Source organism: Kribbella sp. NPDC104218 (assembly GCF_055584105.1).
Window position 1 is genome coordinate 614106 of sequence record NZ_JBVJMQ010000001.1, and the last position, 57464, is coordinate 671569.

At 69.7% G+C, this 57464-nt stretch carries 47 protein-coding genes (2 of these 47 cut by a window edge); 16 read left to right on the top strand and 31 right to left on the bottom strand.

Annotated features, from left to right (window positions below; genetic code table 11):
* Positions 1–1231 carry the 3' portion of a cryptochrome/photolyase family protein gene (locus tag ACZ6ZD_RS02855; RefSeq protein ID WP_465667705.1) on the top strand. 89 nt of this gene lie to the left of the window's left edge, so the window shows 1231 of its 1320 coding nt (coding positions 90–1320); its start codon lies off the left edge, out of view; the stop codon is at positions 1229–1231.
* Between the two features lie 13 nt (positions 1232–1244).
* On the opposite strand, the gene ACZ6ZD_RS02860 is transcribed toward ACZ6ZD_RS02855, so the two are convergent.
* From ACZ6ZD_RS02860 to ACZ6ZD_RS02880, 5 genes are read right to left on the bottom strand one after another with little or no spacing between them, the layout of a single operon-like run.
* Positions 1245–2078: a class II fructose-bisphosphate aldolase gene (locus ACZ6ZD_RS02860; protein WP_465667707.1), complete on the bottom strand. Its 834-nt coding sequence runs from the start codon at positions 2076–2078 to the stop codon at positions 1245–1247.
* A gap of 41 nt (positions 2079–2119) precedes the next feature.
* A complete protein-coding gene (locus ACZ6ZD_RS02865; RefSeq protein ID WP_465667709.1) occupies positions 2120–3031 on the bottom strand; it encodes a 1-phosphofructokinase family hexose kinase in 912 nt (303 codons plus the stop codon).
* Positions 3022–4149 (bottom strand): N-acetylglucosamine-6-phosphate deacetylase, encoded by a 1128-nt coding sequence (gene nagA / locus ACZ6ZD_RS02870; protein ID WP_465667710.1) that lies wholly within the window; start codon positions 4147–4149, stop codon positions 3022–3024. The genes ACZ6ZD_RS02865 and nagA overlap by 10 nt, the downstream gene beginning before the upstream one ends.
* Complete coding sequence (locus ACZ6ZD_RS02875; RefSeq protein WP_465667712.1) at positions 4146–5102, bottom strand: ROK family protein; 957 nt, start codon at positions 5100–5102, stop codon at positions 4146–4148. Before ACZ6ZD_RS02875 ends, nagA begins: the two co-directional genes overlap by 4 nt.
* 60 nt (positions 5103–5162) lie before the next feature.
* Positions 5163–5795 carry a TetR family transcriptional regulator gene (locus ACZ6ZD_RS02880; RefSeq protein WP_465667714.1) on the bottom strand — a complete coding sequence of 211 codons (633 nt, stop codon included), beginning with the start codon at positions 5793–5795 and terminating at the stop codon, positions 5163–5165.
* Positions 5796–6072: 277 nt separating this feature from the next.
* Between ACZ6ZD_RS02880 and ACZ6ZD_RS02885 the strand changes: the two genes are divergently transcribed.
* A complete protein-coding gene (locus ACZ6ZD_RS02885; protein ID WP_465667716.1) occupies positions 6073–6819 on the top strand; it encodes a hypothetical protein in 747 nt (248 codons plus the stop codon).
* Here ACZ6ZD_RS02885 and ACZ6ZD_RS02890 read toward each other — a convergent pair.
* From ACZ6ZD_RS02890 to ACZ6ZD_RS02905, 4 genes are all read right to left on the bottom strand, one after another.
* Positions 6816–7424 carry a CGNR zinc finger domain-containing protein gene (locus tag ACZ6ZD_RS02890; protein ID WP_465667718.1) on the bottom strand — a complete coding sequence of 203 codons (609 nt, stop codon included), beginning with the start codon at positions 7422–7424 and terminating at the stop codon, positions 6816–6818. The genes ACZ6ZD_RS02885 and ACZ6ZD_RS02890 overlap by 4 nt on opposite strands.
* Before the next feature lie 7 nt (positions 7425–7431).
* Positions 7432–8382: an SPFH domain-containing protein gene (locus tag ACZ6ZD_RS02895; RefSeq protein ID WP_465667720.1), complete on the bottom strand. Its 951-nt coding sequence runs from the start codon at positions 8380–8382 to the stop codon at positions 7432–7434.
* Positions 8382–8675, bottom strand: a complete 294-nt coding sequence (locus ACZ6ZD_RS02900) for a hypothetical protein (RefSeq protein ID WP_465667721.1) — start codon at positions 8673–8675, stop codon at positions 8382–8384. The genes ACZ6ZD_RS02895 and ACZ6ZD_RS02900 overlap by 1 nt, the downstream gene beginning before the upstream one ends.
* A gap of 261 nt (positions 8676–8936) precedes the next feature.
* Positions 8937–9641, bottom strand: a complete 705-nt coding sequence (locus ACZ6ZD_RS02905; RefSeq protein ID WP_465667723.1) for a TetR/AcrR family transcriptional regulator — start codon at positions 9639–9641, stop codon at positions 8937–8939.
* A gap of 103 nt (positions 9642–9744) precedes the next feature.
* On the opposite strand from ACZ6ZD_RS02905, the gene ACZ6ZD_RS02910 reads away from it, so the two are divergent.
* Complete coding sequence (locus ACZ6ZD_RS02910; RefSeq protein ID WP_465667725.1) at positions 9745–11946, top strand: MMPL family transporter; 2202 nt, start codon at positions 9745–9747, stop codon at positions 11944–11946.
* Here ACZ6ZD_RS02910 and pdxH read toward each other — a convergent pair.
* Both pdxH and ACZ6ZD_RS02920 read right to left on the bottom strand, forming a co-directional pair.
* Entirely contained in the window at positions 11892–12536 is a 645-nt protein-coding gene (gene pdxH / locus ACZ6ZD_RS02915) for a pyridoxamine 5'-phosphate oxidase (RefSeq protein WP_465667726.1), read from the bottom strand. The two genes, ACZ6ZD_RS02910 and pdxH, sit on opposite strands and share 55 nt — an antisense overlap.
* A gap of 10 nt (positions 12537–12546) precedes the next feature.
* Positions 12547–13446 carry a hypothetical protein gene (locus ACZ6ZD_RS02920; protein ID WP_465667728.1) on the bottom strand — a complete coding sequence of 300 codons (900 nt, stop codon included), beginning with the start codon at positions 13444–13446 and terminating at the stop codon, positions 12547–12549.
* A gap of 96 nt (positions 13447–13542) precedes the next feature.
* On the opposite strand from ACZ6ZD_RS02920, the gene ACZ6ZD_RS02925 reads away from it, so the two are divergent.
* Positions 13543–14655 carry a citrate synthase 2 gene (locus ACZ6ZD_RS02925; RefSeq protein WP_171677698.1) on the top strand — a complete coding sequence of 371 codons (1113 nt, stop codon included), beginning with the start codon at positions 13543–13545 and terminating at the stop codon, positions 14653–14655.
* Here ACZ6ZD_RS02925 and ACZ6ZD_RS02930 read toward each other — a convergent pair.
* Positions 14652–15407, bottom strand: coding sequence for a helix-turn-helix domain-containing protein (locus tag ACZ6ZD_RS02930; RefSeq protein ID WP_465667730.1), 756 nt, complete (start codon positions 15405–15407; stop codon positions 14652–14654). The two genes, ACZ6ZD_RS02925 and ACZ6ZD_RS02930, sit on opposite strands and share 4 nt — an antisense overlap.
* A gap of 93 nt (positions 15408–15500) precedes the next feature.
* On the opposite strand from ACZ6ZD_RS02930, the gene ACZ6ZD_RS02935 reads away from it, so the two are divergent.
* Positions 15501–16343, top strand: a complete 843-nt coding sequence (locus tag ACZ6ZD_RS02935; protein WP_465667732.1) for a phytanoyl-CoA dioxygenase family protein — start codon at positions 15501–15503, stop codon at positions 16341–16343.
* Between the two features lie 99 nt (positions 16344–16442).
* Positions 16443–17567, top strand: coding sequence for a phosphoserine transaminase (gene serC / locus ACZ6ZD_RS02940; protein WP_465667734.1), 1125 nt, complete (start codon positions 16443–16445; stop codon positions 17565–17567).
* Between the two features lie 1695 nt (positions 17568–19262).
* Here the strand turns inward: serC and ACZ6ZD_RS02945 are convergent.
* From ACZ6ZD_RS02945 to ACZ6ZD_RS02965, 5 genes are all read right to left on the bottom strand, one after another.
* Entirely contained in the window at positions 19263–20387 is a 1125-nt protein-coding gene (locus ACZ6ZD_RS02945) for a hypothetical protein (protein WP_465667736.1), read from the bottom strand.
* Entirely contained in the window at positions 20384–21649 is a 1266-nt protein-coding gene (locus ACZ6ZD_RS02950) for a class I SAM-dependent methyltransferase (protein ID WP_465667738.1), read from the bottom strand. The genes ACZ6ZD_RS02945 and ACZ6ZD_RS02950 overlap by 4 nt, the downstream gene beginning before the upstream one ends.
* Before the next feature lie 72 nt (positions 21650–21721).
* Entirely contained in the window at positions 21722–22087 is a 366-nt protein-coding gene (locus ACZ6ZD_RS02955) for a hypothetical protein (RefSeq protein ID WP_465667740.1), read from the bottom strand.
* Between the two features lie 123 nt (positions 22088–22210).
* A complete protein-coding gene (locus ACZ6ZD_RS02960) occupies positions 22211–23326 on the bottom strand; it encodes a hypothetical protein (RefSeq protein WP_465667742.1) in 1116 nt (371 codons plus the stop codon).
* 197 nt (positions 23327–23523) lie between these two features.
* Positions 23524–25152, bottom strand: a complete 1629-nt coding sequence (locus ACZ6ZD_RS02965; protein ID WP_465667744.1) for an acyltransferase — start codon at positions 25150–25152, stop codon at positions 23524–23526.
* Positions 25153–25234: 82 nt separating this feature from the next.
* Between ACZ6ZD_RS02965 and ACZ6ZD_RS02970 the strand changes: the two genes are divergently transcribed.
* The 5 genes from ACZ6ZD_RS02970 to ACZ6ZD_RS02990 all read left to right on the top strand — a co-directional run bounded on the left by ACZ6ZD_RS02970 (position 25235) and on the right by ACZ6ZD_RS02990 (position 30154).
* The gene (locus ACZ6ZD_RS02970; RefSeq protein ID WP_465667746.1) at positions 25235–26305 is read left to right on the top strand and encodes a LacI family DNA-binding transcriptional regulator; all 1071 of its coding nucleotides are present in this window, start codon (positions 25235–25237) and stop codon (positions 26303–26305) included.
* Positions 26306–26462: 157 nt separating this feature from the next.
* Entirely contained in the window at positions 26463–27776 is a 1314-nt protein-coding gene (locus tag ACZ6ZD_RS02975) for an ABC transporter substrate-binding protein (RefSeq protein WP_465667748.1), read from the top strand.
* An 84-nt stretch (positions 27777–27860) separates the two neighbouring features.
* Positions 27861–28841: a carbohydrate ABC transporter permease gene (locus ACZ6ZD_RS02980; protein WP_465667750.1), complete on the top strand. Its 981-nt coding sequence runs from the start codon at positions 27861–27863 to the stop codon at positions 28839–28841.
* On the top strand, positions 28834–29673 hold the full coding sequence (locus ACZ6ZD_RS02985) for a carbohydrate ABC transporter permease (protein ID WP_465667752.1): 840 nt from the start codon (positions 28834–28836) through the stop codon (positions 29671–29673). Before ACZ6ZD_RS02980 ends, ACZ6ZD_RS02985 begins: the two co-directional genes overlap by 8 nt.
* A gap of 25 nt (positions 29674–29698) precedes the next feature.
* Entirely contained in the window at positions 29699–30154 is a 456-nt protein-coding gene (locus ACZ6ZD_RS02990; RefSeq protein WP_465667754.1) for a MaoC family dehydratase, read from the top strand.
* On the opposite strand, the gene ACZ6ZD_RS02995 is transcribed toward ACZ6ZD_RS02990, so the two are convergent.
* From ACZ6ZD_RS02995 to thpR, 5 genes are read right to left on the bottom strand one after another with little or no spacing between them, the layout of a single operon-like run.
* Complete coding sequence (locus ACZ6ZD_RS02995) at positions 30151–31041, bottom strand: hypothetical protein (protein ID WP_465667756.1); 891 nt, start codon at positions 31039–31041, stop codon at positions 30151–30153. The genes ACZ6ZD_RS02990 and ACZ6ZD_RS02995 overlap by 4 nt on opposite strands.
* 25 nt (positions 31042–31066) lie before the next feature.
* Entirely contained in the window at positions 31067–32326 is a 1260-nt protein-coding gene (gene efeB / locus ACZ6ZD_RS03000; protein ID WP_465667758.1) for an iron uptake transporter deferrochelatase/peroxidase subunit, read from the bottom strand.
* Positions 32323–33462, bottom strand: coding sequence for an iron uptake system protein EfeO (gene efeO / locus ACZ6ZD_RS03005; protein WP_465667760.1), 1140 nt, complete (start codon positions 33460–33462; stop codon positions 32323–32325). Before efeO ends, efeB begins: the two co-directional genes overlap by 4 nt.
* Entirely contained in the window at positions 33440–34276 is an 837-nt protein-coding gene (gene efeU, locus ACZ6ZD_RS03010) for an iron uptake transporter permease EfeU (RefSeq protein WP_465667762.1), read from the bottom strand. The genes efeO and efeU overlap by 23 nt, the downstream gene beginning before the upstream one ends.
* 45 nt (positions 34277–34321) lie before the next feature.
* Positions 34322–34885 carry an RNA 2',3'-cyclic phosphodiesterase gene (gene thpR / locus ACZ6ZD_RS03015; protein ID WP_465667764.1) on the bottom strand — a complete coding sequence of 188 codons (564 nt, stop codon included), beginning with the start codon at positions 34883–34885 and terminating at the stop codon, positions 34322–34324.
* 33 nt (positions 34886–34918) lie between these two features.
* On the opposite strand from thpR, the gene ACZ6ZD_RS03020 reads away from it, so the two are divergent.
* The gene (locus ACZ6ZD_RS03020) at positions 34919–36358 is read left to right on the top strand and encodes an LLM class flavin-dependent oxidoreductase (RefSeq protein ID WP_465667766.1); all 1440 of its coding nucleotides are present in this window, start codon (positions 34919–34921) and stop codon (positions 36356–36358) included.
* On the opposite strand, the gene ACZ6ZD_RS03025 is transcribed toward ACZ6ZD_RS03020, so the two are convergent.
* The gene (locus ACZ6ZD_RS03025) at positions 36335–37738 is read right to left on the bottom strand and encodes a mycothione reductase (RefSeq protein ID WP_465667768.1); all 1404 of its coding nucleotides are present in this window, start codon (positions 37736–37738) and stop codon (positions 36335–36337) included. The genes ACZ6ZD_RS03020 and ACZ6ZD_RS03025 overlap by 24 nt on opposite strands.
* Before the next feature lie 48 nt (positions 37739–37786).
* On the opposite strand from ACZ6ZD_RS03025, the gene ACZ6ZD_RS03030 reads away from it, so the two are divergent.
* Complete coding sequence (locus ACZ6ZD_RS03030; protein WP_465667770.1) at positions 37787–38410, top strand: DUF4429 domain-containing protein; 624 nt, start codon at positions 37787–37789, stop codon at positions 38408–38410.
* A 4-nt stretch (positions 38411–38414) separates the two neighbouring features.
* Here the strand turns inward: ACZ6ZD_RS03030 and ACZ6ZD_RS03035 are convergent, their stop codons facing one another.
* The 5 genes from ACZ6ZD_RS03035 to ACZ6ZD_RS03055 form a co-directional block, all read right to left on the bottom strand.
* Entirely contained in the window at positions 38415–48287 is a 9873-nt protein-coding gene (locus tag ACZ6ZD_RS03035; protein ID WP_465667772.1) for a MupA/Atu3671 family FMN-dependent luciferase-like monooxygenase, read from the bottom strand.
* A complete protein-coding gene (locus ACZ6ZD_RS03040; protein WP_465667774.1) occupies positions 48235–49452 on the bottom strand; it encodes an MFS transporter in 1218 nt (405 codons plus the stop codon). Before ACZ6ZD_RS03040 ends, ACZ6ZD_RS03035 begins: the two co-directional genes overlap by 53 nt.
* 110 nt (positions 49453–49562) lie before the next feature.
* Complete coding sequence (locus ACZ6ZD_RS03045; RefSeq protein WP_465667776.1) at positions 49563–50876, bottom strand: MFS transporter; 1314 nt, start codon at positions 50874–50876, stop codon at positions 49563–49565.
* Positions 50873–51322: a MarR family winged helix-turn-helix transcriptional regulator gene (locus ACZ6ZD_RS03050; protein WP_465667778.1), complete on the bottom strand. Its 450-nt coding sequence runs from the start codon at positions 51320–51322 to the stop codon at positions 50873–50875. Before ACZ6ZD_RS03050 ends, ACZ6ZD_RS03045 begins: the two co-directional genes overlap by 4 nt.
* Before the next feature lie 499 nt (positions 51323–51821).
* On the bottom strand, positions 51822–52016 hold the full coding sequence (locus ACZ6ZD_RS03055) for a hypothetical protein (protein ID WP_465667780.1): 195 nt from the start codon (positions 52014–52016) through the stop codon (positions 51822–51824).
* On the opposite strand from ACZ6ZD_RS03055, the gene ACZ6ZD_RS03060 reads away from it, so the two are divergent.
* Entirely contained in the window at positions 52003–52509 is a 507-nt protein-coding gene (locus ACZ6ZD_RS03060) for a hypothetical protein (RefSeq protein ID WP_465667782.1), read from the top strand. The two genes, ACZ6ZD_RS03055 and ACZ6ZD_RS03060, sit on opposite strands and share 14 nt — an antisense overlap.
* Here the strand turns inward: ACZ6ZD_RS03060 and ACZ6ZD_RS03065 are convergent.
* Positions 52470–53942, bottom strand: coding sequence for an NCS2 family permease (locus ACZ6ZD_RS03065; protein ID WP_465667784.1), 1473 nt, complete (start codon positions 53940–53942; stop codon positions 52470–52472). The genes ACZ6ZD_RS03060 and ACZ6ZD_RS03065 overlap by 40 nt on opposite strands.
* A gap of 80 nt (positions 53943–54022) precedes the next feature.
* Here ACZ6ZD_RS03065 and ACZ6ZD_RS03070 point away from each other — a divergent pair, with 80 nt between their 5' ends.
* On the top strand, positions 54023–54328 hold the full coding sequence (locus tag ACZ6ZD_RS03070) for a DUF2530 domain-containing protein (protein WP_465667786.1): 306 nt from the start codon (positions 54023–54025) through the stop codon (positions 54326–54328).
* 120 nt (positions 54329–54448) lie between these two features.
* On the opposite strand, the gene ACZ6ZD_RS03075 is transcribed toward ACZ6ZD_RS03070, so the two are convergent.
* A complete protein-coding gene (locus ACZ6ZD_RS03075) occupies positions 54449–55312 on the bottom strand; it encodes a DUF3027 domain-containing protein (protein ID WP_465667788.1) in 864 nt (287 codons plus the stop codon).
* 84 nt (positions 55313–55396) lie between these two features.
* On the opposite strand from ACZ6ZD_RS03075, the gene ACZ6ZD_RS03080 reads away from it, so the two are divergent.
* A complete protein-coding gene (locus ACZ6ZD_RS03080; protein ID WP_465667790.1) occupies positions 55397–57151 on the top strand; it encodes an MFS transporter in 1755 nt (584 codons plus the stop codon).
* Between the two features lie 8 nt (positions 57152–57159).
* Here the strand turns inward: ACZ6ZD_RS03080 and ACZ6ZD_RS03085 are convergent, their stop codons facing one another.
* Positions 57160–57464, bottom strand: partial view of a cold-shock protein gene (locus ACZ6ZD_RS03085; protein ID WP_465667792.1) — the 3' portion only. Its footprint extends 79 nt past the window's final position; only the last 305 of its 384 coding nucleotides appear in the window; its start codon lies beyond the right edge, outside the window; its stop codon occupies positions 57160–57162.

Consider the following 57464-nt stretch of genomic DNA (forward strand, 5'->3'; position numbering starts at 1 on the left):
CGGCCGGGTGCTCGGCGTCTTCGTCGTGGATCCCTTGCTCTGGGAGCGTTCCGGCGATCCGCGCCGCGAGCACCTGACCGCCTCGTTGACAGCGTTGTCGGCGGCCATGGACGGCCGGCTGGTGATCCGCCGCGGCGATCCGGCCCGGGTGATCGCGGAGCTGGCGAAGGAGATCGAAGCGGTCAGCGTCCACATCAGCGCGGACCACGCGCCGTACGGGCAGCGCCGCGACCAAGAAGTTGAAGCCGCATTGAAGTGTCCGCTGGTCGCGACCGGTTCGCCGTACGCGATCGCCCCGGGCCGGATCCTCAACCAGCAAGGACGCTCGTACCAGGTCTTCACGCCGTACTTCCGCGCCTGGCTCGAGCACGGCTGGCGCAAGCCGGTCGACGCGCCCGCCGACGTCCAGTGGCTGAAGGCAGACAGCGAGCCGCTCCCCGAGTCCGACCTCGGCACTGCCGGTGAGCAGGCGACCCGGAAACACTGGCAGAGCTGGCTGGACGACGTCGCGGACTACGACGACGAACGCGATCGGCCCGATCTCGACAGCACCTCGCGGATGTCGATCCCGCTGAAATGGGGCGAGATCCATCCGCGCACGATGCTTTTCGACCTGTCCCACAAGCGCAGCGCAGGCGCCGAGGCCTACCGCCGCGAGCTCGCCTGGCGCGAGTTCTGCGCCGACCTGCTGGCCCGCCATCCGGACGCCGCCTGGAAACCGCTGCGCCCCGAGTTCGAGCGGATGGTCTACGACGAGCCCGGCGACCAGCTCGAAGCCTGGCAGCAGGGCCGCACCGGCTTCCCGATCGTGGACGCCGGGATGCGGCAGCTCAACGAGTCCGGCTTCATGCACAACCGGGTCCGGATGGTCGTCGCGTCCTTCCTGATCAAGGACCTGCACGTGCACTGGAAGTACGGCGCCCGCTGGTTCATGCAGCGCTTGTACGACGGCGACCTGGCCTCGAACTCGCTGAACTGGCAATGGGTCGCCGGCTGCGGCGCCGACGCGTCGCCGTACTTCCGGATCTTCAACCCGATCACCCAGGGCCTGAAGTTCGACCCCCAGGGCGAGTACGTCCGCCGCTGGATCCCCGAACTCCGCGACCTGCCCGGCAAACAGGCCCACGAACCCTGGAAACACGGCGGCGCCGCCGGCTACCCCGACCAGATCGTCGACCACGCCGAAGCCCGTCTGGAGTCCCTCCGCCGCTACGAGGCGATTCGCTCTTGAGGGGCGGTCCGGCCTAGGCCTTCAGGAGGGTGAGGAGGCGGGCGACCTCGGTGGCGACTGCATCGCGGGCGGGGCCGAGGTACTTGCGGGTGTCGACGAGGGTGGGTGCGTCGGCGAGGGTTTGGCGGACGGAGGCGGTGAAGACGTTGTTGAGATGGGTAGCGATGTTGACCTTCGTCATGCCGGCCTCGACGGCGCGGGTCAGGTCGGGGTCGGCGACGCCGGAGGAGCCGTGCAGGACGAGCGGGACGGCGACGGCCGCGCGCAGCTCGGCGATCAGGTCGAAGTCGAGGGCGGCGGTGCGCTCGGTCATCGCGTGCGAGGAGCCGACCGCGACGGCGAGGGCGTCGACGCCGGTGGCCTCGGCGAAGGCGACGGCCTCGTCGGGGCGGGTGCGGACGCCGGGCGCGTGGACGCCGTCCTTGCCGCCGACCTCTCCGATCTCGGCCTCGACGAAGACGCCGTGGTCGTGGCAGAACTTCGTCACCTCGGTGGTCGCGGCGACGTTGTCGGCGTACTCGAGTTTCGAGGCGTCGTACATGACGGAGGTGAAGCCGAGGCCGACGGCCTCGGTGACCAGGTCGCGGTCCATCGCGTGATCGAGGTGGACGACGACCGGGACGGCGGCGTCCGCGGCGGCGGCCAGGGTGGCGACGCCGATCGGCTTCAGCGCGCCGTGGTACTTGACCGCGTTCTCGCTGATCTGCAGGACGACCGGCGTCCCCGCCTGCTCGGCGCCCGCGATCAGAGCGGTCGCGTGCTCGAGCTGGATCACATTGAAAGCGCCGACACCCCGACCGGCCTTCGCCGCAGCCAGAACAACTTCGGCACCAGATACCAACGGCATGAAAATCTCCTTAAAAGCAAAAGAAAAAAGAGCGGAGAGGGCTACCTGACGGTGACCTGCGGCTGCCAACGGCGGTAGGCGGCGAGGTCGATGTCTCCGGCAACGGGTGTCAGCACGGCCGCGGCGGACGCGGCGACGGCTGCTTTCAGGACGACGGACCAGTCGGGCTCGGGTGATTCGGCGACCGCGGCCGCGACGACCGCCGTACAGGCATCGCCGGCTCCGGTCGGGTTACCGGACACGCGCTCGACCGGCAAGGCGCGCCAGACGCCCTTGTTGCTAGCAGCAACCATCCCGTGCGCGCCGTCCGTAATGACCGCGGCGGTAGCGCCCAGCTCGACCAGCTGCCGCGCGCCGTCCTCGACCTCGACATCGCCAACGGCTTCCCGCAGCTCGGCGGCATTGGAACGCACCACGGCCCCAGCCTTGGCGGCCGCGACCAGAGCCGCGCCGCTGGCATCGATCACCGACAGGACGTCGTGATGCCGGGCGCGGACGGCGAGCTCGGCGTACGCGTCGGCCGGCAGCCCCGGCGGAAGGCTGCCCGAGCAGGCGAGGACGCCGAGGCGGCCCCACGGCATCCGCTCGCCGAAGGCACGCCACTCGTCGGCCGAGACGGACGGCCCGCCCTCGTTGAAGATCGTCGCGTCACCGTCGACTCCGTTGACGATGGCAACCGTCCGGCGCGTCTCACCACTGATCGGCGTCAGCAGCGCGGTCAGCCCGGCTTCGAACAGCTCGGCGGCCACGGCCTCGCCGGTGACACCCCCGACGAATCCGAGGACCAGCACCTGATGGCCGAGCGTCGCGGCGACCCTGGCGACGTTCACCCCTTTGCCGCCGGCGCGCGCCCGAACGGCGCCGACGCGATGACTTCCACCGACCTTGAGCTCGTCGACCTCGTAGGTGACGTCGAGCGCCAGGTTGAGCGTGACAGTGCCGATCAGAGCCATGCGCCGGCCCGCATCACCTTCTGTACGACGTATTCGTCGTCCAGGACGACCAGATCCGCGCGGCGGCCGGTCTCGATCGCGCCGACGTCGTACCAGCCGAAGGCATGCGCCGGGGTGGTCGAGGCCAGTCGGGCGGCGTCGACGAGCGACGTCCCGGCCTTGACCGCGTTGCGGAAGGCGACGTCCATGGTCAGCGTGCTGCCGGCGATCGAGTGCGGCGGTTCGGCGAGCGTGGCCAGGCCGTCCTTGACGTCGACCTCGAGATCGCCGATCTTGTAGCGGCCGTTCCCCATCCCGGTCGCCTCCATCGCGTCGGTGATGAGCGCGATCCGGTGCACGCCGGCCGCGGCCAGCGCGACCCGGACGACCTGCGGATCCAGGTGCATGCCGTCGTTGATCACCTCGAGCAGCAGCCGCTCGTCGTTGATCGCGGCGCCCACCGGGCCGGGGTCGCGGTGGTGGAACGGCCGCATCCCGTTGAACAGGTGCGTCGCGACGGTGGCGCCGGCGTCCGCACCGGCGATCATCTGCTCGTACGTCGCGTCGGTGTGACCGAGCGCGGCGACCGCACCGGCGTCCACGACCTGCCGGATCGCCTGCAGGCCGTGCTCCAGCTCAGGAGCGATCGTCACCATCCGGACGACGTCGCTGAGCACCTTCGAGACGTCGTCCGCCACCGGGTCCCGCAACAGCGTCGGCTCGTGCGCACCGCAGCGGGCCGCAGACAGGAACGGCCCCTCCAGATGCACACCGGCGATCACGCCGTCCTTGACCAGATCCGCCAGACAGGCGGCCTGCGAGGCCAGGACGTCGAGCGGGCCGGTGACCAGGCTGGCCATGGTCGTCGTCGTCCCGTGCTTGGCGTGGAAGGCCGCGACCTTCCGCGCCTCCTCCGGGTCGGTGGTCGAGTACGACGATCCGCCGCCGCCGTGGGTGTGGATGTCGACGAAGCCGGGGACGACGGTCACGTCGCCGAGGTCGACAGGGCGCTGCCCGTCCGCGGGCATCCCGTCGGAGCGGCGTCCGTAGGCGAGGATGTCCTGGTCGACGACCTGGACCCAGGCGCCTTCCAGCACGTCGTCCGGGGTGACGAGGCGTCCCACCCGATAGGTCGTCATGCGGGCTGTTCCCCACTCTCTTCGTCGGCAGTGACTCGATCCCAGGCCATCAGCGCGGCGCCGAGGCAGCCGGCCTCCTCCCCCAGCACGGCGGCCACGATCTCCGGCTCGCGCTGGAACGTCAGACGCGCATGGACGCCGTCGCGCAGCGGCTGCAGCAGCGTCTCCCCCGCGCCGACCAGCCCGCCGCCGATGGCGATCCGGGTCGGCGCGACCAGGGTCGTGTAGAGGACCAGCGCGTCGACCAGCACGGTCAGCGCCTCCTCCCAGACCGCAGCGGCGTCCTGATCGCCGGCTGCTCGCAGCTCCAGCACCTCGCGGGCGCCGTCCACGGTCCGGCCCGTGCGGGCGGCGTACCGACGGGCGATCGCGGCCGCGGAGGCGACTGTCTCCAGGCAGCCCCACTGGCCGCAGGCGCACAGCTCAGCCGCGTCGCCGTGGATGAATCGGGTGTGGCCGAGCTCGCCGGCGTAGCCGTCGCCGCTGACCAGTGAGCCGTCGACGACCATCGCGGCAGCGATACCGGTGCCGAGCGGCAGGAAGAGCGAGTTCGTCGTGCCGACCAGGGCGCCTTGGCGGAGCTCGGCGTACCCGCCGCTGCGGACGTCGTGCGCGAGCACGATCGGGACGTCGGCGCCCACTGCGGCGACCAACGCGTCCCGGACCGGCAGATCGGCCCAGGCCAGGTTTTCCGCGACGACCGTGCCGTTGTCGGCGTCGATGATGCCGGGGACGACGACACCGATCGCACGCACCCGGTGACCGTCCGCGGTCGCCTTCTGCCAGAGCTCGCCCACGGTCTCCAGCAAAGCATCCAGAACGGCGCGACCCCCAGCCTCCCGGGGCGTGGGCCTGGTCTCGCGGTGCACGACGGCACCGTCCGCGGCGACCAGGCCGCACTTCATCCGGGTTCCACCGAGATCGACGGCAACCACGACTTCACTGGGGTCCACGGAGCGCCATTATGCAGCGTTACCCACCGGTCCGAACATCCATGAGCAATTTCTGGACAGTCACGATCGCAATCCGCGGTCGAAGGCCGCGACCAGGAACGCGATCAGGTTCTCCGCCAGCTTGCCCGTGTCGGCCGGCTCGGCGTCCGCTCCGCCGGGGGCCGGCGACAGCGCCTGGGACTGGTGCAGCGCGAGCAGGCCGAGCATGTTCACGTACCCGAACGCGACCGCCTCGGGCGCCGCATGCGGTAGCGCGGCCCGCAACGCGGCCAGGTACCGCGACTCGATCGGATCCGACTCGGCGGCGTACAGCTCCCGGATCCGCTGGCTCGGGTCGAACGCGATCCGCCCGATGAACCGGGCCACCACCGCACCGCGCTCGCCGCGGCGCAGGACCAGATCCAGCCCCGGCTCGACGAAGGCGCGGATCAGATCCTCCGCGGTCGGCGTCCCCCTGGCCTCCAACTGGTCCAGCCGGCGCCGCCGTTCGGTGTTGACGGGCGCCATCGCACGGGCGACCGCCGCCCGCAGCAGCGCCTCCTTCGAGCCGAAGTGATAGTTCACCGCGGCGATGTTCGCCGCCGCCGCGACCGTGATGGCGCGCAGCGACGTCCCTTCGTATCCCCCCTCGCCGAAACGCTGCTCGGCGATGTTCAGCAATCGTTCCCGGGTCGATTCGACCGGTGTCTCCACAGAGTTCTCCTTCCCCCCGGCTACTGCTTGCCCAGGCACCCCACCTGCTCACGCGCCGTAGCCTGCAGTCAGCATAGTTCAAACGGTCGTTTGAATCAGAGGGCTCAGCTCATCTCTTTCCGAGAAATCCTCAGATTTCCCTGGAATCCGATTCCTTCCCTCCCTTCCCGCTACTCACACCTGCTCGGGCCCTCACTCTGCGGAGGCGCGAGAGTGCGCTTTAAATACCTGTTGGGTTCCTGGTGAGTTCCGGAACCGCGTGGCTAGGGTCGGGGACATGAGTTCGGTACGCGTCGAGCGGCGCTTCCAAGGTCCAGCCAAATCCGGGAACGGCGGGTATGTCGCCGGCCTGGTCGGGGTGGCGCTGGCCGCGCGGCTCGGCGCCGGCGAGGTCCCGCAGGTGACCCTCCGGGTGCCGCCGCCGCTCGAAACCGACCTCGAGCTGGTGGTCGACGCGGCGGGCGTGGACGGCGGGCCGGCGACCGGCGTCCGGCTTCTCGATGGGGAGCAGCTGGTCGCCGCCGGTGCTCCCGTCCCGGCCGACTTTCTGGCCGACGCGACCGTCGAGCCGGTCTCCTTCGAGGAGGCCGCCGCTGCCGAGTCTGCTTACCGAGGTCTGGGCAACCACCCGTTCCCCGGCTGCTTCGTCTGCGGGCCGGCCAATCCGAGCGGGCTCCAACTCAGACCCGGTCCGCTCGGCGACGGGCGGACCGCCTGCACTTGGGTGCCGGCTGCCGACCTCGCGCCGGGCGGTCTCGTCAACCCCGTCCATCTTTGGGCGGCGCTGGATTGCCCGAGCGGGTGGGCGATCGATCTGGAGGGCCGGCCGTCGGTGCTGGGTCAGTTGACCGCGTGTATCGACGCGCGGCCGCGGGCCGGCGAGGAGTGCGTCGTCCTCGGGCGGCTGCTCGGCGAGGACGGGCGGAAGACGCTGACCGCGAGCACGCTCTACGACTCGGACGGGAGGGTCCTGGCCAGAGCCCGGGCGACGTGGATCCTGGTTGACCCAGCCCTGTTCAACTAGCGCGTGCGGGCGGCGTGGGCGCGGACTTTGGCGCGGTTACCGCAGGTGGCCATCGAGCACCAGCGGCGGCGGCCGCGCGCATCGAGGAAGAGCCAGCCGCAGCCGGGGCAGGTGCGGACGTGGGCGCGTTCATGGCTGGTGATCAGGTCAGCGGCCAGTAGCGCGAGGTGATCGAGCGGGCGGGCGAGATCCTCGGGGAGCTCCCAGACGGCGCCGTCGTCCTCGGTGGGGAGGAACCGGCGGCGGCCGGAGGCCTTCTCGATCACCCGCGCCACCGCCTCGAACGACCCTTCGGTCCCCTGCCCGGTCAGGACGTCGTACAGGTCGATCCGGAAGTCGAGGGTGCCGGTCAGCCGGCGGGCCGCCTCGGTCGGTTTCCCGCCGGCCTGCTCGATCAGCCGGAAAACCGCCGCCGGCGACAGCAGGCCGACGGCGGAGTTCCAGATCAGGAAGGCCTCGTACGACGTCAGCCACTCGGTCCGGGCCGGGCCGCGGGTGGTCCAGTCGGACCGGGTGTTGACGAAGTCGAGCACCGGGTGCGCGCCGACCGGCTTGGGCAGGACGACGCCCTGCACGAGCTCGAGATGTGACGGCAGCGCACTCATCGCAGGGTCAGCGTTCCGTGGGGAGGGTCGCCGTGCCGGTCGGGACGCTGACGTTGGTGCCCTGCGGGATGACCATGAACTGGATCTTGCCCGATTCGATCGCGGTCTTCAGCAGGTAACCCTGGGCGCCGAGCATCTGGACCTGCTTCTTCACCGACTCCAGCTCGACGTTGACCCGCTGGTTGGTCTGCTCCTGGGTGGCCTTGGCCAGCTCGGCGCGCTGCTTGGCCTCCAGGCCGTCGATGATGCCCTTGTCCAGCGGGGTCGGCTTCTGGACCGTGAAGGAGAGCTCACCGCACGCGTTACCGCCGTTGTAGCTCGGGCCGCAGAAGTAGTCGCCGCCGACGGCGGCCGGCAGCAGCCGGGTGAACTCCTTGGCCGCGGCCGTCTGGAACTCCGACTTCTTCGCCTCGTTGTTGTACAGCTCGGCCCACGCGTAGTTGGTCGCGACCGCGGACAGCGCCCGGTCGATCTGCGGCCGGAAGTAGGACTGCAGCATGTCGTTCCAGCCGCGGTCGGTGTAGGCGTCGGTCTTCAGGCCGATCCGCTCGTGGAACGACTTCAGCGTCTCCTCGGTCCGGTTCAGCGTGAAGTACACCTGCACGCGGACGCCGAGCCGTACGTTGTCCTTGCTGACCACGGTGACCTCGTCACCCGCGTCGGTGTCCGCGCCGGCGCCGCCGATGATGTACGAGCGCTGATCGATCGGGTACGCGTAGACGGTGTCGCCCGGGCCGATCAGGCTGTTCGTCGAGCCCGGCGCGATGACCGACTTGAACTTCTTGTCCTCGACCACGCCGCCGCCGTAGTGCAGGCCGATCTTGTTCGCGTCGGTGTCCGCGAAATTGAAGATGTTGAACAGCGCGATGATCACGATGATCGCGACGACGATGAAACCGATCACCTTGCCGACGGCGCCGCCGTTCGACTTGACCGTGGTGGTCCCCAACTTGGCCATCAGTCCTCTAACTCCTTGCGTTCCACCAGTCGCCGGACGTCGGCGAGGGTCAAGTCGGCGGTCACCGCGACGTCGCGCGGTACCGACGGATGCGAGCTGAGCGTACGCAAGCCCTGCTCGGCAGCCGCCACCGCCCGTTCGAGCCCCCTGACCTCGTGCAGCAACGCCCGGTGTTCGGCGTTCATCTCGGCCAGGGCGCGCTCGGCCTGGGCGGCCCGGCGGTACGACGCCCAGGCGAACCACGCGGTTCCGACCAGCAGCAGGATGACGGGCAGACCCAGCCTCAAGACCATGGGCCCGATTCTCGGTCATAAACCGGTTGAACGGGGGCCGGCTCCGACGTAGATTTTCGGTACACGCGAAGGGAGGTGGTCCTAAGAATGAATTCTTACCGGACTCGTGAGGTGGCGGCGGGCTGACCGCCAACCACTAGCTATGTGGGCAAGTGGTCGGCCAATCCAACGCCGCCACCGGACCCGCGGGCAGCCAGGTAGTCCGCCTGGCCCTGGATCGTTGCCATCCGGCAACGGACAGGAAGCGCCCGCGGGTTTCTTCTACTCAGGAGCCGGGCAGTCCAGGCCCATCGCCAGGCCGATCTCGTAGAGCTGCGCCTCGAAGTACGCGCCGGCCTCGGGCAGCACCCAGTGCAGCTGGCCGAAGACCTCCATACAGATCAGGCCGTAGAGGCGCGTCCAGTAGGTCAGGCCGAGATAGATCGCCCCCGGCGGCATCCCGTGGAACTCCGCGGCCTCGGCGCTGAGCTGGGCGAGCAGCGTCGGCCCGAGCACCTCGTCCGGCGGGTATGGGAACGGCTTCTCGTGCCAGATCGCCGCGACCAGCTCCTTGAACAGCGCGCCGAACCGCATCGCGGCCTGGTGTCCCGGCGTGTCGTTGTGGTCGTCGGCGTCCGGGCTCGGCACCGTCGTCCCGAACAGCAGCGCGAACTCGGCCGGATGCGCGAGCGCCCAGTCCCGCAGTCCGTTGGCCAGCAGGTAGAGCTGCGCGCCGAGGTCGCCCTCACTCTCGGAGCCGAGCTCCAGCAGGGCGGTCGTGAGCTCGTCGTACAGGTCGGCGATCAGCTGGGTGACCAGGGCCTCGTGACTCGGGAAGTATCGGTAGAGCGCGGGCGCGGTGAGGTTCACCTCGCGAGCGACGGCCCGCAGGCCGATCGCCGCGACACCGCCGCTGACCAGCAGCCGCCGCGCGGCCGCCAGGATCGCGGCCAGCGTCGCCGCTCGCGCCTCGTCACGCCGGTTCATCACCACACTCCTTGACACCGTCGAGTCTTGAGTGAACACTGTTAACAGTTAACGCTGTTCACTCAAATCTTTCCGCCTGACTTTACGCCCCTCGGGAGTGTTCGTGTTCGAGACGCTCGGCCGTTTCAGCTACCGGCGGCGCCGCCTGGTGCTCGCCCTCACCGCGGCGTTCGTCGCCCTCGGCCTGATCTGGGGGCTCGGCGTCTTCGGGTCGCTCGCGAACGGCGGCTTCGACGCCCCCGACACCGAGGCCGCGAACGCCGTCGCGACGATCGAGGAGAACGTCGGCCGGACCGGCACCGACCTGATCGTGCTCTATCGCAGCGCCGACCGCACGGTCGCCGACCCGGCCTTCCGCAGCGCCGTCGAGCAGGACCTGGCCGAGCTCCCCCGCACGGACGTCGTCCGGACGACGACGTACTGGAGCAGCAAGTCGCCGGTCTTCGCCTCCAAGGACCAGCACAGCACGTACGCCGTCCTGACACTGGCCGGCACGACACCCGAGGAGCGGCTCACGACGTTCCACCGGATCGCGGATCAGGTCCGGACCGGGCCGGCCGGGCTGGACACCAAGGTCGGCGGTGAGATCGCGGTCTTCGACGAGGTGAACACGCAGACCGAGCACGACATCGTGAAGGCCGAGACGATCTCGCTGCCGATCGTGCTGGTGCTGCTGATCGTGGTCTTCGGCGGGCTGGTCGCGGCGTCGCTGCCGTTGTTCGTGGGTGCGCTGGCGATCCTCGGCGCGTTCGTCCTGCTGCGCGGGCTGTCCGCGGTCACCGACGTGTCGATCTTCTCGATCAACCTGGTCACGATGATCGGGCTCGGCCTGGCGATCGACTACGCGCTGTTCATCGTCACCCGGTTCCGCGAGGAGCTTGCCAAGGGCAATGATGTCGAGACCGCGCTGAGCGTGACGATGGCGACGGCCGGGCGGACGGTCGCGTTCTCCGGCGTCACGGTCGGCGTCGCGATCAGCAGCCTCGCGCTGTTCCCGGTGATGTTCCTGCGCTCGATGGCGTACGGCGGGGTCGCGGCGGTCGCGGTCGCGATGCTGGCGGCGTTGACCGCGCTGCCCGCACTGCTCGCGGTGCTCGGCCACCGGGTGAACAACCTGCGGCTGCCGTTCCTGCGCCGCCGGACAGCTCCTGCCACGGAGGCTCACCACGGGGCTTGGTACCGCCTGGCGCACAGCGTGATGCGGCGGCCGCTGCGCTACATCGTCGTCCTGATCCCGTTGCTGCTGATCCTTGGCATCCCGTTCCTGCAGGCCCAGCTGGGCGGAGTCGACCACCGGGCGCTGCCGTCCGGTGCGACGTCCCGGACGGTCACTGAGACGCTGCAGCGGGACTTCGCCGGCGCCGGCGGGTCGGATGTGTTCGTCGCCGTCCGGTTCGATCAGCCACCGGCGGATCCGGCCCCTGCGCTGCAGCCCTACCTGGCCGAGCTCGGCCGAGTCGCCGACGTGGGGAACGTGCGGATCGGCGGCTACGAGAACGGCGTCGCCGAGGTCGTCGTCCACACGCACTTCACCGCGCAGGAGTTGCCCGCGCGGGACGTCGTCCACGACGTCCGGGCGATCGCTCCGCCGGGCGGGACATCGACGCAGGTCGGTGGCGAGACGGCGGCGTTGATCGATCTGCTCGACGTCCTGGCCGAGCGGGTGCCGTACATGGCGGGCTTCGTCGTCCTGGTCACGTTCGCCCTGCTGTTCCTGGCGTTCGGGTCGTTCGTCCTGCCGGCCAAGGCGCTGCTGATGAACGTGCTGTCGCTGTCGGCGGCGTTCGGCGCGATGGTGTGGATCTTCCAGGACGGCAATCTGTCCGGGCTGCTCGACTTCACCTCCACCGGATTCCTGGAGGCGACCAACCCGGTGCTGCTGTTCGCGGTCCTGTTCGGGCTGTCGATGGACTACGAGGTGTTCCTGCTCAGCCGGGTGCGCGAGGAGTACGACCGGACCGGCGACAACACGCAGGCGGTCGCGCTCGGCCTGCAGCGGACCGGCGGGATCATCACCAGCGCGGCGTTGCTGCTGATCATCGTGGTCGGGGCGTTCTCGACCTCGGGCATCGTGTTCGTGAAGATGATCGGGGTCGGGCTGGTGATCGCGATCGCCCTGGACGCGACGATCGTCCGGGCGTTGCTGGTCCCGGCGACGATGCGGCTGCTCGGCCGGGTGAACTGGTGGGCCCCCGCGCCGATGGTGCGCTGGTGGGAGAAGCACGGCATCCGGGAGAGCTCAGAAGCGCCTCAAGGTTGGAGCCGGAGCAGCTCCCAGGAGGAGTCGGAGCTGGTCCGCCGGTAGGCCAGGCGGTCGTGCAGCCGACCGACCCGGCCCTGCCAGAACTCGAACGCGTGCGGCTCGACCCGGTACCCGCCCCAGAAGTACGGCGTCGCGATCTCGGTCCCTTCGGGCCACTGGCGCTCGTACGAGGCGTACTGCAGGTCGAGCTCCGCACGGGAGTCGACCGGCTGGCTCTGCTGGGAGGCCCACGCTCCTAGCTGCGACTCGCGTGGCCGGGCGGCGAAGTACGCGTCGACCTCTTCGGTGGGCAGCTTGGTGACTGTGCCCTCGATGCGGACCTGACGCTCCATGGCGTGCCAGGGGAAGATGATCGCGCAGTGCGGGTTCGCAGCGAGCTCGTCGGCCTTCCGGGACTGCTGGTTCGTGTAGAAGACCAGACCGCGCGCGTCGAGGCCTTTGAGCAGCACGGTCCGCGCCGACGGACGGCCGTCGGCGTCCGCAGTCGCCAGAACCATCGCATTGGGCTCGTGCAGGCCGGCCTCGGTCGCCTGCGCGAGCCAGGTGCCGAACTGTTCGATCGGGTCCGGGTTCAGCTGCTCCTCGAGTAGCTCACCGAGACCGTACGTCTGCCGCATCTGCGCAAGATCCACCCTGCTGACCTTACTGGGCTGACCTTTCTGGGCTGAGGTGCCTGTTCACCTCGGCCAGGAACAGGTCGAACGTTGCGCGTCGCAGGGCCTGCTGCAGCATCGCCTCAGCCGCAGCCGAGCTCGCACCGGCAACGGATGCGGCCCACAGCGTGCTCAACGCCCGGTTGTCGAATCCGTCGACGTCGACGAGCAGAAACTCGATCCGGTCCCGGTCCGGCGCGTCGGCGAGCCGCTGCGGACGACGTACGCCTGGTGTGCCGGTTCGGCGTACATGCTCGACTTCGTAGAAGTAGTCGAGGAGCTGGGCGTCCTGCACCCCAGCACGGACGGCGTCGCGCAGCGTCTGCCCGATCTGGACTGCGACTGCGTATCTGGCCGCATCGGACGGGCCTGCTGCGGGGACGAGTGTGGTGAGCAGATGCTGAGTGACGGCCTGCAGCGAATCCAGCTTGGGCGGCGGGACCGGGTAGTACTGGCCGTAGATGTCGTGGACTGGACTGATGCCTTCGGTACGCCGATGCCAGCTCAGCGCCTGGTCGATCCGGCCTGCTGCCGCTGGCTCATCGTCGTCCTTGCCATCGGCCACGATGTCCGTCCGGCTGAGCACACCCTCGTACGGCGTACTGTCGGCAAGGAACCAGCCGCATGCGGCGGCATACGTCCAGCCGCGTGACGACGGCACTGCAGGGATGCCTGCGAACAGGAGCGCGGCGATCGGGCGGTTGCTCCACACCGAGCCGTCAGGCCGCCGTACCTCGTACAGACGGTCACCGGCGAACAGCTCCTGCAGGGCGGCTGTGCTGCCGTCGGTCCGGTTGTGGCCGACGTCACGGCCGTAGTACGCCTCGACGCGGGCTGCGCGCTCCGCTGCGTCAGGCCCGGGTGCGGCGTAGGCGACCAGAGTTTCCACGTTCTACCCGATGCGATTCAGCCCACGAAAGTTACACCCACGTGTCGTGGGAGAACTATGCTGCCTGGGCGCCGACCATGAGGACGAGGGAGTGGTATGTCAGATCCGAAGACCGAGGTGCAGCACGGGCTGGAAGGTGTGATCGCGTTCGACACGCAGATCGCCGAGCCGGACAAGGAAGGGTCGGCGCTGCGCTACCGCGGCGTGGACATCGAGGACCTGGTCGGTCGGGTGCCGTTCGAGAACGTCTGGGGCCTGCTGGTCGACGGAGCGTTCACCCCGGGCCTGCCGCCGGCCGAGCCGTTCCCGCTGCCGGTGCACACCGGTGACATCCGCGTCGACGTCCAGTCCGCGCTGGCGATGCTGGCGCCCGCGTGGGGGCTGCGGCCGCTGTACGACATCGACGACGTCCAAGCCCGGGAGGACCTGTCCCGCGCCGCGGTGATGGCGCTGTCGTACGTCGCCCAGGCCGCTCGCGGCATCGGGCAGCCGATGGTGCCGCAACGTGAGGTGGACAAGGCGAAGACGATCACCGAGCGGTTCATGATCCGCTGGCGCGGCGAGCCGGATCCCAAGCACGTGAAGGCCGTCGACGCCTACTGGACGTCCGCGGCTGAGCACGGCATGAACGCCTCCACATTCACCGCCCGGGTGATCGCTTCGACCGGTGCTGACGTCGCTGCGGCGCTGTCGGGCGCGGTGGGCGCGATGTCCGGCCCGCTGCACGGCGGTGCGCCGGCGCGGGTGCTGACCATGATCGAGGGGGTCGAGCGGTCTGGTGACGCGCGGGCCTACGTGAAGGGCCTGCTGGACGCCGGTGAGCGGCTGATGGGCTTCGGCCACCGGGTGTACCGCGCCGAGGACCCGCGGGCGCGCGTGCTTCGGCGTACGGCGCAGGAGCTGGCCGCACCGCGCTACGAGGTGGCGCAGGCGCTGGAGCAGGCCGCGCTGGCCGAGCTGCGCGAACGGCGTCCGGACCGGGTGCTGGAGACCAACGTCGAGTTCTGGGCAGCGATCGTGCTCGACTTCGCGGAGGTCCCGCCGCCGATGTTCACGTCCATGTTCACCTGCGCGCGGACGGCGGGCTGGAGCGCGCACGTTCTGGAGCAGAAGCGGACCGGGCGGCTGATCCGGCCGTCCGCGATCTACTCCGGTCCCGGCACGCGGCCGGCGACGTCCATCGAGGGTTGGAACGACGCCTGGAGCTAGGGCCTGTCCTGGCTCGGGGCGCGGCCGGTGCGCTGTTTGTACTGCCGGCTGAAGTACGGAACGTCTGTGTAGCCGAGGGCGGTGGCGGTCTGGCCGACCGTCATCCCGCTCTCGGTGAGCAGCTGATGGGCGCGGTCGATCCGCGCCTGGATCAGATACTGCGCGGGTGACATCCCGAACTGGGTAACGAACCTGCGCGTGAACTGCGCCCGCGACAGCGCTGCGCTACCGGCCATCTCGGCCACACTCCACTCCCGCCCGGGGTCCTGGCGGAGCTGACGGGCGATCTCGTCCACAGCGGTGTCGACTACGGCCCGGCTGGGGTTGTGAACAGCGTCCCAGATCAGGCCGATCAGCTGCTCGAGACAGAGCTCGGCCTGACGCCGCCCGAGCGCGTCGCCCCGCCGGTACGCCGCATCGCTCGTCCGGGCGAGGACGCCGAGTAGCTCGCGGTCGTGGACCTCACCCCAGCGCGGCTCGGGGACGACGGCGTTTGGTGCCTCGAAGTGCATGCCGAAGACCAGTAGCCGCCGGTGCGGGTCGTGAGTGGCGCGTGGGGCGTCACCCGGTTGGAAGAGCGCGCAGACGCCGGGGCTGAGCTCCTGGTGTGCGCCGTCCAGCTCCAGGCGGCCGCGGCCGTCCAGCACGCACCACAGCAGATGGTCGGCCTGCACCGGCGACTCCCAGGACCAGCTCGGCTCGCACCGCCAGAAGGTCGGCGGCGACAGGCGGGTGACCTGGAGCGGCTGCATCAAAAGTGCAACTCCTCGCGTGAATCGTCCGTGGCTGCTGGGGCTGTTGGTCTGGAGAATTGTCGTGTTGACGACAATACGCGGGAGCTGGCGATGAGCGATTCGTTCAAGGTACATCGGGCAGAGTTCGAGCAGGACGGGTACACCTTGGTGCGCGGGCTGTTCGGCGCCGAGGAGGTCGCGGAGCTCCGCGACCACTACATGACGCTGCGCAAGCGCGGGTCGTACGAGAACGACGAGGTCGGCGTCCAGGCGGGCAGCCGGGACCCGCTGCGGCGGTACCCGCGGATGGCGCAGATGCACCGCTGGGACGACGTCTCCTTGCGCTGGCTGATCGACGTCCGGCTCGATCAGGTGCTGACCGCGCTGCTCGACCGGTCGCCGTACGCGGTGCAGACTATGATCTACTTCAAACCGCCGGGATCACGCGGGCAGGCCCTGCACCAGGACAACTTCTACCTGAAGGCCGAGCCCGGCACCTGTATCGCCGCCTGGATGGCCCTCGACCCCGTCGACCAGGCCAACGGCTGCCTCGAAGTCGTCCCCGGCAGCCACCGCTGGCCCATCCTCTGCACCGAGAAGGCCGACACCGCCGTCAGCTTCACCGACGTCACCGTCCCCCTCCCCACCCCCGACCCCGCAACCCCCGTCCCCATGTCCCCCGGCGACGTCCTCTTCTTCCACGGCGCCCTCGTCCACGGCTCCGCCCCCAACACCACCTCCGACCGCTTCCGCCGCGCCCTCATCGGCCACTACATCCAAGGCGAAGCCCAAGCCGTCGCGTCCTACTACCACCCCGCCCTCCGCATGAACGGCACCGAACTCCCCCTCCAAACCGCCGAAGGCGGCGGCGCCTGCGGTCAATGGACCGAAACCCCCACCGGCCCCGTAGCCCTCCTCACCGGCACCCAACACCTCACCCGCAAACACGAATGAGGTGAGACCGGGGACGGTGCTTGCGGGGAGGTGTGCGAGGATGGGCGTGCTGACAGCGTCGTCGGCGCTTGTACTGCCAGACGACGAAGGGACACGCTGGTGACCAGCGACATTGTCATTCCTGATGAGCTGAAGCCTGTTGACGGGCGGTTCGGGGCCGGGCCCTCGAAGGTGCGGCCGGAGGCTGTCGCCGCGCTGGCGACGGAGGGCGCGAAGCTGCTGGGGACGTCGCACCGGCAGGCGCCGGTGAAGAACCTGGTGGCGCGCGTGCAGCAGGGCGTCTCGGACCTGTTCAACCTGCCGGACGGCTACCAGGTGGTGCTCGGCAACGGCGGGTCGACGGCGTTCTGGGACGTGGCCACGTTCGCCCTGATCCGGGAGAAGAGCCAGCACCTGAGCTTCGGTGAGTTCTCCTCGAAGTTCGCGAAGGCCGCGCAGCTCGCGCCGCACCTGGGCGACCCGACGGTCGTCAAGGCCGACCCGGGCAGCCGCCCGGCCGCCGTCGCCGAGGCCGGCGTCGACCTGTACGCCTGGCCGCACAACGAGACCTCCACCGGCGTGATGGCGCCGATCAAGCGCGTCGAGGGCGCGGACGCCGGCGCATTGGTCGCGATCGACGCGACGTCCGGCGCGGGCGGCCTGCCGGTCGACATCGCCGAGACCGACGCCTACTACTTCGCCCCGCAGAAGTGCTTCGCCTCGGACGGCGGCCTGTGGATCGCGATCCTCTCCCCCGCGGCACTCGCCCGCGTCGAGGAGATCACCGCCTCCGGCCGCTGGATCCCCGCCTTCCTCGACCTCGCCACCGCGGTCGACAACTCCAGCAAGAACCAGACCTACAACACCCCGTCGCTGTCCACGCTCTTCCTGATGGCCGAGCAGACCGACTGGATCAACAGCCAGGGCGGCCTGGACTGGAGCGTCGCCCGCACCACCGACTCCAGCAACCGCCTCTACACCTGGGCCGAGAAGTCCGACTACGCAACCCCGTACGTCACCGACCCCGACGCCCGCTCCCTCGTCATCGGCACCATCGACCTCGACGACTCCATCGACGCCGCCGCCGTCGCCAAAACCCTCCGCGCCAACGGCATCGTCGACACCGAGCCCTACCGCAAACTCGGCCGCAACCAACTCCGCGTCGCCATGTTCCCCGCCGTAGACCCCGACGACGTCGAAAAACTCACCCAGTCCATCGACCACATCGTCAACAACCTCAAATAACGCCCACTCCCCACGACCGCCGGCCCCCAGCCGGCGGTCGTTCGTTTCCCTGCATCCTCCAGTCGACACCCGACACGAGCAACAGGACGCGGGGCCGGCCAGAAGCCGCGTGCAGCATGTGCAGGGCGGGTGACGGCTGGGGTGGGTGCCGGGCCGGCACCAGGTGGCAGGCAGAAACCGGGCGTCGGGTGCCAGACACACCAGGCCGAGCCGGAAACCGCGCGCGGTACTACCCGGGCGGGGTGGCCGCCGAGCTCCAGGTGGGCGCCCAGCCGGAGCCGGACACCGGACGAGGCCGGTGGACGCCGGGGACTCGTACGGAGGGTTCGGCGCTGTGATGGCAGCAGGCGGAGGGCCGAGCCGGGAACCACGCGTTGCACGGAACATTTGTGTCGCCTGGCGGCTTCTTCTTTCCGTCTAACGCGGCGCGCGCCGGCGCGGAGCCGGGCACCGGGCGAGGGCGGCGGACGCCGGGCTGCGGCCAGGTGCGAGGGCGAGCCCGGCATCGGTTGACGTAGGTCGCCAGGCCGAGCCGGAAACCGCATGCGGTACCTGCCGGACGGCGCCGGGTGGTGAGGCAGGGCGGAGGCAGGCACCGGACGACGTCGGTGAGTGCCGAGCGCAGCCGGGCACGGGCCGGTGTCGGTGGGCGCCGGTGAGGGCCGGGCGGAGGCGGGTGCCGGACGAGGTCGGTAGGCGCCGGGGATTCGTGCGGAGGGTCCGGCGCTGTGGTGGCGGCAGGTGGAGGGCCGAGCCGGGAACCACGCGTTGCGCGGAACGTTTGTGTCGCCTAGCGGCTTCTTCTTTCCGTCTAACGCGGCGTGCGCCGGGTGAGCGCCGGGGCGGAGCCGGACACCGGACGAGGTCGATGAGCGCTGGACGGGACTTCGCGCGGGAGGTCAGGCGCTGCGGCGGCAGATGGGGCACCGGGCAGGAACTGCGCGAAGTATGTGCAGGGCGGGTGCCGGGTGGGGGTGGGGGTCAAGGCGGCAGCCGGGTGGCAGGCAGAAGCCGGGCGTCGGGTGCCAGAGATGCTAGGCCGAGCCGGGAACCGCCTGCGGTACCTGCCGAACGGCACCGGGTGCAGGGCGGATGGCAGGCGCCGGACGCCGTCGGTCAGCGCCGGGCGCAGCCGGGCACCGAACCGTGTCGGCGGGCGCCGGTGAGGGCCGGGCGGAGCCGGGATCCAGACGAGGTCGGTCAGCGCCGGAGGCTCGTGCGGAGGGCCGGCGTTGTGGTGGCAGCGGGTGGAGGGGCGAGCCGGGGACCGCGCGTTGCGCGGAACGTTTGTGTCGCCTGGCGGCGTTTTCTTTCCGGCCAACGCCGCATGTGCCGGGCGGAGGCGGGTGCCGAACGAGGGCGGAGGGTGCCGGGCGGACTCGTGCGGAGGGGTCGGCGTTGTGGTGGCAGCGGGGGGAGGGCCGGGCCGGGGACCGCGCGTTGCGCGGAACATTTGTGTCGCCTGGGGGCGTTTTCTTTCCGTCCAACGCGGCGTGCGCCGGGCGGAGGCGAGGGCCGGACGAGGCCGGTGGGTGCCGGGGGGGGGACTCGTGCGGAGGGGTTGGCGTTGTGGTGGCAGCGGGGGAGGGGCGGGGCGGGGACCGCGCGTTGCGCGGGACGTTTGTTTTGCCTGGCGGCGTTTCTTTTCGTTCGGCGCGGGGTGGGGCGGATGGACGCCGGGTGGGGGTTGGGGGGTTAGGCGCTGTGGCGGCGGCGGGTGGGGGTGGGGGGTGGGGGGTGGGCTCCGGTTAGGCGGGCGTTTTCGGCCATGCGGTCTTGGCGTTCGCGGCGGCCTGGGGGGAAGGTGAGGACGGTGACTACCAGGGCGAAGAGGGCGGCGCCGATGAGGATCCAGCGGAGGGAGTGGTTTTTGTCGGTGGGGGTGGCGGCTGGGTCGGGGGCGCCGCTGGTGGGTTTGGGGGTGGCGGTGCCGGGTGGGGTGTTGGTGCCTGCTTTGGCGGGGACGGGGACTTGGTAGACGGCTGAGTTGGCGCCTTCGCTGCCGACCAGGAGGGTGTTGTCGGAGGCGCCGATGGCTACTGACTCGCCTTGGGCGAGTGGCACGGGGCCGCGGGCGACGAGGGCCGGGGTCGTGCCCCAGGAGAGGGTGGCGACGTCGGTGTAGGAGCGCAGGACGATCTGCTCGCCGTCGGGGAGGAAGGTGCCGTCGGTGTACTGGCCCTTGGGCGCCGAGGCGTATTTCGTCAGCTCGTTGGTGCCCTGGCGGGACGGCGACTTCGGGGCGGCGTAGATGGCCGGCGTCTTCTTGGTCGTCTTGGTGACGATGAACAGCCGGTTGGTCTGCGGCTGGACGAGCAGCGTCTCGGCGTCGTGCGCGCCGTCGGGGTACTTGAAGTCGTACCGGTGGTAGCGGACGTTCTCGGCGTCCTGCAGGCTCTCCGGCTCGGGGATCGTGTAGATCTCGATCATGTCCCGGGAGGCGTTGTTGTCGCCGATGTCGGCGATGTAGATCGTGCCGTCCGCATCGACCGCGATCGCCTCGACGTCCCGGACCTCGGCCTTGAACCGCAGCACCACCTTGACGTCACCGGTGGTATCCACGCCGAACACGCGCGCGGAGTCGCCCGAGTCGTTGATCGTCCAGTACAGGTCGTCGTGCTTCGCGCTCTTCGCCAGCCCGGACGACTCCTTCAGCCGGGAGTCCTTGATCGTGAACAGCTTCTTCGGCGGTGTCGGATCGGCCGCGACCGCGGCGCCCCCGGCGGCGGCCGTCTCCCCCGCGGTGGCCGGGAGCACGGCCCCGGCGCCCGCGAGGCAGGTCGCCGCGGTCAGCAGCAGAGCGCGCCGAAGCACCTTCACGAGACCACCTCCGCCGGAGCAGGCCGGGCGGGCAGCAGGAGCTGCGCCAGCCGCGGCTGCACCTGCCAGGTGGCGGCGAGCGCGTCGTAGTCCGCAACCAGGTCGGGGGTCGCGGGAGCGTTCGTCCGGGCGGCTCGGAGCAGCAGGTTGCGAGGGGTGTGTTGGCTGTCCACGAACTGCACTACCTCCACGCGGTATCCGAGCTGTCGCAGCACCGCCGCACGCAAGCTATCCGTCAGGATGTCGGCGAACCGCTCACGAACGATGCCATATCGGGTCATCAGCGCATAAGGCGCCGGTGGTGAGACGCTCTTGAGCTGCTTCTGGATGTCGTGATGGCAGCACGGAGCCGCCAGCACCAGCGGCGCCTCCCAGCGGACCGCCCGGGCCAGCGCGTCGTCGGTCGCCGTGTCGCAGGCGTGCAGGGCGAGCACGACATCCGGCCGGACGTCGAGCTCGGCGCCCTGGATCGTGGCGTCGACGAAGCGCAGGTGCTCCTGCCAGCCGAGCGCGGTCACGACCCGGGTGTTCCGGGTGCGGGCCGCCGGATTGTGGTCCACACCGGTCATCCGGACGTCGTGCCCGGCCGCGGTCAGCAGGTGGTACGCCGCGAGTGTCAGGTACGCGTTCCCGCAGCCGAGGTCGACGACCTGCAGCGGACGGCCGGTCGCGATCCGGCCGGCGCCCAGCGCCTCCTCGAGCGCAGGCTCGAGGAGTTTGCAGAACTCCTCGATCTGCTTGTACTTCGCCTGCCGGGACGGCTTCACCCGGCCCTGATGGTCGCTGATCCCGAGCTCGACCAGGAACGGCGCCGCCGGGTCGAGCACCCGCTGCTTCACCCGGTCGTGGCCGGTGACCTGCTCCCGGCTCTCCGCCTGCCGGTGCAGCAGTTCCTTGCCCTTCTTGGTGTAGCGCAGCCGCAGCGTCTCCGTCGTGGTCTCGACATGCCACGTGCCGTACGGCAGCGTCAGCAGCTCGTCGATCAGCGCCCCGGCCTCGCCGGCCGCGACGTTCCGCGTGTGGGCCTGCCGCTCGTCGTACTCGGTGAGCTGCAGATGCCGCTTCCCCTTGAGGTCGACGTAGCGCAGCTCGAGACGCTGGTACGACGGCTGGTCCAGACCGCGGCGCCGGCCCGACGCGACCGCACGCACCAGGCCGGCCTGGTCCAGCAGGGCCGCCCGGATCGCCTCCCACGCCCCCGTCTCGCCCGCCGCCTGCGCGGTCGGCTCGTCGAGTACGCCGGGACCCACCTCTGCCTGCATCGCGCCATTGTCGCCGACGGCTGTATGTGATCACAAAAGGGTCTCGCCCACGGCGCGTGGCGGCGGGGCTGCTCACAGCAGTTTCGCGTCCTCCTCGAGGAGACCGAGGGCGCGCAGCCTGGTCGCGATCCCGCCCTCCTGCCGGCCGAGCGTCTCCATCATCCGCTCCTTGTCCGCGCCTTCGTTGAACAGGTCGGTGAGCAGCTGCTCGTCCGCCGCCGTCCACGGGCGGAACGCGTTCGGGTGGCTGCGCCGGGCCGCCTTGATCCGCCGCGTCATCGAGCGGGTGTCCTGCAGCTCCAGCGAGCGGATCCGCGCCTGGCGGTGCCGGCCGACCTCCTCACCCTCCCGCCAGAACACGACCGCCTCCTCGTCGAACGTCATCAGGTCAGCCGCAACATCGCAGTAGTCGGCGTCCTCGAGCATCACTCGCAGCATCGTGGGTCTCTCCGTGTCATGAGGTGGCCGCTTCACGACCACCGATCGATTTGTCACCGGAGAAGATGCCGCGAATCACCCCGCTCCCAACGACCGATTCGCAACCTGTGGATAACCCGGAGCTCAGCGCACCGGGTCCGACGGGTCCTCGGGGAACCGCGGCGCCGCCGGGTCGGGCGGCAGGCCGAGCGGGGTCGTCGCGCCCGGCTGCTTCTCGGCCAGCTCCGCCTCGCGCTGCATCCGGTCCCGCTCGGCGCGCAGCAGGCCCAGCAGCACCAGGTCCAGCAGCATGCCGCCCGCGGCCGCGAACTGCGTCCCGGCGAACTGGAAGACCTGCGTCATCAGCAGCGATACCAGCACAGCGAGCTCGAACAACCGCACCGCCCGCGCCCGGTTCCCCTTCCGCAGCTGCAGCCAGCCGCGGAACGTGAAGGTTGCGGACAGCAGACTCCCGACCGTGACGCCGGTCACCGACAGCCCGGTGACGCCGGCGTTCACCACCCCCGCGATCAGCGGCGCGCCGATCGCCTGGATGGTCAGGACTACGACCGCCACGACCGGGGCCTTCGGGTGCGTGGCCAGCCGCTCGAAACCGCGCTGCAGCGCCCGCCAGGCCGCGTCCACCGGCGCGGCCAGCTCCACCTCGTCGTGCGGGCAGGCGTCCAGCAGCGCCGCGGTCTCCCGCCGCCCCTGGACGTTCGGCTCGACGTCGCGCAGCAGCTCGTCCGCCTGGGCCCGCCGCTGCCGCGACAGGCCGCCCGCGACGCCCTCGACCGCGTGGTCGATCACGTTCGCCAGCTCCTCGCGCGGATCGATGGGCCGCCGCGTACTCAGGAACCGGCTGGCGAGCACGATCAGCACGAAGACGACGTACACGATCGCGGCCGTCGGCTTGTAGAAGTAGTTGTTGTCGGAGGTGACGAACTTGCCGACCTCGTCGATGAACAGGCCGAACCCGATCCCGCCGACCAGTGCGGCGGCGGGCCGGACGACCGGGCCGACGTACGCCAGCAGCAGCGAGATCGCGATCAGCATCAGCACGCCGCCCGGCAGGACGTGCGCGATGTGCAGGCCCTTCCCGCCGATCTGCGGGTAGCCGCTCAGGCTGAGGAACAGGCGGGTGATCAGCACCGTCGCCACGCCGGACACCACGAACGTGGTCAGATGCTCACCCGACCGCACGTTCCGAACCAGACCCGCGCGCATGAGGTACGACGACCGCGTCGTGGTGGAGGTCATGCGCCAGAAGGTTAGTTCACTGGACGAGGGCCGCGATGACCACCATGGCGACCAGCGCCACCAGAACAAGCGTCGTCACCAGGCGGCGTGTGCGGGGGTCCACCGGCTCAGGTTAATCGACTCCCGCTCCGGGCTGATCAGGGCAGGGGGTATTTCCGATCGGGGGTGAGCGTGCGTGGTGGGCCGGGAGGGGTGGTTCAGAGGGTGACCAGTGGCTCCGGGCGGTGGACGCCGCGGGGGCGGTAGCCGAGCGCGTCGGAGTGGCCCAGGTAGTCGGAGAGCAGCCAGATGACGGACAGCCACATCTCGGTGCCTTGCAGACCCGGGACGGCGCGGTCGTCTATTCCGTCCGGAGCGAAGGCGAAACCGGCGCCGTCGGTCCAGCGGGTGAGGATCGCCGTCAGCTGGTGTTCCGCCCACTGTTTGGCGTCCGCTTCGCCGTACGACGTTTGGCGGCGGGCGAGCCAGAGTGGGTGGATGACGTCGAGGACGTTGCAGGCGTTGTAGTTGTCACCGGTGAACATGCGTCGGTCATTGCTGTGCGCAAGCACCATCTTGACGGCTTGTTCGGGGTACGGGAGTGGCAGGCCGAACTGGGCGTAGGTGCCGCGGGTGAGCCGGTAGAAGCCGTTGACCACTTGGAGCCAGCCGTCGTCCGGATGCGGGGTGCCCCAGGCGCCGCTGACGCGGTCGGCGTTGATGGTGAGCCAGCCGATCAGCTTCTCGAGAGGGCCGGATTCGTTGTGGTCGTGGTGATTGCGGGCGATCGCGGTGCCGAGGGCGTCGATCGCGGCGCCGGCCGACCAGGCGTTTCTTGCCCAGGGCAAGTTGTCGAGCTGGGCCGTGGTGAAGGCGGTGTCGATCGGGTGCTCGAAGGTGCTGCCGAGGACCTGGAGGGCGTAGCCGACGCAGAGTACGTGGTACGGCGCTTCGCCTTGCAGGACGGCGAGTTCGGCATCTGACGGTACGTCGAGGCCGGCGTCGGAGAGGTCTCCTGGTGCGACCAGTCCGGTCTTCGGGTCCTGGCGGGCGCGGAAGCGGCGGACGAGGTCGTCGCGGGTGTGGCCGGCCGGAGTACGGCGTACCAGCAGGTCGGCGATCTCCACCGCGTCACACCACGGCCGAACAGCAGGCGCACTCCCGATCCCCGGCCGATCCACGAACCGCTCGCCGTCCCACGAGCGCGCCAGCACGTCGTCCACCTGATCACGAGCCCGCGCCGCAAAGTCCGCCAACCGAGAAGGAAGTCCGGCAACAGGCTTTACAGATCCATTCCGGGAGCGGAGGACTCGGGCGGGGTTGCCGGCGGCTATGGAGTGGGCGGGGATGGGTTTGGTGACGATGGCGCCGGCTCCGATGATGGCGTGGGGGCCGATGGTGACGCCGTCCAGGATGGTGACGCCGGAGCCGATCCAGACGTCGTCGCCGATGGTGATGCCGCGGGCGGTGTGGGGCTGGCGGAAGATGGGTTCGCCGGGGGCGGTGCCGTGGTTGAAGGCGAGGATCGAGGTGTGCGCGCCGATCCGGACGCCGTCGCCGATGGTGACCTGACCGCGGACGGCGGTGAACGGGTTGATGGTGGAGTCGGCGCCGAGGGTGACGGATCCGGTGACGTAGGCGTGGGCGGCGATGTAGGACCGCTCCCCCAGCCGGAGCTCGTCACAGTAGACCGCGGCCGACTCGGCGACGTACGCGTCGGCGGCCAGGTCGACCGCTCCGGTGAGGCGCGCCTGCCGGGCGAGCTGACTTTCGCGCTCGGCCTCGGTGGCGGTCCGCTTGTACTCCCACGGCAGGAAATCCAGTCGCAACGGCTCGGCAGAGGTCATGGGATAACGCTATCCAACACTCGCGATCCCCGCGTGGCCGAAACCGGCGCTGCTAATCTCCCGCTGTGCGGGGAGCCAACAGATGACAGCAAGCGACGATTCCGAGCCGACCTCCGAGGGAAACGGCGCTCGGCGTACTCAGCGCGTCACGATCAGCGACCTCGCGCGCCGCCTGCAGATCTCCAAGGCCTCGGTCTCCTACGCGCTGAACGGCCGCGCCGGCGTCAGCGACGAGACCCGGCAGCGCGTCCTCGACCTGGCCGAGGAGCTCGGCTTCCACCCGAACTCCGCCGCCGTCGCGCTCTCGGCCAGCCGGACCCGGACGATCGGCATCGTGATCGCCCGCGACCCCGCGCTGATCTCGACCGAGGCGTTCTACATGCGCACGCTGGTCGGCATCGAGCAGTACCTCAACGAGGTCGACGCCTCGCTGCTCCTGCGGCTGACCGGCGAGCAGGGCGAGGACCTCGACGTCCTCCGGCGCTGGTCGCGGCAGGGCCGCGTCGACGGGTTCATCCTGTTCGACGAACACGACAACGACCCGCGGATCCCGCTGCTCAAGGAGCTCGGGATCCCCTGTGTGGTGGTCAGCTCGAACGCGCCCGACGATCAGGTCGGCCGCCTGATCAGCTCCCCCACCGAGACCGTCAGCCTGCTGCTCGACCACCTGGCCGCGCTCGGCCACCGCGAGATCGCGCACATCAGCGGGCCGTTCATGTTCGTCCACGAGCGGCTCCGGGTGCAGACCCTGCGCGAGCTCGCCGCCGACCGCGGGATGACGGTCCGTCAGCTCGAGGGCAGCTACCGGTACGACGACGGCGCCGAGCTGACCCGCGAGCTGCTCACCGGCCCGAACCCGCCGACCGCGATCATCCTCGGCAACGACCTGATGGCGGTCGCCGCGCTCCGGGTCGCGATCGACCTCGGGACGCCGGTCCCTGGTCAGGTCTCGATCGTCGCCTGGGACGACTCGCCGCTGTGCGAGCTGGCCCACCCCGGGATCACCGCGGTCGACCAGAAGACGATGGAACGCGGCCGCGCCGCCGCCGATCTGCTCTTCCGGGTCGCCGCCGGCCAAGACGACGTCCACGAGCAGGCCCCCGCCGGCGAACTCAAGGCCCGCGCTTCCTCGGGCCCCGCGACACCCCGCTGAACCACTACGCTATGGAAGCGGATCCTCACTCCAAGTACTGATCGAATCACGAGGCAGTAACGAACATCACGTAACTGAACCGGTTAGGGTTGTCGAACTTAACCGGTTAGGCCACGATGGGCCCACCAACCACGGGACGAAAAGCTAGGAGTCCGACGTGAGACTGCGTTCGCTTGTAGCCGCGGTAGCGGCGACCGCTCTGGGAGTCAGCCTGGCCGCTTGCGGCGGCAGTGATTCCGGTTCGGACGGCGGGTCCGGCGGGGACCAGACGCTGACCTACTGGGCCAGCAACCAGGGCACCAGCCTGGACAACGACAAGCAGGTCCTGACCCCGGTGCTGGAGAAGTTCACCCAGGAGACCGGCATCAAGGTCAACCTCGAGGTGATCGGCTGGAACGACCTGCAGACCCGGATCCAGACCGCGGTCACCTCCGGCCAGGCGCCCGACGTGGTCAACATCGGCAACACCTGGGCCGCCTCGCTGCAGGCCACCGGCGCGTTCCTGCCGTTCGACGGTGACGCGATGACCGCGATCGGCGGCAAGGACAAGTTCGTGCCGACGGCCCTGGCGACCGGCGGCAAGGAGGGCGAGGACCCGACGTCCGTCCCGCTCTACGGGCTGGCCTACGGCCTGTACTACAACAAGGCGATGTTCGCCGCGGCCGGTCTGCAGCCGCCGAAGACCTGGGAGGAGATGGTCAGCGCCGCTCAGAAGCTGACCAACCCCGCCAAGAACCAGTGGGGGATGGCGCTGGCCGCCGGTAGCTACACCGAGAACGTGCACTTCGCGTTCATCAACGGCGCGCAGAACAAGTCCGACTGGTTCGACGGCGAGGGCAAGCCGACCTTCACCACCGACGGCAACGTCCAGGGCGTGCTGCGCTACCTCGACCTGATGCAGAAGGACAAGGTCGCGAACCCGTCCAACGCGCAGTACGACAACGGCACCAAGTCGGTCAACGACTTCGCGACCAAGAAGGTCGCGATGGTGATCAACCAGAACAACGCCGATTCCTCGATCGTTGCCAACGGCATGAAAGCCGGCGAGTACGGCGTCGTCCCGTTCCCGTCGCCGGCCGGCGGCGAGCAGGTCGCCAGCCACGTCGCGGGGATCAACCTGTCGGTGTTCAAGAACACCAAGCAGAAGGAGTCGGCGCTGAAGTTCGTCAAGTACATGACGGACGCCGGCACCCAGACCACGCTGGGCAAGCCGTTCGCCTCGCTGCCGGTGCTCAAGGACGCCAAGCCGGTGTTCACCTCGGACGCCGCGGAGGCCGCGATCTTCCAGGACATCTACAACACGAAGTCCAAGCCGCTGCCGCTGGTGCCGGCCGAGGACCAGTTCGAGAGCACCGTCGGTAAGGCGATGAACAACATGTTCGCCAAGATCGCCACCGGCGGGACCGTGAGCGCGGACGAGGTGAAGGCGGCGCTGAAGACCGCCGAGGACCAGGTCGCCGCGGGCAGCTGACGGACGACGGCGTCCCGGTTCCGGCCGGGACGCCGTCCCGCCCCGCCCATCCCGCGACCTCAAGGACAGGAGGCGACCACCCAGATGTCCGTCGCCACAACCGATGCGACCACCGCCGGGGCGCCGAAGAAGAAGGCCCCGAAGAAGGCAGGGCTCGAACAACGGCCCGGGCTGCGGCGCTGGTTGCCGTACGCGCTGCTGGCCCCGGCCGTCGTCCTGGAACTGTTCATCCACATCGTCCCGATGCTCGTCGGGATCTGGGTGAGCTTCGTCAAACTGACCCGGATCTACATCGCCAACTGGTCGCAGGCGCCCGGCGCCGGGCTCGGCAACTACAAGGTGGCGATCGACTTCGACAACGCGGTCGGCGCCGGGCTGCTGAAGTCCTTCGGCGTCACCGTGGTCTTCTCACTCGTCACGGTCGGCCTGTCCTGGGTGCTCGGGATGGCCGCCGCGGTGGCGCTGCAGCCGGCGTTCCGCGGCCGGAACCTGGTCCGCACGCTGTTCCTGGTCCCGTACGCGCTCCCGGCGTACGCGGGGATCCTGACCTGGAACTTCATGCTGCAACGCGACACCGGCGCCGTGAACCACGTGCTCAACCAGCTGCACATCACTTCGGACCGGCCGTTCTGGCTGATCGGCGGCAACGCGCTGGCGGCGCTGATCACGGTCGCGACCTGGAAGCTGTGGACGTTCGCCTTCCTGACCCTGATGGCCGGTCTGCAGAGCATCCCCAACGAGCTCTACGAGGCCGCCTCGGTGGACGGCGCCGGCAACCTGCGGCAGTGGCGCAACATCACGCTGCCGCAGCTGCGCCCGGTCAACCTCGTGCTGGTACTGGTCCTGTTCCTGTGGACGTTCAGCGACTTCAACACGCCGTACGTCCTGTTCGGGACCGCGCAGCCGCCGGCGGGTGACCTGATCACCTTCCACATCTACAACGCCTCGTTCCTGACCTGGAACTTCGGCACCGGCGCCGCGATGTCCGTACTGCTGCTGATCTTCCTGATGGTTGTCACCGGCATCTACCTGCTCGTCACCGGAAGGCGGTCGCGTCGTGCGTGAGACCAGAGGCTTCAAGATCTACCGCGGCGTCGTCCTCGCGGTACTCGGCCTGTTCGTGCTGATCCCGCTGTACGTGATGGTGACGTCGTCGCTGAAACCGCTCAAGGACGTCCAGGGCGCGTTCACCTGGTGGCCGTCGAACCTGACCGTCGCGCCGTTCATCGACATGTGGAAAACGGTGCCGCTGGCAAGGTACTTCGTGAACAGCACGATCGTGGCCGTCGCCGCGACGGTCTTCTCGGTGGCGATCGCGATCGTGGCCGCGTTCGCGGTGTCCCGCTTCCGGTTCCGCGGGCGGACGGCGTTCACCACCACGGTGCTGTCGACGCAGATGTTCCCCGGCGTGCTGTTCCTGCTGCCGCTGTACCTGATCTTCGTGAACATCAACAACGAGTTCGGCCTGCAGCTGGTCGGCACCCGGCTCGGCCTGATCATCACCTACCTGACGTTCAGCCTGCCGTTCTCGATCTGGATGCTCGCCGGGTACTTCGACAGCATCCCGCGCGAGCTCGACGAGGCCGCGCTGGTGGACGGCTGCGGCCCGATGGGCGCGCTGGCCCGCGTCGTCCTGCCGGCCGCGCGGCCCGGAGTGATTGCCGTGGCCATCTATTCGTTCATGACCGCCTGGGGCGAGGTGCTGTTCGCCTCGGTGATGACGACCGAAGCCAACCGGACACTCTCCGTAGGCCTGCGGCAGTACTCCACCCAGACCAACATCTACTGGAACCAGATCATGGCCGCGGCCCTCGTGGTCAGCATCCCGGTCGTGATCGGATTTTTGCTTGCCCAGCGCCACTTTGTCGCCGGTGTGACGGCGGGGGCAGTCAAATAGTTGTTTGATCAGTATCTTTGAGGTCATGTACCTCGAGGACTACGTGGTGGGGACGCGGACCGAGCATCCGGGCCGGGTCGTGGTCGGGCAGGGTGAGATCGTCGAGTTCGCGCGGCGATTCGACCCGCAGCCCGTCCATGTCGACCCGGCGGCGGCGTCCGACGGTCCCTACCACGGCCTGATCGCCAGCGGCTGGCACACCGCGGGCCTGATGATGCGCCTGTACGCCGACCAGTACCTCTCCAAGGTCGCCAGCCTCGGCGGCCCCGGCGTCGACGAGCTCCGCTGGCACCTCCCGGTCCGCCCGGGCGACATCCTCCGCCTGACCACCGAAGTCCTCGAGGCCGACCGCTCCCGCGCCAAACCCGACCGCGGCCTGGTCCGCACCCGGGTCGAGCTCCACAACCAGGACAACACGCTCGTCCTGTCCTGCGTCGTCCTCAACCTCTTCAGCGCGCGAGCCCTCCCCGCGCGCCCTTAGCCGCTCCAGCCGTCGACGTAGAGCGACGTGGAGTACGACGTCGCGTAGCGCCCGTTCTTGCCGAGGGAGACGCCGCTGTAGCCATGGGTCGAGGCGCGGTAGCTACCTTCGATCGGGAGGTTCTGCACGCCGCTCGGGCCGGTGTCCGGCCGGCCGATGTTCTTGGCGGCGAAGGCGATGAGCTGCTGCCGGATCGCCGCGTCCGGGACGAAGTACGGCAGGACGGTCGGCAGCCCCTGCTTCAGCGCGGCGATCGCACCCGGGATGCACTCCGGGCAGTCCTGCTTCTTGGCACTGGCCGAGCCGCTGATGTTGATCCGCTCGACGTAGGCCTTGTTCGAGTAGTCGGGATGGACGGTGACCTCGAGATTGCCCTTCGCGCACCTGATCCCCAGGACGCTGTCCGTTCTACAGGCGTAGCCCTTCGCCTTCAGCGTCTTGACACTGGCGTTGACCGTGATGCCGGCCATACAACCGTCACAGGGCTGTTTCGGCCCGGCCGGCGTCGACGGACTGTCACCGGCGGTCGGGCTGCCACCGGAGCTGACCTCTGGGCTCGGGACGCCGGTGGGCTGGGAGGCGACTGGGGTGCCGCCGCCGGCGGTGTCGTCGGAGCTGCCGCCGGTGAAGCGGCTGATGACGAAGATGCCGGCCCCCAGGACGACCATCACCACGACGACGGCGAAGATGATCAGCGGGGCCTTGCCGCCCTTCTTCGGCGGCGGTGGCGGCGGGTAACCGCCGTACTGCTGACCGTACGGCGGTTGCCCGGGCGGCGGGCCGTACTGCGGCTGTCCGTACTGGGGCTGAGCCTGCGGCTGGCCGTACGGCGGCGGTTGCTGTCCGTAAGGAGGCTGCTGGCCGTACGGCGGCTGCTGGTTGCTCACGCCGTCAATGTAGTCAGAATCCGGTTCAGGCGAAGAGTTTCTCGCCCCAGTAGGAGCCAGGTGTGACACCACCGGGACATGCGAAGATGCCGGAGCCGACGTGGTGGATGTACTCGTTGAGCGTGTCGGTGCGGGCCAGCTGGGTCTGGACGGGGATGAACTGCTTGCGCGGGTCGCGTTGGTAGGCGAGGAAGAACAGGCCGGCGTCCAGGCGGCCGAGCCCGTCGGAGCCGTCGACGAAGTTGTAGCCGCGGCGGAGCAGCTCGGCGCCGTTGTTGAACTGCGGGTGCGCGAGCCGGATGTGGGAGTCCATCGGGATTTTCGCTTCGCCGTCGGCGTTCTTGGCGGCGAAGTCGATCGGGTCGAACTCGTCGGCCTTACCGAGTGGGGCGCCGGTGCCTTTGCCGCGGCCGATGATGGTTTCCTGCTCGCCGAGCGACGTCCGGTCCCAGATCTCGATGTTCATCCGGATCCGGCGCGCGACCAGGTAGGAGCCGCCGGCCATCCAGTCGGCGCCGTCGCTCGCTTGGACCCAGACGTGTTGGTCGAGTTTGTCGGCGTCCTCGAGTTTGAGGTTGTTGGTGCCGTCCTTGAAGCCGAACAGGTTCCGCGGGGTGGTTTGGGCGCGTGAGGTGGACGACGTCCGCCCGAAGCCGAGCTGTGAGTAGCGGACGGCGACGCGGCCGAAGCCGATCCGGGCGAGGTTGCGGATGGCGTGCACGGCGACTTGGGGGTCGTCCGAACAGGCTTGGACGGCGATGTCGCCGCCGGACCGGTTGGGGTCGAGGTCGTCGCCGATGAAATGGGGCAAATCGACCAGGGCGGCCGGGCGTTTCGCGGCGAGGCCGAAGCGTTTGTCGAACAGGGACGGCCCGAAGCCGATGGTGAGTGTGAGTCGCGCCGGCGGCAGGCCGACCGCTTCGCCGGTGTCTTCGGGTGGGGCCTCGCCTGGGCCGTTGACGGCGCCGTACTGGCCGATGTCGCGACCGGCAGTGAGCAGCGCGGCTGCCGCCGTCCACTCTTTCAGTAGCGCGATCAGCTCGTCACGTTTGGTGGTGGTGACGTCGAACGCGGCGAAGTGCAGCCGGTCCTGGACGGCGGTGACGATGCCGGCTTGGTGTGGGCCGTGGAACTCGACCGGGCCGTTGGCATCCGCGGCCTGCGACTCCTCGCCGGCCAGCACCGAGTGCGCGGCGTAGCCGGCGACTCCGGTCGCGACGGCTGCTCCCGCCGCGCCGATCAGGCCGCGCCGGGAGATGCCCTTACGTTCCACGGGTTCCGTCATTTCTTCGCGATCACACCGGCGACCTTGGAGACCGGCTCGGCCAGCCCGTCGACGACCTGCCCGAGCGCCTTCTTCTCGGCGTCCGTCACGTTGTAGGGCTTGAAACCGTCACCCTCGCGGTACTTGTCGACCGCGGCGAACACCGCCGTGAAGTTCGTGTCGAGCGCGGCGACCAGGGCCGGGTCGCGCTTCTGCAGCGCCGGGCGCAGCGCCTGGATCGCGGCCTGCGAACCCTCGACGTTGGCCTGGAAATCCCACAGGTCGGTATGCGAGTAACGGTCCTCCTCACCGGTGATCTTGCCGGTGGCAACCTCGTCCAGAAGCTCCTTCGCACCGTTCGCGAGCTGCAACGGGTTGAGCTGCACGACCTTCGCCTTCGAGACAACGGTCTTCACATCGACCAGCAGCTGATCGGCGTACTTCGCCATCCCAGCCGTGCTGTTCTTCTCCCACAGGGCCTGCTCGATCCGGTGGTAACCGGTCCACTCGGTCCCCGGCTCGACATCGTTGACCCGGGCATCGATCTTCGGATCCAGATCACCGAACGACTCCGCGACCGGCTCGATCCGCTCCCAGTACGTCCGCGACACCGGGAACAACGCCTTCGCCTTCGCCACGTCACCAGCCTTCACCGCGTCGACGAACTCGGTCGTCTTCTGCTCCAGCGCGACCGCCTGCGAGTTCACGTACCGCTGGTAGCTCACGGTCGCCTGCTTCAGCAGTGTGTCCTCGTCGACCTGCGCGGGCGCGTCCCCGGCAACAGTCAGATCGCCACGGATCCCGTCACCGACCATGCCAGGCTTGCAGACCGCGTGGTACTTACCGGTCGGCAGCTCGACGATCAGCTCCCGCTGCAGACCCGGGCCGATGTTCTCGACCTCGCCCATCACGCGGTCGCCCTCGGCGTACACGTAGAACTCCGTGACCTTGCTGCCGCCGTTCGAGACCGCGAACGTGCTGGTACCGGACTTCACATCGCGACGACTCAGGTCGCAGGACGAATCGGTCGCCTTGACCGTCACCGGGCCGGTGCCGTCGTCGGTCGCGGCCGGCTTGTCCTCGGCGCACGCGGTGAGCGCGGCGAGCCCCAGGACGACGCCGACGGTGGTGGCCTTAAGAGTCTTGGACCTGGACATGTTTCTCCTGGACAGGGGTGATCGGACGGAAGTACAGCACCAGCACGGGCACCAGGTAGGCCAGCCAGGCGATCGACTCGACGACGGTCGGGGCCGGGTTGAAGTTGAAGATGCCCTTGAGCAGGACGCCGTACCAGCTGTCCGGCGCGATGACGTGCGAGATGTCGAACGCCAGGTTGTGCAGGCCGGGCAGGAGGTTGGCCTCCTGCAGGTCGTGAAAGCCGTAGGCGAAGATGCCGGCGGCGACCAGGATGAGGATCGCTCCGGTCCACTTGAAGAAGACCGCGAGGTTGATCCGGACGGCACCGCGGTAGATCAGCACGCCGAGGACGACGGCCGTCGCGAGCCCGAGCACGACGCCGGTGAACGGGCCCGCGGTGGTCGCGGTGGCGGCTGACGCGTAGACGATGAACGCGGTCTCGATGCTCTCCCGGAAGACGGCCAGGAAGGCCAGGATCACGACCGCCCGGGGGCCGATCGCGAGCGCCTGGTCCATCCGTTCGCGCAGTTCCCTGGCGATACCGCGGGACGCCTTGCGCATCCAGAAGATCATCCAGGTGACGAAGCCGACCGCGAGGATCGACATCACCCCGCCGACGGTCTCCTGGGTGGTGAAGGACTTCGCGGTCAGCGCGGTCACGAACTGCAGCAGCCCCCAGGCGGCGGCCGCCACGGCCAGCGCCGCGCCGACTCCGATCCAGACCAGTTTCAGCCGGTCCCGGCGTCCGGACCGGACCAGGAAGGTCGCGAGGATGCTGACCACCAGCGATGCCTCGAGCCCCTCACGGAGCCCGATCAGGTAGTTCGCGAGCATGGCGGACGATCCTCATTACCTTAGGAATGGCTAACCTTCCTGAGGTTAACCTAAGAATTCCCATTCGCCCACTGTGGCGTACGCCGCAGAACGGCCCACTCCTTCACCCAGCCGGGACTCGATCAGCTGCAGGCTCCCGGCCGTCCACTCGGCGCCGTCGTACGTGTCGAAGACCCGCACCCAGCGGGTCACGTCGATCGGCCGGCGCAGCCGCGCCAGCGTCAGGTGCGGGACGAACTTGCGCCCGTCCACGGTCACACCCGAGTGGTTGGCCGCCGCCCGCGTCGTCTTCGACAAGTGCTTGAGCGCGTCGGTCTCGTCCCGGACGCCGGTGTACAGCACCCGCGCCTCCGGCACACCGGGAAACGCGCCGGCCCCGGCCAGCCGCAACGGGAACGGCCGCTGCCGCTTCGCGACCGCCTCCAGCCGCTCGCCCAACTCATCGGTCTTCCAGTCCGGCACGTCACCCAGGAACGCCAGCGTGATGTGCCAGTGCTCGTCCGCGGCCCACCGGATGTCGTCATCCGGATGCTCCCGCCGCGGTCCGACGAACTCGCTCAGATCCTCCACAACTTCGATGGGTGGCACCACGGCCACGAACAATCGCATCCGATCAGCCTATCGGTGGTGGAAACTGAGTTTGTGGAACGGAAACTGCCGTCGCCGTGTGTGGTGATCCTGGTCGGGCCGGGGGCCGCCGGGAAGTCGAGCTGGGCGGCGGCGGAGTTCGCGCCGGAGCTGGTCGTGTCGAGTGATCGGCTGCGGGCGCTGGTCGGTGCGGGCGAGGACGACCTGGCGGCCAGCGCGGATGCGTTCGCGCTGCTGGAGACCGTGGTCGAGCAGCGGATCGGGCGGCGGCTGACGACTGTGATCGACACGCTCGGCCTCGATCGCGACCGGAGGTTGCGGTGGCTCGGGCTGGCGCGAGCAGCCGGAATGCCTTGTGTGGCAGTCGCTTTCGACACCCCGGCAGCCGAGTGCCGGCGACGTAACCGCGAGCGCCCGAAGCGGATCCCGGCCGACGTCCTGACCGGGCAGCTGCGTACCTGGGCCGCGGCGCGCGACGAGCTGGCGACGGAAGGGTACGACGACGTCCTCCGGCCGACCGCAGTACGCGTCGTCCCAGCGGCGTTCGTGAGCGCGGACGCAGCCGTCGAGCGGCAGACCGCAACACCGACCGGAATGCGATTCGGCCTGCAGCTGAGCAGTTACCCGGGCGGCCGCGCGGGGCTGTCCGCGTGGACCCGCGAAGTCGCGGCAAAGGCCGAAGAAGTCGGCTTCGACGCCATCTACGTCATGGACCACTTCCGCCAGATCCCGCAGGTAGGCCGCGCCTGGGACGACTTCCTGGAAAGCTGGACGACGCTCGGCTACCTGGCCGCCTGCACAACGCGCGTCCGCCTCGGCACACTCGTCTCCGGCATCACCTACCGCAACGTCGCCCACCTCGGCAAGATCGCCGCGACCCTCGACGTCCTGAGCTCCGGACGCGCCGTCTGCGGCCTCGGCCTGGCCTGGTTCGAAGCCGAACACAAAGCCTACGGCTGGCCCTTCCCCTCGGTCAGCGATCGCTACGCACTGCTGGAAGACGCGCTACAGCTACTCCCCATCATGTGGGGACCAGGCAACAAACCCTTCCACGGCCGAGTCCTCGATATCCCCGACACCACCTGCTATCCACGCCCCCTGCAGGAAAAGTTGCCCCTCCTAGTTGGTGGCAGTGGGCAACGAACCCTCCGCCTCGCCGCCCGCCACGCCGACGCGGTGAACATCTTCGGCGACCTCCCCACCGTCCGCGCCCGAGCGGCGTACGTCCGCTCACTCACCGACCGCCCGATCGACATCACCCACCTCTCCACCACCCTCGTCGGCGACCACGCCCTGGTCGAACGCCTCCGCCCCCGCAACCAGAACCCAGCGAAATACGCCGCCACCGTCAACGCCGGCACCATCGACGACCAAATAGGCCGCTTCCGCGAACTGGCCGAAGCCGGCGTCTCCGAAGTAATGCTCAGCCTCCCCGACCTCGACACCCTCGACGACGTCGGCCAGGTGATCTCAGCCTTTCGGCTCGAGGGGTAGGGCGAGGAGGGCGTTTTCGATGAGTTCGGGCATGGCGGGGTGGATCCAGTACTGGTTGCGGGCCATTTCGTAGGCGCCGAGGCCGAAGGACATGGCTTGGATGAGGGGCTGGATGACGGTGGCGGCCTGGGGGCCGAGGATGTGGGCGCCGAGGAGTTGGCCGGTGGTGGGGTCGGCGAGGAGTTTGGCGAAGCCGGTGGTGTCTTCCATGGCCCAGCCGTAGGCGATGTCGGCGTATTTCTGGCGGCTGACGACGTAGTCGAGGCCCTGGTCCTGGGCTTGTTGTTCGGTGAGGCCGACGGAGGCGATCTGGGGGGAGCTGAAGACGGCGTGCGGGACGAAGCGGTGGTCGGCCTTGATCCGGTCGGCGGGCTCGAGGAGGTTGTGTTTGACGACGCGGGCCTCGTGGTTGGCGACGTGTTTGAGCTGGTGCGGGGAGGTCAGGTCGCCGAGGGCGTAGATGCCGTCGACGGCGGTCTGCTGGTACTCGTCGACGACGACGCGGCCCTCGTGGTCGACCTCGACGCCGGTGGCCTGCGGGTTGAGCAGGTCGGAGTTCGGCGTCCGGCCGACGGCGACCAGGAGCTCGTCGACGATCAGCATGTCCTTGCCGTCCGGATGCAGCACCATCAGCTCGACCCTGCCGTCCGGCAGGCGGGTCGCCCGGACGGTCTCGTGCTGCAGGCGGACGTCGTACTTCCCCTTGGCGAGCTCCGTGAAGTGCTCGGCGAGCTCGGCGTCCTCGCCGCGCAGCAGCGTCTTCGAGCGGGCGATCAGCGTCACGTCCACGCCGAACGAGGCGAAGACATGCGCGAACTCGGCGGCGACGAACCCGCTGCCGATGATCGCCAGCCGGGCCGGCAGCTCCTCGAGCCGCATGATCGTGTCGGAGGTGTGGAAGCCGGTCTCCTCCAGCCCGACGATCGGCGGGATCACCGGCCGGCTGCCCGAGGCGAGCACGAACCGGTCGCCGGTGACGACGCTGCTCCCGCCGTCGTTGCCGTCGACGGTCAGCTCCTTGACGCCGGTGAACCGGCCGGTGCCGTCGTACACGGTCACGTTGGCGTTGTCCGCGTTGTGGTGCCGGTACTCCGAGCCCGCGGCGGAGATCGGGTCGATCCGGCCGAAGATCCGGTCCCGGACGTCGGGCCAGCGGACGCCGAGCAGCTGCTCGTCGACGCCGTACCGCGCGCTGCCGGCCGGGGTGGCGGCGACGTCCGCGGTGTGCACGAACATCTTGGTCGGGATGCAGCCCTTGTTCAGGCAGGTCCCGCCGAAGGTGCCGCGCTCGACGATCGCCACCTTCCAGTCCGCGAACCGATGGTTCACGATCGTGTTGCCGGAGCCGGTACCGATGACGACGAGATCGTAATGGGTCACACCCCATTATGTGTCTGACCCCAAGAGAGGGTTGGATGGTCACTCGTGGTGAGGCTGCAGACCGGGACCGGCACGCTCGAGTGGGATGGCTCCGGGGCGCTCCGGATCCGGTACGCCGGGGCGCTGGCCGGCCTCGGCGAGCGGACACTCCCGGTCGAGGCGTTGCGGGCCGTCGAGGTGTCGGCCACGGAGCTGGTGCTGGAGCTGCGCGACCATGCCGACCCGCTGCTGAGTGTGAGCGGCGAGGCGTTGACCTCGATCTACCGGTTCGAGGTCGCCGGCGCCGAGCGGCTCGCGTCCGAGCTCCGGATCGCTCGTGCGCGGCGCGGCGTACCGGAAACGGCAGCGCCGGCCTGGCTGGTCGCGACCCCGCCCGCGGCGGACGCGTTGAAGGGCAAGGACGCGACGGTCGCGGTCGCGAACGGGCAGCTAATGTTCAGCTACCCGCGATCGGCTTCACGGCGCAAGAAGGCCGAGGGGAACCCCCGGTCCGTGCCGCTGACCGACATCATCGACGTGTCGTGGGAGCCCGGGCTGTTCCGGATCGGTACGGCGCGGACGCCGCTGGATCGGCCGAAGCCGCGCCACGACCCGGCCGCGGTCCGCGTACCGGGTCGCGAACTCGACGCCCTGTTCTTCGCCGCCCGGCTCCTGACCCGAATCCAGCCCTGAGCCATCACACCCGGTCGTCCAGGCTCCTGGTCAGCGCGGCGGCCCACGACGCGACGGTGTCCGGCGTGAAGAGGTCGGTCGAGTACTCGATGTCCAGCGTCAGCCCCGCATCAGTGAGCGTGAAGACGACGTACAGCTCGGTCCGCGCCTGATCCGCGGAAGGTTGTGGACGGACGGCGAACTCGCCCCACGGGAGCGCGAGCGTCGCCGGCGGAGCAGTGATCACCGTGAAGAGGACGGCCGGGTAGGGCAACTCAGCCTCGTGTGGAAGCGCGACGCGGACGACCTCGGCCAACGGCAGCGCCTCATGGTCGAGAGCCGAGTAGAGCGACCTGGCCGTCTCCGCGACCAGATCGTCGGCGTCCAGCGGCACCCGGACGAGCACGGCCTCACCGACGTACCCGATCACCTCTTCGTGCTCGGCTCGCCCCCGCCGAGCGCTCGACACCGGGAGGACGACGTCCTGTTGGCCGCACAGCGCACCCAGCCATTCGGCGAAGGCGGTCGCGATCAGCACGTACGGCGTCGTCCCAGCCGCGGCCGCTGTGGATCGCAGCGCGGTGGTCAGCTCGGCCGGCAGCTCCAGGTGGTGGCTGGCGCCGCGCCCGGACAGCAACTGCGGGCGTGGGTGGTCCACCGGCAGGTCCGGGCGGAGCGTCGCGCCGGCTAGTTCGTCCCGCCAGAACGCTTCAAGTTTGGCCCGGTTCGTTCCAGTCAGGTTTTCCTGTTCCCAGCGGGCGTAGTCCGCGTAGTCGGCCGCTGGTGCAGCTAGCTCCTCGCCGCGATACAAGGCCGACAGCTCGGACCAGAACAGCCCCTGCGACCAGCCGTCGAAGATGATGTGGTGGACGGCCAGCACGAGGACCCATCGGTCCGCGGCGACCCGCCCGAGCAGGGCCCGCCAGATCGGGGCCGTCTCCGGCTCGAGCGCGGGTTTCGCGGTCGCCAGACACCACTCGCGGATCTGCTCCTCGTCGTCCGGAAGATCCACCACCGGTAGCTCAACCGGCACGGTCGGCAGCACCTCCTGCCGGTCCTCGAACACCCTGGTCCGCAGCGCGCCGTGCCGCTGCACCAGCTTCTGCAACGCACGCCGCAGAAGCTCCGGATCGAGAGCACCGTTGATGTCGACTCGGCCCAAGCTGTTGTAGATCGAGCCGTCCGTCCGGCCACGATGCCGTCGCAGCACCCGCCGTTGCGCGAACGTCAACGGCGCGATCTCCGGTCCGGCCAGCGCGCGGATCGTCGGCGAGCGGAAGAACTCCGACAGCGTCAGGTCAACACTTGTTGCTGCCCGCAACCGATTCAGCAGCCGGACGGCGAGCAACGAGTGCCCGCCCAGCTCGAAGAAGGAGTCGGTCACGCCGACATCGGCGCGTTGCAGTACCTCGCACCAGACCGCCTGCAACTCCTGCTCCGCCACGGTTGCCGGGGCGACCCGCGCGCGATCGGACGTCGGGGCCGGCAGCGCTGCCCGGTCGAGTTTGCCGCTGGTTGTCAAGGGCAAATGTTCCAGAGCGACCCAGCGCCGGGGAACCAGATACCGCGGCAAGCGCTCCGCGAGATACTCGGTCAGGACGTCGTGGTCGACGTCGGCGACCGTGTATCCGACCAGCTCGCCGTCGAGGACGACGACCGCGGCCGCGCGCACCTCCGGGTGGTCGAGGATCGCGGCGCGCACTTCACCGGGCTCGATCCGGATGCCGCGCAGCTGGACCTGCTCGTCGGCACGGCCGTGAAACTCCAGCATTCCGTCGGATCGCCAGCGCCCGAGGTCGCCGGTCGCGTACCAGCCCGGCGCGAAGAAGGACGCCGCCGTCTCGGCCGGCCGGTTCAGGTACCCATCGGTGACGCAGACCCCTTCGACACAGATCTCCCCGACGGCGCCGACCGGTACCGGACGGCGATCCGCGTCGAGCAGGCGCACCCGAACACCCGCGATCGGCCGACCGATCGGCGGCTGGCCCTCCCCCGAATCGACCCGGTACTCGGTCACGATGATCGACGACTCCGTCGGCCCGTACGCGTTGTACAGCACGCAGTCCGGGTGCGCGGCGAGGAACTCGTGCTCAGCCGCGCCGGGCGTCGTCGCCTCGCCGGCCGAGTAGATCTCGCGCAGCGACGGCAACTCGGGCCGGGTCGACAGCAACGACTGGACGGCGCTGAACGGCATCGCGATCCGCTCGACCTGGTAGCGGCGAAGCTTCTCGGCGAGCTCCACCGGGTCGTACCGCGCGGCGTCCTCGATCAGGAACAGCGTCTGGCCCGCGGCGAACGTCGTGAAGATCTCGTGCACGCTCACGTCGAACGTCGGCGCGACCCACTGCAGCGCGCTGGTCGCCGGATGGGTGGCCCGGTAGGCCAGCACATGATTCACCGGCCCGCGGTGCGGGACCAGCACTCCCTTAGGCGTACCGGTCGACCCGGAGGTGTACATGACGTAGGCGAGATCGCCAGGCGTCACCTTCGTCGGCGCCGGTTCGCCGGGGACGAGATCTTCGAGGCGTAGCGTCGGCCCGCCGTCCAGCTCCGGCATACCCGCGCAGGTCACCCGAGCGACTGGACGCGCGTCGTCCAGCAGGAAACGCAATCGCTCAATGGGCGCCTCCGGGTCCAGCGGCAGATAGGCGGCCCCGGACTTGAGGACGCCGAGCAGGACGGCGATTTGCTCGATGCCGCGCGGCAGGCAGCAGGCAATCAGCTCGCCCGGGCGAGCTCCCATCCCAAGCAAAGCGGCGGCGACGTCGTTCGCGCGCTGGTCGAGTTCGGCGTACGTCAGCGCACCGAAGTCGCCGGAAAGGGCGATCGCTTGCGGGTGCAGCGCGACCTGCTGCTCGAACAGCTCATGCAGGCAGTACTCCGGTGCCGCGCCCGACTCGCCCTCCAGCGTAGGCAGGAGTTTTTCGTCCGACTCAGACAGCGCCGGTTGCCCGGTCGCGCTGTCGAGGGTCAGCTCGAGATAGTCCAGCAGCCGGACGACGGTGCTCTCGTCGAACAGGTTCGTGTCGTACTCGACGACGCATTCGATCCCGGCCAGGCCCGCGGTCAAGTAGAGCAACAGATCCATCGGTGCTCGCTCGCTCGGCAGATCCAGCAGGGCAGCCGAAATCTCCGGCGCGAACGTGACCTCGCTCGTCCCGCGCTCGAACTCGACCATGACGCCGAACAACGGATTGCGCCCGGCCGAGCGCTCCGGGTTGAGCTCGGCGACGATCTGCTCGAACGGCACGTCGCGGTGATCGACGGCATCCATCAGGGCAAGGCCGAACGATCGGGCCAGGTCGGTGAGGCCGGCGCCTTCGGGGAGGCGGAGGCGCAGCGGAAGGGTGTCGATGAACATGCCGACGGCGTCCGCTGCCGCGCGGTCCCGGCCGGAGACTCCGGTGCCGATCACGAAGTCACGTTGCCCGCTGAATCGAGAGAGCACGGTGCCGAGACCGGCGAGCAGGACGCTGAACACAGTGACCCGCTCGCCCGCAGCGAGGGCGTGCACTCGGGTGCTGAGCTCGCTGTTCAGCAGCCGGGTCAGCGAGCGACCGGCCGCACTCTGCGACCGTGGCCGGTCGGTGGGCAGGCGGAGCTCGGGAGCGCCGGTCAACTCGGTCAGCCAGAAATCCGGATCGGCCGGTTCGGCGGTGCGGGGGTGGAGTCCATCGGTGGCGGGCGGTAGGCCAGGGTCGGCGGGCCAGGCCTGGTAGTAGGCGCCGAGATCGCGGACGACGGCTGCGGTCGAGGCGGCGTCCCAGATGATGTGGTGGCCGACGAGCAACAGCACGTGGTGGTCCTCGGCGTGGCGGATGAGCTGGGCCCGGACGAGTGGCGCGGTGCCGAGATCGAGCTCACCGAGGCGGACGTCGTACAAGTCGTTGCCCTTGGCATCTACCAACGGACAGTCGAGGTGTGCGGCCGGCCGGACCCAGGCACGCGGCTCGCCGTCCACCTCGCCGAACTCGGTGCGGAGGGCCGGGTGGCGGTCGACGACCCGTTGCAGCGCGCCGCGAAGAGCCGTTGGGTCCAAGGGGCCGCGGAGTTCGATGGCTTTCGGTTCGTGGTACGTGTTCGCACCGGGGTCGAGCTGTTCCAGGAACCAGATCCGGCGCTCGGGCGGAGTGAGCGCGCGGCCGCGGTCAACTGGATCTTCGGCGTACTCGGCGCGAAGTCCGTCGACGATGGACAGGCTGGACATGACGTCCTCGGGGGCGAGGCCGAAGTCGACGAAGCAGGCGACCTCGTCCACGCCGATCGCGATCAGCTGGTCGACGATCGGGCGGCAGCTGTCCGGCGTACCGATCAGGGCGCGGGACGCGCAGTACCGCTGATAGGCCTGGCCGAGCAGGAACGCGACGTCGTCCGGCGCGGTCTTCTCCAGATCGATCTGGAAGCCCAGGCTGTTGGTGACCTGGCCGAACAGGGACAGCGAGGAGCGGAGATAGTCGCAGAACGGCTGGTACGCCGCCGTTCGGACCACCTCCAGGTCGTCGCCGAGGTAGGTGTGCAGCAGGACGACGACACGACCGGCGGCCGGGTCGAGACCGTGCTCGGCGCGGGTCGCGCGGTACCGGGCGATATTCGCGGCGAGGTCCTCGACGGACTGCGCCATCAGGTTGGTGACGATGCCGAGACCGTTGCGGGCCGCCAGCTCGTAGGACTGCGGGTTGCCGACGACGGCGGTGAACAGCGGCGGCTCGTCCTGGAGCGGCCGGGGGTAGAGCTGGAGCTCAGTGGGTTGACCGTCACCGGCCGGCGCGGTGATCGTCTCACCGGCCCACAACCGGCGGACGGTGTCGAGCCGGTCGTACATCTCGGCCCGATGGTTGCCATAGGCATCGGGTGCGAGGGCGAAGTCGCGCGCATGCCAGCCGCTCGCCACGCACAGCCCGACCCGGCCACCGGACAGGTTGTCGACGACCGACCACTCTTCGGCCACACGGATCGGGTGGTGCAGCGGGAGGACGACGGACCCCGCGTTCAGCCGGATCTGGCTCGTCCGGGTGGCCAGAGCGGCGGCGAGCACGGACGGGTTCGGGAACAGGGCGCCGAACGAGTGGAAGTGCCGCTCCGGCAGCCAGACCGAGTGAAACCCATTTCGGTCGGCGAACTCGGTGGCGTTGAGGATGAGGCCGTACTTGTCCTGTGCGGCCGAGTCGGGGTAGTCCCCGAAAAAGTACACGCTGAAGTCACACCTGGTCTGCCGGCTGGCCTGCGGCTGCGGTTGCCGCGGTCGCTCGGCGGACGGCGGCTGCGGGCTCTGCTGGGTGGGCGCTGCCAACTGGGTTGGTGTGCCACCGAGGCTGAGGTGTGCGGCGAGTTTGGTGAGCGTGTCGACGTCACCGAAGAGCGAACGGAGCGGGACGGTCGCACCGAAGGTGTCAGTGAGGTCGCCGACCAGGCGCATCAGCGAGAGGGAGTCCGCGCCCATGCTGAGGAACGAGACATCCGGCTGGATCTGCGCCGGCTGCACCCCGAGAACCGGAGCAAGCAACTCCCGAAGCTGCCCAAGCACGTCACTCGCCACCGGAGCGGTTGGCAGGGCACTCGCCGTCGGGGCAGGACTCTGGGTGGGGCGGGCCAAGGGGTGGCCGGGGAGGGGGATTCGGCGGCCTGTAGCCAGGGGTTGCCAGGTGAGGGGCGTGCCGGCGCGGTAGAGGGCGGCCAGCGTTTCGGGGAAGTGGGTTGGGGAGTTGGGGCGCTGGCTGGCGAGCCAGGTGGTGTTGGGGGCGGCTCGGGGGCCCAGCGGGGTGAGGGTCGCGTCGGGGCCCAGCTCCAGGAAGCGGGTGACGCCGTCCTGGACTGCGGCCGCAGCGGCGAGCTCGAAACGGACTGGTCGACGTGCCTGGTCGACGACGTAGCTGCTGGTGAGGTGGGTCCGGCGGACGCCGTCCAGGCTGCTGATGAAGGGGATGGCGAGGGGCTGGAAGACGACCCGGTCGGCGGCGGCTCGGAGGTCGTCGAGGAGCGGGTCGACCAGAGCGGAGTGGAACGCACGGGTGACGGGAAGGCGACGCCAGGGGACGCCGCTGCGGTCGAGGAGCTCGGTCGCGGCGGACATCACCTCTTCCGGGCCGGAGAGCACCAGCCGGTCCCGGCCGTTGACCGCGGCAACTTCCAGACCGCATTCGGCCGCGAGCTGCGCACCGGTCGAGTGGTCCACGGCGACCGCGACCATCGCGCCAGGCCGCATCCGCGTCCACATCAGCTCACCGCGGCGAGCCATCAGCCGCACCCCGTCGGCGAGCGACAGGCCGCCCGCCGCGTACAGCGCGGCGTACTCACCGGCGCTGTGCCCGATGACCGCCTCAGGGACGACGCCGAGCGCTCGCCAGACCTCCGTCCAGGCCACTTGATGCGCGAACAGCGCGACCTGGGCGAGTTCGTCGCGTTCGCTGCTGAGGACGTCGTCCCCCAGCACCTCTGACACCTCGTCGAACACCGCTCGCGCAGCCTCGAACCGGCCGGCGAGCCAACCGGACATCCCCGCGTACGACGCCCCCTGGCCCGAGTACGCAAACGCCAACGGGCCCGGCGTACCGGGCTCCGCGACCGTCGCCCGGCTGAGCGCGGCGGCGAGCGAACCCGCATCAGCGCCGACGACGGCGATCCGATGCTGATGGTGCCGACGGCCGAGTGCGAGGGTGGTCGCGACGTCCGCTGCGGCCAGCTCCGGCGTCGCCGTCAGCTGCTCCCGCAATGAGTCGACCAGCTTCGCCAGCGCGGTCGTCGAGGTCGCCGACACCGGCACGACCACCGGCTCGCTCGCGCGGTGCTCGCGAACCGCCGGCGGTTCTTCGAGGACGATGTGCGCGTTGGTCCCGCCGACGCCGAGTGCGGTGACCCCGGCGCGGCGCGGCCCGTCCCCCGCGGGCCAGTCGCGCGTCTCGGCGACCAGCTCGAACGGACTGCTCTCGATCCGCAGCTCGGGATGCGGCCGGTGGAGATTGATCGTCGGGACCAACCGGCCGTGCCGCAGCATCAGGACGGTCTTGAGCAGGCCGGCCATCCCCGCGCACGAATCCAGATGCCCGACATTCGCCTTCACCGATCCAAGTCCACACCGGGCCGGCCGGTTCCCCGACGAGCCGAACACCTGGGTCAGCGCCGCGACCTCGATCGGGTCGCCGAGCGCCGTCCCGGTCCCGTGGGCTTCGACGTACGAGATCGCCTCGGGGCCGACGCCGGCCCGGTCGAGCGCCCGGCGGACGACCTCGACCTGCCCCGGCACGCTCGGCGCGGTGAACCCGACCTTGCCGGCGCCGTCGTTGTTCACCGCGCTGCCGAGAATCACGCCGTGGATCGTGTCGCCGTCGGCGATCGCACGGTCCAGCCGCTTCAGCAACACCGCGGCGACGCCGTTCCCACCGACCGTGCCGTCAGCCTCCGCGTCGAACGGCCGGCAGCGCCCGCTCTGCGACAAGATCGAGCCGGGCACGTACCGGTACCCCGCATCCTGTGGCAACCGGATCGCCGCCGCGCCCGCCAGCGCGAGATCCGTGTCGGATGTCAGCAAGGCCTGCACCGCGAGATGGACCGCGACCAGCGAGGTCGAGCACGCGGTCTGGACGCCGATCGCCGGCCCGGTCAGCCCGAGCCGGTACGCGACCCGGCTGGCGAGGAAATCCGCCGTACCGCCGATCGTCGCCTGCATCGCGGTGGGGACGTCGCTGGGCTGGTCGCCGTCCGGCGGGTTGAGCCGATCCTGGTGTCCGTAGAGGTTCATCCCCGATCCGGCGTATACGCCGATCCGCTGCCCGGCCGAGTCGGCGTATCCCCCATGCTCCAAGGCCTCGTAGGCGACCTCCAGGAACTGGCGATGGGCCGGGTCGGTCAGCGCAGCCTCCTTCGGCGACAGCCCGAAGTACTCCGGGTCGAACCCCTCCGCGTCATCGAGCACTCCGCCCGCGCGCACCCAACCGTCCGCGCTTTCGGCGACGGAGACGCTGTCCACTCCCCCGCACAGATTGGTCCAGAACTCACCGACCGTCCGCGCGCCCGGGAAACGCGCCGCCATGCCGACGATCGCGACCCGCCGATCCGTCGCCGCTGCCTCGCTCGCACCCTGCACCGCAAGCGGTTCGGCACCGGTCAGCCAGCCGGCCAGGGCAACCGCCGTCGGGTACTCGAACGGGACCGTCGCAGGTACCTCGATCCCGAAGCTCTCGGCCAGCATCGCCCGCAGCCGCATCAGCTGAACCGATGTCAGCCCCAGCTCGTAGAACGGCGTCTCCGGAGCCACCGGCCGACCCGCCAGCTCCGTCAGCAACCGGCTGACCTCGGCTGTCACCTCACGAGCTGACGCCGGACGCCGATCGACGTACCGATCCCGCAGTTCGTTGCGACGGACCTTGCCGCTCGTCGTCCGCGGCAACTCCCCGGCGGGGACGACGTCCGCCGTCAGCCGAAGTCGCTCGAAGACCGCCGCCTTGACCGCAGAACTCACCGCGGCACCCGCCTCGACGAAGATCACCAGATCCTCGGTCCCGGTCGCCGCGTTCGGCACTCCAACGGCCGCTACCGCATTCAGCCTGAGCCCTGCGGCGGCCGCGGCGACGCCCTCGATCTCGTGGCAGAACAGCGTGTTCCCGTTGACCACCACGGTGTCGCTCTCGCGGCCGGTGATCACCAACTGCCCGGCCGCGACGAAGGCCAAGTCACCGGTCCGCAGCCATTCGCCGTCCGGCAAGGCGGACGCCGTCGCCGCCGGGTTGTTCTCGTAGCCCGTGGTGACGCGGTTGGACCGCACCTGCAGCCGTCCGATCCGCAGCTCCGGCAGGACGTCGTCGTCCGCATCGACCACCCGGATCGAAACCCCCGCGGCCGGTACGCCAACCGCGACGTACGTCGTGCACTCCGGCTCAGGCACCTCGGGACCAGCGAGCTCCAGCGGCGACTTCCGCACCCGGACCACACAGCCGGGATCGGTCAATCGGCCGAAGGTGATACCCGTCGTCGTCTCCGCCATCCCCCAAGCCGGCCGGAAACTGGACCGCGCCACCCCGGTCGCCGCCAAGAACCGCTCGACGACCGGCAGCACGATCTGCTCGCCACCGCTGACGAACGACCGGACACCGCTCAGATCGAAGGTCTTCCCGGCCGGCAACGCATCGGTGAGAAGTTGCAGCCCGAAGGTCGGCGCCCAGGTGTGCTCCACCTGACACTCAGCTACTTTTTCCAACCAGAGCAGGGGATTCGCGAGGACGTCGGCCGCCGGCAAATGCACCCCGGTGGCCCCGGCGAACACCGGCAGGACGTGGTACAGCAGCAACGCGGCACTGTGATCCAACGGCAGCCAGTTGAGCATGGACTCACCGGGCTGCAGGTCGAGCAGCAGCCGGGTCCCGAGCGCGAACTCGGCGAGCGCCTGGTGCGTGAGCGCGGCCGCCTTCGGCGCGCCGGTGCTGCCTGACGACAGGACCAACACGGCGACGTCGTCCGGCGCCGGCTCGTGCAGCTCGCCGGCCGGCTCCAGCCCGGCGAACTCCTGGACGGCGACCGCGGGCAGCGGGAGCTCGCGATCGGCCAGGATCAGCGGCTCGTCGAGCAGCTCCCAGGTGTGCCGGAGGCGTTCGAGCGCCGTCGGGTCGCTGATCGGCGCGGGCCGCAGTCCGCCGAGGATGCAGGCCCAGAACGCGGCGAAGAAGTCCTCAGCCGCGAGCCCGTGCAGGATCACCACGGCTCCGGGCGTCGCGCCGCGTGCCCGCAGCCCGGTCAGCATCCGGCGCGCCCGGCCGAGCAGCTCCGGATAGGTCAGGAGCCCGGACGGCGTCCGCACGCCGGCGGTCGGGAACTCGGCGGCGGCCCGGAGCAGCGCTTGGACCGCGTCAGCCGGATCAGCCCCGGTCGGCGCCAGCCGCGGGCCGTGCACGATCGACGAGTTCGCCATGATGCCTCCTCGGGAACAACCCACTCGACAAGAGCAGAAAGATCAGGACGCCGGTCACCGCGATCCCGTGCAGACCGGCGACGACCGGCAGCACCGGCAGGACGTCGAGCAGACCGCCGGCGAGCAGCATCCCGCCCGCGAACGCCGAGTTCTCCACGCTCGCGGACAGCCCGAAGACGCGCGTCCGCTCTTCCTCGGGCCGGGCCTGCAAGGTGGACAGGTAGCCGATCTCGCTCACCCCGTCGGCGACCCCGGCCAGGAACGCGACCGCGATCAGGCCCGCCGCGGGCAACCCGGTGAAGGCGAGCACGAAACACACCGACATCGCGCAGGTCGCGACGGCGAACGCGCGGTGGTCGAGCCGCTTCAGGACCCTGCTGACCAGCTGATGGGCGCTCACGCTGCCGATCGCCCAGGCGGTGAAGAACTGCGCACTGACCGCGGCCGGGTTGTCCGGCGCGGTCAGGGTGGCGTAGAGCGGGAGCGCGACGTTGTGCCCGGCCGAGGCGAGCGCGTCGATGCCGCGGACGGCGATCATCGCGACGATCAGCCCCGGCAGGAACTGCCACGGCCGGCGCCGGTCCTGGGTGGGTTCGCGTTCCGGCGTCCGTCCAGTGGTTCGGTTCGGCCAGACCACGAAGGCCTGGAGCGCCGCCGAGATCAGGAAGGACGCCGCGTTCACGGCGAAGGCGAGGTCGTAGCCGCCGAGGTCGATCACGAGCGCCGCCGTACCGAATCCGAACACGCTGGCCAACGATCGGCCGGTCACCACCCGCCCGTTGGCCCGGGCCCGTTGGTCAGCCCCGACCAGCTCCGGGATCGCGCTGCGCAGCGCCACGACGAAGGTGGTGTTGCCGAAGCCGAGGACGAGGGCTACCACGACCAGCGTGACCAGGCTCGGCGCCACGATCAGCACGAGCATCGCGGCCGCCTGCATCAGGTCGAGCCCGACCAGCAGCGGCCGGCGCGGCAGCCGGAGCAGGACGCGGCCGGCCACCAGCCCGGCCAGGAACCCGGAGCCGAGCCGGATCGCCATCACCGCACCGGTGACCCAGGTGCTCTGCGACCAGTGGAAGCTGAACAGGCCGAGCGCGACCAGGTTCAGATAGTTGCCGTACGACGACGCGGTGTAACCGCTCAGCAGAAGCCAGAAGGCGCGCGTCATTCCGCGTGCTCCCTCCTGGCTGGGCGGGGCGGCTACCCAGGTGGCGCACAGCTTAGAAAGGTTCCGCCTATCTGGCCATGGATCTGGTGAACTTCCGACAGATCACCAGATCAGGCGACTCGGGGATCCTTCACCGGACCGGTCTCGACGATGGCCTTCTCCGCCAGCAGCTCGGACTGCGGGAGGATGTCCAACCGCGGGCGGGGCAGCAGCCGCGGCCGGATCGTCAGGCCGCGGCGGCGGGAGAAGTAGAGGACCGAGCCGATGGCGCCGAGGGCGGTCAGGCCGCCGCCGACGATCAGCGAGTAGCGGGCGCCGAGCTCCTGGCCGACGAAGCCGATCAGCGGCGAGCCGATCGTCGTCCCGCCCATCAGGACGGTCATGTAGAGGGCCATCACCCGGCCGCGCATGGTCGGCTCGATGCTGAGCTGCATGGTCGCGTTGGCCGCGGTCAGCATGGTCAGCGAGGCCAGCCCGATCAGCGGGAGCACGACGGCGAACGTCAGGTACGACGGCATCACCGCGCTGACCACCTCGAGCAGGCCGAACGCGATCGCGGCGCCGATCACCAGCCGGGCCCGGATCCGCACCCGGCGGGCGGCCAGCAGCGCGCCGGACAGCGAGCCGATCGCGAGGATCGAGCCCAGGATGCCGAACTCGCCAGCGCCCTTGTGGAAGACCTCGGTCGCCATCAGCGCCGACGTCAGCTGGAAGTTCAGGCCGAACATCCCGGCGAAGGCGACGGTGACCAGGACCATCATCAGATCCGGACGGCGCCACAGGTAGCGCATGCCGTCGCGGATCATGCCCTTCTCGCGGCCCGCGACCTTCGGGGTGTGCAGCTCCGAGCGCCGCATCAGCCGCAGCGACAAGATGACGGCGGCGTAGCTGACGCCGTTCGCGATGATCACCGGGCCGGTGCCGACCCAGTGGATCAGCAGACCGGCCAGACCGGGGCCGATCAGGCGGGCGGCGTTGAAGGACGCCGAGTTCAGCCCGACGGCGTTGGACAGGTCGTCGCGGCCGACCATCTCGACCACGAACGCCTGCCGGGCCGGCGCGTCGAACGCCGTACCGATACCGAACAGGAAGGCGAGCGCGAAGACATGCCACGGCTCGACCAGGCCGGTCACCGTCAGCGTCCCCAGCAGTAGCGCGGCCACGCCCATCCAGACCTGGGTGAGCATCAGCAGCTTGCGCTTCGGGAAACGGTCGGCCACGAGCCCGGCGTACGGGCCCAGGAGGAGGGCCGGGGCGAACTGGAGACCGGTCACGATCCCCAGCGCCGTCCCCGAGTGGGTGAGCTCGAGGACCAGCCAGTCCTGCGCGACGCGCTGCATCCAGGTGCCGACGTTCGAGACGATCGCGCCCGTGGCGTAGAGCCGGAAGTTACGGACGCGGAACGCGCGGAACGTCGGGCTCATCGGGCCGCCAGCCGTTCGAGAACAGGTGCCGCCTTACGCAGGATGTCACGCTCCTCGGGAGTCAGTTGTTTCAGCTTGGTCTGCAGCCACTCGTCGCGGCGCCGGCGGTTGGCGAGGATCAGCTCGTCGGCCTTGGGGGTCAGCTCGACGGTGATCTGGCGTTTGTCGGACGGATGCGGACGCCGGACCACCAGCCCGGACTCCTCCATGATCGACACGATCCGCGTCATCGACGGCGGTTTCACCTGCTCGTGCGCGGCGAGCTCGCCGATCGTCATCAGCTCGTGTTTGGCCAGCGCGCCCAGCACGGACAGCTGGTTCGCCGTCAGCTCGTGACCCGGCTCGCGCTGCCGGCGGATCTGCCGGGACAACCGCAACGTCGACGACCGCAGCGCGCTCGCCAGCCCCACGTCACTCTTCACCTGCTGTGCTACGACTTCCGGCATATCCTTACCTTAACTCATTACCTTTGCTAACTAAAACGATGATCCGCCTGGTGGTATTCCCGGTGGTCTAGAGTTCGGTGCCATGGGGACGTCTGGTGAGCTCGCGCGGTACGAGCGGCAGTTCCGGCGGGCCGGGCTGCCGCTGTTCATCGAGGACTTCTCGCCGACGCACGACATCTTCAACCGGGCCGCGCCGCTGCTCACGCTGGTGTTCCTGACCGAGATGCTCGGCGCGACGTCCCTGAAGGACAAGGTCTGGCAGAACGTACTGGCGGCCGGGCTGGCGCTCCTGGTGCTGATCACGGCGTTCGGCGTCCTGAACGTGGTTCGCAAACGACCGTTCTTCTCGTTCCCGACCCGCTTCGGCCTACCCGAGCTTGCGGTCTTCGTGTTCGTGCCCGCGCTGCTGCCGCTCGTCACCGAAGGGCAGCTGAAACAGTTCTTCGTGTTTGCCATCGGCAACTTGTTGCTGATCGGAGCGGTGTACGTCGTCGTCGGCCTACGGGCTGATCGCGACGACGTACTGGAGTCTGCGCCGGATCGCCGGCGAGCTGGCCAACTCGCTGACCAGCCTGGTCCGGGCGCTGCCGCTGCTGCTGGTCTTCTCGCTGGTGCTGTTCATCAACACCGAGATGTGGCAGGTCTTCTCCGGGATGCCGGTCGCGTTCATCGTGCTGTCGGTGCTCGCGTTCACCCTGCTCAGCACGTTGTTCCTGATGGTCCGGCTGCCCAAGGAGCTGGATGCGATCGAGGACGACGTCAAGACGGATCCGCCGTTGCGCCGGGTGCAGCGGCTGAACCTGAGCGTCAACCTGGTGATCCGGCAGTGGGTGCAGGCGCTGGTGGTGAGTACCGGGGTCGGGCTGTTCTTCGTTGCCTTCGGCATGCTCGGGATCAGCGCGTCGATCTACGAGTCCTGGAGTATCCCGGTCGGCTCCTGGTCACTGCCGGTGAAGTTCCTGGACCACGAGATGCTGCTCAGCGCCAGCCTGGTGAAGGTTGCCATCGGCATCGCCAACTTCACCGGGCTGTACTACTCGATCGCGCTGCTGACCGATTCGTCGTACCGGGAGGAGTTCCTGGACAACGTCAGCGCCGAGCTGCGCTCACTGTTCGCGGCTCGGGCCGACTACCTGGTGCTGCGGGCTCAGGTGAGCCAGTCGGACAGCGGGCCGATCGCGAAGTAGATCACGAACAGGGCCGACACGATCCACATCAGCGGATGGACCTGCCGGGCCTTGCCGCGGACCGCCTTGAGGATCACGAACGAGACGAAACCGGCGCCGATCCCGGCCGTGATCGAGTACGTGAACGGCATCAGGATGATCGTCAGGAAGGCCGGGAACGCGACCTCGATATCGTCGAAGTCGATCCCCTTGACCTGCGTCATCATCAGGAAGCCGACCAGGATCAGCGCGGGCGTCGCGGCCTCGTACGGGACGAGCGTGACCAGCGGCGCGACCACCATCGAGATCAGGAAGCAGACACCGGTGACCACGCTGGCCAGGCCGGTCCGCGCGCCCTCGCCGACCCCGGAGGCGGACTCGATGTACGACGTGTTGCTCGAGACCGACGCGGCGCCGCCGGCCGCGGCCGCGACGCTGTCCACGATCAGGATGCGCTGCGAGTTCGGCGGGTTGCCATCGGCGTCCAGCAGGTTCGCCTCGGCTCCGATCGCGGTCATCGTGCCCATCGTGTCGAAGAAGTCGGCCAGCATCAGCGTGAAGATCAGCAGCAGCGCGGAGATCACGCCGATCCGCTCGAACGAGCCGAACAGGTTGAACTCGCCGACCAGATCGAAGTTCGGGGTGGTGAAGATCTGGTCCGGCAGGGCCGGCACGCTCAGGCCCCAGCCGCCCGGGTTCTCCGGCGTCCGGCCGCCGATCTTGGCGACCGCCTCGACCACGATCGCGAGGATCGTCGCGGCCACGATCCCGATCAGGATCGCGCCTTTCACCTTCCGCGCGTAGAGCGTGATGATCAGGATCAGGCCGACCACGAACACGACCACCGGCCAGCCGCGAAGGTTGCCGCCGACCCCCAGTTCGACCGGGGGCGCGCCCGGCGCGTCGGTCCGCCGGACGAAACCGGCGTCCACCACGCCGATGAACGCGATGAACAGGCCGATGCCGACGCTGATCGCCACCTTCAGCTGCACCGGCACCGCCTCGAACACCGCTTTCCGGAAGCCGGTCAGCACCAGGACCAGGATGATCAGGCCCTCGATCACCACCAGCCCCATCGCGTCGGCCCACGTCATCTTGCTCGCCACGCTGAACGCGATGAACGCGTTCAGCCCGAGCCCGGTCGCCAGCGCCAGCGGGAAGTTCGCCACCAGCCCCATCAGGATCGTGACGATCCCGGCCACCAGCGCCGTCGTCACCGCCACCTTGGCGATCGCGGCGCCCGAATCCAGCCCGCCGCCGATGAACTGCCCGCCGCCGTCCTTGGCCGAGCCGATGATCAACGGGTTCAGCACCACGATGTAGGCCATCGTGAAGAACGTGACCAGCCCGCCGCGAATCTCCCGGCCGACCGTGGAGCCGCGCTGACTGATCTTGAAGAACGAGTCGAAGGGATTCGATCCGGAGCGGGCCGTCGTGGCCTGGGACGAGCTCATGACGGCATGGTCTCAGGTCCAGCCACCCCGTCGCGAGCAGTATCCGCGAGCCTTTCGGGCGGGCCGTCTATGGTGGACCCGTGACGGAGGAGCAGCCCGCGCCCAAGAAGCGCACCGACCCCACCAGCCAGCTCGCCCGCGGCGAGCTGGTCCACGCCGACGTCAAACCCCTGGACCTGTCCGGCATGCCCACCGTGATCGTCGGCATCGCCGCCTGGGCCATCGCCTTCGCCGTCCTGCTCATCTTCCGCTCCACCCTCGAACGCGACGGCCTCGAATGGTGGATCTGGGTCGCCGCCGCCGGCTTCGGCCTCGGCTGGATCGGCCTCTGGTACTGCCACCGCCGCTGGACCAAGATCAAAGCCGGCCACCCCGTCCGCGACTGACCCCACCGCGCCGCAGTACCGACCAACGGGTAGACCTCCCCCGCGCCGACCGTGCGGCAGCGGACGACGGCGTCCGGCAGCCCCACTACTACCCGTTCGCCGGTACGCCGATCGCGGCGATCAGGCGTCGGCAGCGCCCGGGGCCTCAGCCGTCAGCTCGGCGTCCGACTGCGGTTCGTCGGTGGCCTCGACCTCGACCTGGACGGCGTCCGCTTCGGCGGCCAGCTCGAGGGCGTCGTAGCCGGTGGTGTCGAAGGCGTGGTCGGCGACCGGGGGCTCGGTGATGTCGATGACGGCGTCCGAGTGGGCGCCGCAGCCGTAGTCCGAGGCGACGACGCGGCCTTCGCCGGGGGCCATCTCGTTGGCGCAGGCGCCGAAGGAACGGCCGAGGCTGTCCCCGAGGCGGATCCAGTAGCCGCAGCCGACGCACTTGTACGGAACGGCCTGGGCGATCGCGGACGACGGGCCGAACTCGCCCGCGGCCCAGCGGTCGGCGGCCTCGTCCCGCCCGAACAGCGAGAGCACGCGCTCGCGGCCGAGGCCGAGCTCCTCGACGATCTCGAGCGTCTCCTCGGGGGCGCCGGTGTCGTTGAAACCGGGCTCGAGCCGCGGGTCGTCGGCCGGGGTCGGGAACAGGTCGCCCGGGCGCAGGTCGCCGGGCTGGACACGCTCGGACCACGGCACCCACTCGGGCGCGACGATGGCCTCGCCGCCGGGCAGCATGACGACCTCGTTGACCGTGACCGTCTTCGCGCGCGAGGCGCGGGTCAGCGTGACCGCCCAGCGCCAGCCGCGGTAGCCGGGATGGGTCGAGGCGAAGTAGTGCGTGACGAGGCGCTCGCCCTCGACCAGATGACCGAGGTGTTCGCCGATCTGCGCGGCGCCCGCTTCGTCGATCGCAGCCTCACGAGCAGCGTCGATCGCGGCGACGCAGACCGCGTCGGCCTTGGCACGCACGGGGTCCGGAGTTCTGACGGGGGTCACGGTCGCCCATTCTCGCATGTCTCCGGTCATCGTTCGAACGCGCCGTGACTGCGCTCCGTCCCCGGCACGAGGCAGGATGGAGACATGCACACGCCAGACCCGGCCGACCAGCCGCGCGGCCCCGGGAGTACGCCGGGCCCGGGCGCGGCCCGAGGCGCGCGCAAACCGGCGGACGACGGTCCGAAGAAGTCGGCCGGTGAGCGGGTCGGCGCAGCGCGTGAGCGGCTCGGTACCGCGGGCCGGAAGTTCGGCCGGGCGTCCAAGGCCGGCGCGACCGGCGTCGCCGCGGCGTCCAAGAAGACGGCGACCGTCGGCGGCAACGTCGGCCGCTGGACCGGACGCCGGATCAGCGGCCTGACCGGGGCACAGGGCGCTCGCGAGTCCGGCCTGTCCCGGCTGATCGAGCTCGGCGCGGTGAACGCGGCGGGTGACACGGCGTTCGCGGTCTCCCTCGCGGGCACGGTCTTCTTCACCGTCCCGAGCGACCAGGCGCGGGACCGGGTGGCGCTCTTCCTGCTGCTGACGATGGCGCCGTTCGCGCTGATGGCCCCGCTGATCGGCCCGATCCTGGACCGGTTCCGCCACGGCCGCCGTTGGGCGATCGGCGCGACGCTCGGCGCCCGCGGCTTCCTGGTCTGGAGCCTGGCCGCCTCGATCAACGACAGCAGCTCGGTCTGGCTCTACCCAGCGGCCCTCGGTTGCCTGGTGGCCTCCAAGGCGTACGGCGTCACCCGGGCGTCCGCCGTCCCGAGGCTGCTCCCCAAGGGGATCACGCTCGTCACGGCCAACTCCCGGATCTCGCTGGCCGGGGTCGCCGGTGCGACCGTCGGCGCCGGGATCGCGGGCGCCTTCGCCGCGATCGGCCCGCAGTGGTCGCTGCGCTGGGCCGCCGTCGTGTACGGCGTCGGCCTGATCCTCGCGATCCGGCTGCCGGCCGCGGTCGACTCGCCGGCCGGCGAGGAGATGACCGGGACGGCGGGCCGCGAAGCCCGCCGGAAGGCGATCACCGCGGCGGTCGCTCGCGGCATCCGCTGCAACCTCGGCCTGCGGTTCGTCTCCGGCTTCCTGACCATGTACCTGGCGTTCCTGCTCCGCGACCAGCCGATCGCGGGGATCAACGGCACGGTCGCCGCCGGCGCGGTGGTCGCGGCGGCCGGCATCGGCAACAGCCTCGGCACGCTGGCCGGCTCGTTACTGAAGGCCCGAAAACCGGAGACCGTCGTCCTGGTCGTGCTGCTCGCCGACGCGGCGATCGCCGTCCTGGTCGCGATCTTCTACGGATTCCCGATACTCATCGCGCTCGGCCTGGTGGCCGGCTCGTGCAGCTCGCTCGGCAAGTTGTCGCTGGACGCGATGATCCAGCGCGACGTCCCCGAGACCGTCCGGACGTCGGTGTTCGCGCGCTCGGAGACCGTGCTGCAGCTGTCCTGGGTGCTGGGCGGGGGCTGCGGGATCGTGCTGCCGCTGATCCCCCGCCTCGGCTTCGGCTTCCTCGCGGCGGTGCTGCTGATCGCCGTCGTCCTGGTCCTGCGGATGAAACCGTCCGGTGTCCCGGGCGTCGGCGGCGTCCGTCGTCCCGGCTCGCCGAAATCGCCGAAGCCGTCCGAGCCGCGCGGTACGACGCGGACGGTCATGACGACGAGCATCGCCGAGCAGCGGGCCAGTCGCGCCGAGCGGCCCCAAGACGACGGCGCCGAGCCGACTGTCGAGGTCAAGACCCAGCAGCCGGTCGGCAAGTGGTGGAGCGGCCAGCCCGAGGACGACGCCGACGAGCAGCCCGCCCCCTGGGCCGAAGAGCCGACCCTCGAGAACAACCGCCGCCCGGAGCCGCCGCGCTGACCGGCGGCTCAGACGTCGAGTTTGTCGGCGACGCCGCGGAGTACGGTGGCGACCTGGCGGGCGGCCTTGCCGTCGGGGTGGCGGCCGCGGCGGTAGCCCTCGCCGAGGTTGTCGAGGAGTTTGATCAGGTCCTCGATGACGAGCTGCATCTCCTCCGGCTTCGGGCGCATCGCCTTCACCACCGACGGCGGCGGGTCGATCAGCCGGACCTGCAGCGCCTGCTCGCCCTTACGGCCCTCGACGACGCCGAACTCGACCTTCTGGCCGGGCTTGAGGTTGGTCACACCGGCCGGCAACGCCTCGGCGCGGACGT

What these genes read in the sequence shown, in the direction of transcription:
- ACZ6ZD_RS02950 (WP_465667738.1), bottom strand. Translation starts at nt 21,649, where the DNA reads ATGCAGGCAGAGGTGGGTCCCGGCGTACTCGACGAGCCGACCGCGCAG.
- ACZ6ZD_RS02980 (WP_465667750.1), top strand. Translation starts at nt 27,861, where the DNA reads ATGTCCGTCGCCACAACCGATGCGACCACCGCCGGGGCGCCGAAGAAG.
- ACZ6ZD_RS02990 (WP_465667754.1), top strand. Translation starts at nt 29,699, where the DNA reads ATGTACCTCGAGGACTACGTGGTGGGGACGCGGACCGAGCATCCGGGC.
- efeU (WP_465667762.1), bottom strand. Translation starts at nt 34,276, where the DNA reads ATGCTCGCGAACTACCTGATCGGGCTCCGTGAGGGGCTCGAGGCATCG.
- ACZ6ZD_RS02900 (WP_465667721.1), bottom strand. Translation starts at nt 8,675, where the DNA reads ATGGTCTTGAGGCTGGGTCTGCCCGTCATCCTGCTGCTGGTCGGAACC.
- ACZ6ZD_RS03035 (WP_465667772.1), bottom strand. Translation starts at nt 48,287, where the DNA reads ATGGCGAACTCGTCGATCGTGCACGGCCCGCGGCTGGCGCCGACCGGG.
- ACZ6ZD_RS02960 (WP_465667742.1), bottom strand. Translation starts at nt 23,326, where the DNA reads ATGACCTCCACCACGACGCGGTCGTCGTACCTCATGCGCGCGGGTCTG.
- ACZ6ZD_RS02925 (WP_171677698.1), top strand. Translation starts at nt 13,543, where the DNA reads ATGTCAGATCCGAAGACCGAGGTGCAGCACGGGCTGGAAGGTGTGATC.
- ACZ6ZD_RS03065 (WP_465667784.1), bottom strand. Translation starts at nt 53,942, where the DNA reads ATGAGCTCGTCCCAGGCCACGACGGCCCGCTCCGGATCGAATCCCTTC.
- ACZ6ZD_RS02895 (WP_465667720.1), bottom strand. Translation starts at nt 8,382, where the DNA reads ATGGCCAAGTTGGGGACCACCACGGTCAAGTCGAACGGCGGCGCCGTC.
- ACZ6ZD_RS02865 (WP_465667709.1), bottom strand. Translation starts at nt 3,031, where the DNA reads ATGGCTCTGATCGGCACTGTCACGCTCAACCTGGCGCTCGACGTCACC.
- ACZ6ZD_RS03045 (WP_465667776.1), bottom strand. Translation starts at nt 50,876, where the DNA reads ATGAGCCCGACGTTCCGCGCGTTCCGCGTCCGTAACTTCCGGCTCTAC.
- ACZ6ZD_RS02905 (WP_465667723.1), bottom strand. Translation starts at nt 9,641, where the DNA reads ATGAACCGGCGTGACGAGGCGCGAGCGGCGACGCTGGCCGCGATCCTG.
- ACZ6ZD_RS03050 (WP_465667778.1), bottom strand. Translation starts at nt 51,322, where the DNA reads ATGCCGGAAGTCGTAGCACAGCAGGTGAAGAGTGACGTGGGGCTGGCG.
- thpR (WP_465667764.1), bottom strand. Translation starts at nt 34,885, where the DNA reads ATGCGATTGTTCGTGGCCGTGGTGCCACCCATCGAAGTTGTGGAGGAT.
- ACZ6ZD_RS03080 (WP_465667790.1), top strand. Translation starts at nt 55,397, where the DNA reads ATGCACACGCCAGACCCGGCCGACCAGCCGCGCGGCCCCGGGAGTACG.
- ACZ6ZD_RS02930 (WP_465667730.1), bottom strand. Translation starts at nt 15,407, where the DNA reads ATGCAGCCGCTCCAGGTCACCCGCCTGTCGCCGCCGACCTTCTGGCGG.
- ACZ6ZD_RS02860 (WP_465667707.1), bottom strand. Translation starts at nt 2,078, where the DNA reads ATGCCGTTGGTATCTGGTGCCGAAGTTGTTCTGGCTGCGGCGAAGGCC.
- ACZ6ZD_RS02965 (WP_465667744.1), bottom strand. Translation starts at nt 25,152, where the DNA reads ATGACCTCTGCCGAGCCGTTGCGACTGGATTTCCTGCCGTGGGAGTAC.
- ACZ6ZD_RS02890 (WP_465667718.1), bottom strand. Translation starts at nt 7,424, where the DNA reads ATGAGTGCGCTGCCGTCACATCTCGAGCTCGTGCAGGGCGTCGTCCTG.
- efeB (WP_465667758.1), bottom strand. Translation starts at nt 32,326, where the DNA reads ATGACGGAACCCGTGGAACGTAAGGGCATCTCCCGGCGCGGCCTGATC.
- ACZ6ZD_RS02885 (WP_465667716.1), top strand. Translation starts at nt 6,073, where the DNA reads ATGAGTTCGGTACGCGTCGAGCGGCGCTTCCAAGGTCCAGCCAAATCC.
- ACZ6ZD_RS02935 (WP_465667732.1), top strand. Translation starts at nt 15,501, where the DNA reads ATGAGCGATTCGTTCAAGGTACATCGGGCAGAGTTCGAGCAGGACGGG.
- nagA (WP_465667710.1), bottom strand. Translation starts at nt 4,149, where the DNA reads ATGACGACCTATCGGGTGGGACGCCTCGTCACCCCGGACGACGTGCTG.
- ACZ6ZD_RS02970 (WP_465667746.1), top strand. Translation starts at nt 25,235, where the DNA reads ATGACAGCAAGCGACGATTCCGAGCCGACCTCCGAGGGAAACGGCGCT.
- ACZ6ZD_RS03040 (WP_465667774.1), bottom strand. Translation starts at nt 49,452, where the DNA reads ATGACGCGCGCCTTCTGGCTTCTGCTGAGCGGTTACACCGCGTCGTCG.
- efeO (WP_465667760.1), bottom strand. Translation starts at nt 33,462, where the DNA reads ATGTCCAGGTCCAAGACTCTTAAGGCCACCACCGTCGGCGTCGTCCTG.
- ACZ6ZD_RS02955 (WP_465667740.1), bottom strand. Translation starts at nt 22,087, where the DNA reads ATGCTGCGAGTGATGCTCGAGGACGCCGACTACTGCGATGTTGCGGCT.